49 protein-coding genes, 2 pseudogenes and 1 riboswitch (1 of these 52 only partly in view) are annotated in these 57252 nt (G+C 64.3%); of the genes and pseudogenes, 37 read left to right on the top strand and 14 right to left on the bottom strand.

Features of this window, described 5'->3' with window-relative positions; translation table 11 throughout:
* The 4 genes in view from KUO17_RS07580 to KUO17_RS07565 are tightly spaced (each overlapping or abutting the next) and all read left to right on the top strand, a layout consistent with a single transcriptional unit that may run on beyond the window.
* Positions 1 to 105, top strand: partial view of an ATP-binding protein gene (locus KUO17_RS07580; protein ID WP_217974728.1) — the end only. It extends 300 nt beyond the left edge of the window; 105 of the gene's 405 nt are visible here — the last part of the coding sequence; its start codon lies off the left edge, out of view; its stop codon occupies positions 103 to 105.
* Positions 96 to 1106: an ATP-binding protein gene (locus KUO17_RS07575; RefSeq protein WP_255263465.1), complete on the top strand. Its 1011-nt coding sequence runs from the start codon at positions 96 to 98 to the stop codon at positions 1104 to 1106. Before KUO17_RS07580 ends, KUO17_RS07575 begins: the two co-directional genes overlap by 10 nt.
* The gene (locus KUO17_RS07570; RefSeq protein WP_217974726.1) at positions 1099 to 1974 is read left to right on the top strand and encodes a sensor histidine kinase; all 876 of its coding nucleotides are present in this window, start codon (positions 1099 to 1101) and stop codon (positions 1972 to 1974) included. The genes KUO17_RS07575 and KUO17_RS07570 overlap by 8 nt, the downstream gene beginning before the upstream one ends.
* On the top strand, positions 1964 to 3907 hold the full coding sequence (locus KUO17_RS07565; protein WP_217974724.1) for a response regulator: 1944 nt from the start codon (positions 1964 to 1966) through the stop codon (positions 3905 to 3907). The genes KUO17_RS07570 and KUO17_RS07565 overlap by 11 nt, the downstream gene beginning before the upstream one ends.
* 6 nt (positions 3908 to 3913) lie before the next feature.
* On the opposite strand, the gene KUO17_RS07560 is transcribed toward KUO17_RS07565, so the two are convergent.
* Together KUO17_RS07560 and KUO17_RS07555 are read right to left on the bottom strand one after the other, a co-directional pair.
* Complete coding sequence (locus KUO17_RS07560) at positions 3914 to 6553, bottom strand: excinuclease ABC subunit UvrA (protein WP_217974722.1); 2640 nt, start codon at positions 6551 to 6553, stop codon at positions 3914 to 3916.
* A gap of 63 nt (positions 6554 to 6616) precedes the next feature.
* Positions 6617 to 7501, bottom strand: coding sequence for an EamA family transporter (locus tag KUO17_RS07555; protein ID WP_217974721.1), 885 nt, complete (start codon positions 7499 to 7501; stop codon positions 6617 to 6619).
* 205 nt (positions 7502 to 7706) lie between these two features.
* Here KUO17_RS07555 and KUO17_RS07550 point away from each other — a divergent pair, with 205 nt between their 5' ends.
* The 5 genes from KUO17_RS07550 (at position 7707) to KUO17_RS07530 (ending at position 15010) form a co-directional block, all read left to right on the top strand.
* The gene (locus KUO17_RS07550) at positions 7707 to 9821 is read left to right on the top strand and encodes a type VI secretion system Vgr family protein (RefSeq protein WP_217974719.1); all 2115 of its coding nucleotides are present in this window, start codon (positions 7707 to 7709) and stop codon (positions 9819 to 9821) included.
* Entirely contained in the window at positions 9822 to 10712 is an 891-nt protein-coding gene (locus KUO17_RS07545) for a DUF4123 domain-containing protein (RefSeq protein ID WP_217974718.1), read from the top strand.
* A 9-nt stretch (positions 10713 to 10721) separates the two neighbouring features.
* A complete protein-coding gene (locus KUO17_RS07540; RefSeq protein ID WP_341869591.1) occupies positions 10722 to 13553 on the top strand; it encodes a toxin VasX in 2832 nt (943 codons plus the stop codon).
* Positions 13550 to 14497: a DUF6708 domain-containing protein gene (locus KUO17_RS07535; protein WP_217974716.1), complete on the top strand. Its 948-nt coding sequence runs from the start codon at positions 13550 to 13552 to the stop codon at positions 14495 to 14497. Before KUO17_RS07540 ends, KUO17_RS07535 begins: the two co-directional genes overlap by 4 nt.
* Positions 14498 to 14581: 84 nt before the next feature.
* On the top strand, positions 14582 to 15010 hold the full coding sequence (locus KUO17_RS07530; RefSeq protein WP_217974715.1) for an NUDIX hydrolase: 429 nt from the start codon (positions 14582 to 14584) through the stop codon (positions 15008 to 15010).
* Positions 15011 to 15104: 94 nt separating this feature from the next.
* Here KUO17_RS07530 and KUO17_RS07525 read toward each other — a convergent pair whose 3' ends face one another.
* Positions 15105 to 15599: a copper chaperone PCu(A)C gene (locus KUO17_RS07525; protein WP_425274836.1), complete on the bottom strand. Its 495-nt coding sequence runs from the start codon at positions 15597 to 15599 to the stop codon at positions 15105 to 15107.
* Positions 15599 to 16204, bottom strand: a complete 606-nt coding sequence (locus tag KUO17_RS07520) for an SCO family protein (RefSeq protein WP_163947853.1) — start codon at positions 16202 to 16204, stop codon at positions 15599 to 15601. Before KUO17_RS07520 ends, KUO17_RS07525 begins: the two co-directional genes overlap by 1 nt.
* Before the next feature lie 228 nt (positions 16205 to 16432).
* Here KUO17_RS07520 and KUO17_RS07515 point away from each other — a divergent pair, with 228 nt between their 5' ends.
* The 6 genes and pseudogenes from KUO17_RS07515 to KUO17_RS07490 all read left to right on the top strand — a co-directional run bounded on the left by KUO17_RS07515 (position 16433) and on the right by KUO17_RS07490 (position 22596).
* Positions 16433 to 17605 carry an acetyltransferase domain-containing protein gene (locus tag KUO17_RS07515; RefSeq protein WP_217974713.1) on the top strand — a complete coding sequence of 391 codons (1173 nt, stop codon included), beginning with the start codon at positions 16433 to 16435 and terminating at the stop codon, positions 17603 to 17605.
* A 31-nt stretch (positions 17606 to 17636) separates the two neighbouring features.
* Positions 17637 to 17831, top strand: a riboswitch (cobalamin riboswitch).
* Positions 17832 to 17977: 146 nt separating this feature from the next.
* Positions 17978 to 18991, top strand: coding sequence for an ABC transporter substrate-binding protein (locus KUO17_RS07510; RefSeq protein WP_217974711.1), 1014 nt, complete (start codon positions 17978 to 17980; stop codon positions 18989 to 18991).
* Entirely contained in the window at positions 18988 to 20004 is a 1017-nt protein-coding gene (locus KUO17_RS07505; RefSeq protein WP_217974709.1) for a FecCD family ABC transporter permease, read from the top strand. Before KUO17_RS07510 ends, KUO17_RS07505 begins: the two co-directional genes overlap by 4 nt.
* A pseudogene (locus KUO17_RS07500) lies at positions 20001 to 20540 on the top strand (ABC transporter ATP-binding protein); the annotation flags it as partial. The gene KUO17_RS07505 and the pseudogene KUO17_RS07500, both read left to right, overlap by 4 nt.
* Positions 20541 to 20812: 272 nt before the next feature.
* On the top strand, positions 20813 to 21250 hold the full coding sequence (locus tag KUO17_RS07495) for a pseudoazurin (RefSeq protein WP_217974705.1): 438 nt from the start codon (positions 20813 to 20815) through the stop codon (positions 21248 to 21250).
* Positions 21247 to 22596 (top strand): OprD family porin, encoded by a 1350-nt coding sequence (locus tag KUO17_RS07490; protein ID WP_217974703.1) that lies wholly within the window; start codon positions 21247 to 21249, stop codon positions 22594 to 22596. Before KUO17_RS07495 ends, KUO17_RS07490 begins: the two co-directional genes overlap by 4 nt.
* 3 nt (positions 22597 to 22599) lie before the next feature.
* Here KUO17_RS07490 and KUO17_RS07485 read toward each other — a convergent pair whose 3' ends face one another.
* From KUO17_RS07485 to glcC, 4 genes are all read right to left on the bottom strand, one after another.
* Positions 22600 to 23109: a GNAT family N-acetyltransferase gene (locus KUO17_RS07485; protein WP_217974701.1), complete on the bottom strand. Its 510-nt coding sequence runs from the start codon at positions 23107 to 23109 to the stop codon at positions 22600 to 22602.
* Positions 23099 to 23560, bottom strand: coding sequence for an Lrp/AsnC family transcriptional regulator (locus KUO17_RS07480; RefSeq protein WP_217974699.1), 462 nt, complete (start codon positions 23558 to 23560; stop codon positions 23099 to 23101). Before KUO17_RS07480 ends, KUO17_RS07485 begins: the two co-directional genes overlap by 11 nt.
* A 92-nt stretch (positions 23561 to 23652) precedes the next feature.
* Positions 23653 to 25719, bottom strand: coding sequence for a maltose alpha-D-glucosyltransferase (gene treS / locus KUO17_RS07475; protein WP_217974697.1), 2067 nt, complete (start codon positions 25717 to 25719; stop codon positions 23653 to 23655).
* Between the two features lie 133 nt (positions 25720 to 25852).
* Positions 25853 to 26602, bottom strand: coding sequence for a transcriptional regulator GlcC (gene glcC / locus KUO17_RS07470; RefSeq protein WP_217974695.1), 750 nt, complete (start codon positions 26600 to 26602; stop codon positions 25853 to 25855).
* A 236-nt stretch (positions 26603 to 26838) separates the two neighbouring features.
* Here glcC and glcD point away from each other — a divergent pair, with 236 nt between their 5' ends.
* The 6 genes from glcD (at position 26839) to KUO17_RS07440 (ending at position 35395) form a co-directional block, all read left to right on the top strand.
* Positions 26839 to 28338 (top strand): glycolate oxidase subunit GlcD, encoded by a 1500-nt coding sequence (gene glcD, locus KUO17_RS07465; RefSeq protein ID WP_217974693.1) that lies wholly within the window; start codon positions 26839 to 26841, stop codon positions 28336 to 28338.
* Positions 28338 to 29417 carry a glycolate oxidase subunit GlcE gene (gene glcE / locus KUO17_RS07460; RefSeq protein ID WP_217974691.1) on the top strand — a complete coding sequence of 360 codons (1080 nt, stop codon included), beginning with the start codon at positions 28338 to 28340 and terminating at the stop codon, positions 29415 to 29417. Before glcD ends, glcE begins: the two co-directional genes overlap by 1 nt.
* 13 nt (positions 29418 to 29430) lie before the next feature.
* A complete protein-coding gene (gene glcF, locus KUO17_RS07455; RefSeq protein ID WP_217974689.1) occupies positions 29431 to 30657 on the top strand; it encodes a glycolate oxidase subunit GlcF in 1227 nt (408 codons plus the stop codon).
* A gap of 4 nt (positions 30658 to 30661) precedes the next feature.
* Positions 30662 to 31069 (top strand): heme-binding protein, encoded by a 408-nt coding sequence (locus KUO17_RS07450; protein WP_217974687.1) that lies wholly within the window; start codon positions 30662 to 30664, stop codon positions 31067 to 31069.
* A gap of 15 nt (positions 31070 to 31084) precedes the next feature.
* Positions 31085 to 33262, top strand: coding sequence for a malate synthase G (locus KUO17_RS07445; RefSeq protein WP_217974685.1), 2178 nt, complete (start codon positions 31085 to 31087; stop codon positions 33260 to 33262).
* A gap of 237 nt (positions 33263 to 33499) precedes the next feature.
* Positions 33500 to 35395, top strand: coding sequence for a sigma-54-dependent Fis family transcriptional regulator (locus tag KUO17_RS07440; RefSeq protein ID WP_217974683.1), 1896 nt, complete (start codon positions 33500 to 33502; stop codon positions 35393 to 35395).
* Between the two features lie 128 nt (positions 35396 to 35523).
* Here KUO17_RS07440 and aldA read toward each other — a convergent pair whose 3' ends face one another.
* Positions 35524 to 36957, bottom strand: coding sequence for an aldehyde dehydrogenase (gene aldA / locus KUO17_RS07435; RefSeq protein WP_217974681.1), 1434 nt, complete (start codon positions 36955 to 36957; stop codon positions 35524 to 35526).
* 32 nt (positions 36958 to 36989) lie between these two features.
* On the bottom strand, positions 36990 to 39143 hold the full coding sequence (locus KUO17_RS07430; RefSeq protein WP_217974679.1) for a PQQ-dependent dehydrogenase, methanol/ethanol family: 2154 nt from the start codon (positions 39141 to 39143) through the stop codon (positions 36990 to 36992).
* 315 nt (positions 39144 to 39458) lie between these two features.
* Here KUO17_RS07430 and KUO17_RS07425 point away from each other — a divergent pair, with 315 nt between their 5' ends.
* The 7 genes from KUO17_RS07425 (at position 39459) to KUO17_RS07395 (ending at position 44701) form a co-directional block, all read left to right on the top strand.
* Positions 39459 to 40046 carry an amino acid synthesis family protein gene (locus tag KUO17_RS07425; protein WP_217974677.1) on the top strand — a complete coding sequence of 196 codons (588 nt, stop codon included), beginning with the start codon at positions 39459 to 39461 and terminating at the stop codon, positions 40044 to 40046.
* 29 nt (positions 40047 to 40075) lie between these two features.
* On the top strand, positions 40076 to 40906 hold the full coding sequence (locus tag KUO17_RS07420) for an alpha/beta fold hydrolase (protein WP_217974675.1): 831 nt from the start codon (positions 40076 to 40078) through the stop codon (positions 40904 to 40906).
* The gene (locus tag KUO17_RS07415) at positions 40903 to 42381 is read left to right on the top strand and encodes an aldehyde dehydrogenase (protein ID WP_217974673.1); all 1479 of its coding nucleotides are present in this window, start codon (positions 40903 to 40905) and stop codon (positions 42379 to 42381) included. Before KUO17_RS07420 ends, KUO17_RS07415 begins: the two co-directional genes overlap by 4 nt.
* A gap of 12 nt (positions 42382 to 42393) precedes the next feature.
* The gene (locus tag KUO17_RS07410) at positions 42394 to 42879 is read left to right on the top strand and encodes a flavin reductase family protein (RefSeq protein WP_163946788.1); all 486 of its coding nucleotides are present in this window, start codon (positions 42394 to 42396) and stop codon (positions 42877 to 42879) included.
* 66 nt (positions 42880 to 42945) lie between these two features.
* Complete coding sequence (locus tag KUO17_RS07405; protein WP_217974671.1) at positions 42946 to 43335, top strand: carboxymuconolactone decarboxylase family protein; 390 nt, start codon at positions 42946 to 42948, stop codon at positions 43333 to 43335.
* A gap of 47 nt (positions 43336 to 43382) precedes the next feature.
* Entirely contained in the window at positions 43383 to 44135 is a 753-nt protein-coding gene (locus KUO17_RS07400; RefSeq protein WP_217974668.1) for a GntR family transcriptional regulator, read from the top strand.
* 2 nt (positions 44136 to 44137) lie between these two features.
* The gene (locus tag KUO17_RS07395; RefSeq protein ID WP_217974666.1) at positions 44138 to 44701 is read left to right on the top strand and encodes an NUDIX hydrolase; all 564 of its coding nucleotides are present in this window, start codon (positions 44138 to 44140) and stop codon (positions 44699 to 44701) included.
* A 12-nt stretch (positions 44702 to 44713) separates the two neighbouring features.
* On the opposite strand, the gene KUO17_RS07390 is transcribed toward KUO17_RS07395, so the two are convergent.
* Positions 44714 to 45007: a DUF1330 domain-containing protein gene (locus tag KUO17_RS07390; protein ID WP_217974664.1), complete on the bottom strand. Its 294-nt coding sequence runs from the start codon at positions 45005 to 45007 to the stop codon at positions 44714 to 44716.
* Positions 45008 to 45071: 64 nt separating this feature from the next.
* Between KUO17_RS07390 and ribBA the strand changes: the two genes are divergently transcribed.
* The 6 genes from ribBA (at position 45072) to KUO17_RS07360 (ending at position 51080) form a co-directional block, all read left to right on the top strand.
* The gene (ribBA, locus tag KUO17_RS07385) at positions 45072 to 46181 is read left to right on the top strand and encodes a bifunctional 3,4-dihydroxy-2-butanone-4-phosphate synthase/GTP cyclohydrolase II (RefSeq protein ID WP_217974662.1); all 1110 of its coding nucleotides are present in this window, start codon (positions 45072 to 45074) and stop codon (positions 46179 to 46181) included.
* A 237-nt stretch (positions 46182 to 46418) separates the two neighbouring features.
* A complete protein-coding gene (locus KUO17_RS07380) occupies positions 46419 to 47444 on the top strand; it encodes an ABC transporter substrate-binding protein (protein WP_217974660.1) in 1026 nt (341 codons plus the stop codon).
* Complete coding sequence (locus tag KUO17_RS07375; protein WP_217974658.1) at positions 47429 to 48367, top strand: ABC transporter permease; 939 nt, start codon at positions 47429 to 47431, stop codon at positions 48365 to 48367. The genes KUO17_RS07380 and KUO17_RS07375 overlap by 16 nt, the downstream gene beginning before the upstream one ends.
* 6 nt (positions 48368 to 48373) lie before the next feature.
* Positions 48374 to 49183 (top strand): ABC transporter permease, encoded by an 810-nt coding sequence (locus KUO17_RS07370; RefSeq protein ID WP_217974656.1) that lies wholly within the window; start codon positions 48374 to 48376, stop codon positions 49181 to 49183.
* Positions 49184 to 49200: 17 nt separating this feature from the next.
* Entirely contained in the window at positions 49201 to 50358 is a 1158-nt protein-coding gene (locus tag KUO17_RS07365) for an ABC transporter ATP-binding protein (RefSeq protein WP_217974654.1), read from the top strand.
* A 92-nt stretch (positions 50359 to 50450) separates the two neighbouring features.
* Complete coding sequence (locus KUO17_RS07360) at positions 50451 to 51080, top strand: START domain-containing protein (protein ID WP_217974652.1); 630 nt, start codon at positions 50451 to 50453, stop codon at positions 51078 to 51080.
* A gap of 15 nt (positions 51081 to 51095) precedes the next feature.
* On the opposite strand, the gene KUO17_RS07355 is transcribed toward KUO17_RS07360, so the two are convergent.
* A complete protein-coding gene (locus tag KUO17_RS07355; RefSeq protein WP_217974650.1) occupies positions 51096 to 52502 on the bottom strand; it encodes a purine-cytosine permease family protein in 1407 nt (468 codons plus the stop codon).
* A gap of 325 nt (positions 52503 to 52827) precedes the next feature.
* Between KUO17_RS07355 and KUO17_RS07350 the strand changes: the two genes are divergently transcribed.
* Positions 52828 to 53313, top strand: coding sequence for a flavin reductase family protein (locus KUO17_RS07350; protein ID WP_217974648.1), 486 nt, complete (start codon positions 52828 to 52830; stop codon positions 53311 to 53313).
* Between the two features lie 218 nt (positions 53314 to 53531).
* Here the strand turns inward: KUO17_RS07350 and KUO17_RS07345 are convergent.
* Positions 53532 to 53987 (bottom strand): annotated as a pseudogene (locus tag KUO17_RS07345) (methyl-accepting chemotaxis protein); the annotation flags it as partial.
* Between the two features lie 117 nt (positions 53988 to 54104).
* On the opposite strand from KUO17_RS07345, the gene KUO17_RS07340 reads away from it, so the two are divergent.
* Both KUO17_RS07340 and KUO17_RS07335 read left to right on the top strand, forming a co-directional pair.
* Positions 54105 to 55148 carry an LLM class flavin-dependent oxidoreductase gene (locus KUO17_RS07340; RefSeq protein WP_217974646.1) on the top strand — a complete coding sequence of 348 codons (1044 nt, stop codon included), beginning with the start codon at positions 54105 to 54107 and terminating at the stop codon, positions 55146 to 55148.
* Between the two features lie 186 nt (positions 55149 to 55334).
* Positions 55335 to 56171: a bifunctional allantoicase/(S)-ureidoglycine aminohydrolase gene (locus KUO17_RS07335; protein ID WP_217974644.1), complete on the top strand. Its 837-nt coding sequence runs from the start codon at positions 55335 to 55337 to the stop codon at positions 56169 to 56171.
* Between the two features lie 47 nt (positions 56172 to 56218).
* On the opposite strand, the gene KUO17_RS07330 is transcribed toward KUO17_RS07335, so the two are convergent.
* Positions 56219 to 57091, bottom strand: coding sequence for a LysR substrate-binding domain-containing protein (locus KUO17_RS07330; RefSeq protein WP_217974642.1), 873 nt, complete (start codon positions 57089 to 57091; stop codon positions 56219 to 56221).
* Positions 57092 to 57252 lie beyond the last annotated feature (161 nt).

The raw sequence follows: 57252 nt of genomic DNA, 5'->3' as shown, positions 1-57252 counted from the left end.
GGCCTGGGGCTGGGCCTGACCGGGGCCAAGCGTCTGGTGGACGAGTTCGAACTGGACACCGCGCCGGGCGTGGGCACCCGTGTGACGATCCTGCGATGGGCGTGAACCTGCCCAGTGCCATCACTGAAGTGGTGAGCATTGAAGACTCGACCCAGATCGGCGACGCGCGCCGCCGCGCACGCAGGCTCGCCGAGCGCCTGCACTTCGACGCCAGCGATGCTGGCCGCGTAGCACTGGTGGCCACGGAACTGGCCAGCAACCTGCTCAAGCACGCCGGGCGGGGGGAGCTGCACCTGCGCGCCCTGCCCCGCGAAAGCGCGCCCGGCGTGGAGCTGCTGGCGGTAGACCGCGGCCAGGGCTTCGACCTGCACCAGTGCCTGGCCGACGGCTTTTCCACCGGCGGCACCCAGGGCATCGGCCTGGGCGCGGTGCTGCGCCAGGCCGACGTGTTCGACGTGTATGCCGACACGCGGGGCGCTGCCGTGCTGGCGCGCGTGTACCCGCGTGGCAGCAGCACCACCGACCTGCACTACGGCGTCAGCCAGCATGCGCTGTACCAGGACCCGGCCTGTGGCGACGCCTGGCACCTGGCCTATGACGGCGCGCGCATCAGCGCGCTGATGATCGATGGGCTGGGGCATGGCGAACTGGCGCAGCAGGCCGCACTCGCGGGTGAACAGGCCTTTGCACGAACACCGTTCGCCGATGCCGCGCCCCTGCTCGAAGACCTGCACGCGGCCATGTGCGGCACCCGCGGTGGCGCCGTGGCAATGGCCCAGTACGACAGCGGCGCGCTGCGTTTCACCGGCATTGGCAACATTGGCGCAACCCTGGTGGCAGATGGCATGTCGCGCGGCCTGGCCTCGCATCCTGGCATCGTCGGCGGTCAGTTCCGACGCCCTCGTGCGTTTGACTATGCTGATGTTCACGCCAGCCTGCTGGTGATGTACAGCGATGGCCTGCAATCGCGCTGGAACCTGCAGGACTACCCGGGCCTCGCCCAACGACACCCGGCGCTGATCGCCGCGGTACTGCACCGTGATTTTTGCCGGGGGCGCGACGATGTCAGCGTACTCGTGGTTGCCCTGGAGGCCGCCCATGGCTGAACCCGATAGCCTTGCCAGCAGTGACGCCCAGGCCCTGATCGCGCAACTGCGCGATGAAACCGACGCCTTGCGCGCAGAACTTGAAGAAACCAACCAGGGCGTACTGGCCCTGTATGCCGAGCTGGACATCCAGGCCGAGCAACTGCGCCAGGCCTCGGACCTGAAAAGCCGTTTCCTGTCGTACATGAGCCATGAGTTCCGCACCCCACTGGGCTCGATCCTGAGCATCACCAGCCTGCTCAGCGACGAGCTGGACGGGCCCTTGAGCCCCGAGCAGCATCGCCAGGTGGCCTTTGTCAGCAACTCGGCGCGCGAACTCAGCGACATGGTCGATGACCTGCTCGACCTGGCCAAGATCGAGGCCGGACGCATCACCATCTCGCCCGCCTGGTTCGACATGCTCGACCTGTTCGCTGCCTTGCGCGGCATGTTCCGGCCCATCGTCGACGCCACTGCCGTGGACCTTATCTTCGAAGAGCCTGAAGGCCTGCCGCGCCTGTACAGCGACGACAAGAAGCTGGCGCAGATACTGCGCAACTTCATTTCCAACGCGCTGAAGTTTACCCAGCGCGGCGAGGTGCGTGTGTCGGCGCACCTGGAGAGCGACGGCGAGATCCGCTTTGCCGTGCGCGATACCGGCATCGGCATCCCCGGCAAGTTGCACGACACCCTGTTCGAAGACTTCGCGCAGATCGACTCGCCGCTGCAAAAGCGCCTGCGCGGCACCGGCCTGGGGCTGTCGCTGTGCAAGCGCTTCGCGGCACTGCTGGGCGGCCGGGTGGGGGTGCAGAGCGAGCCGGGGGCGGGCTCGACCTTCTATGTGGTTATCCCACTGGCGCTGAGCCCGGAGGCTGTCGATGAAACCTGACATCCGCCTGCTGATCGTCGACGACAACGTCGCCACCCGCTATGCACTGCGCAGGCGGCTTGAGCGCCATGGCTACGTGATAGACGAAGCCGGCACCGGCAGCGACGGGCTGGCGCTGATCGCCAGCCAGGTGTACGACGCACTGATCCTGGATGTGCACCTGCCGGACATGAGCGGCTTCGATATCGTACGCGCCCTGCGCGCCACCCCGGCCACCGCATTGCTGCCGGTCATCCATGTGTCGGCTGCAGCCATCGGTACCGACGATATCATCACCGGCCTGGACGCCGGCGCCGACGCCTACCTGATCCACCCGGTCGACCCCGAAGTGCTGCTGGCCACCCTGCGCACGCTGCTGCGGGTACGCGATACCGAGCAAGCGCTGCGCGAGAGCGAAGCGCGCTTTCGCGAGATCTTCGTCAATACCGCCGCTCCCATCGCCCTGCTCGGCATCGGGCTCAAGGTGCATGAATGCAACCAGGCGTTCGCCCAGCTGATTCAGGACAACCTGAGCCCGGACACCTTGTGCGAATGCTTTGCCGACGAGCAGCAGGCGGTGATCGACGAGTTGCGCCGGCGCCTGGGCACCCGCGACCGCTGGAAGGGCCTGCTGCACATGCGTGTCAACGGCCAGTTGCGCGAAACCGAGTGGCAGGTGGCGCCCTATCGCAGCGGCCAACTGAGCCTGATCTTCGTCGAGGACGTGACCGAGCAGCGCCACCGCGAGCGCGCCCAACGTGCCGAACTGGACAGCGCCACCAGCCTGCTGGCCCAGGAGGTGGCCGAGCGCGCGCGTACCGAAGCGCAATTGCTGCAGGTCCAGAAGATGGACGCGCTGGGCAAGCTCACCGGCGGCATCGCCCACGACTTCAACAACATGCTCACCGGTATCATCACCAGCCTGGAACTGATCAAGAAACGTATCGAGCAGGGCCGCTACGACAAGGTGCACGGTTATGCCGACGCTGCCCTGGGCGCAGCAATGGGCGCCGCCACCCTGACTCATCGGCTGCTCGCCTTCGCCCGCCAGCAGCCCCTGGACACCCGCCCGGCCGACATCAACCAGCACATCCGCTCGCTCGAAGAGCTGCTACGGCGCACCATCGGTGAACACATCAGCCTGCACCTGAACCTCAGCGAGCACGCCAGCGTGGCCCTGGTGGACCCGATCCAGCTGGAAAACGCCGTGCTCAACCTGGTGATCAATGCCCGAGATGCCCTGCCCCAGGGGGGCAATATCTGGATCAGCACCTACGCCGCCCATACCCAGGACGACCTCAAGCTGGCCGACGGCGCCTATGTCGCGGTGTCGGTGCGTGACGATGGCAGTGGCATCGCGCCAGAGGTCATCGGCAAGGTGTTCGACCCGTTTTTCACCACCAAGCCCATCGGCCAGGGCACCGGGCTGGGCCTGTCGACGATCTACGGGTTTGCCCGTCAGTCGGCCGGCGACGTGCAGATCCGCAGCGCGGGCGGGCGAGGCACCGAAGTGACGCTGCTGCTGCCGGCCAGCCAGAGCCTGCTGCTGAGCATCAGCGAGCCCCCGCCGCCTGCCGCCACCACGGCAGGCGAACACGTGCTGGTGGTCGAGGACATGGCGGTGGTGCGCAGTTTTGTCTGCGAGGTGCTGCTGGATGCCGGCTACCGCTGCACCCCGGTGGCCGACGTGGAGAACGCCCTGCTACACCTGCGCGAGGACCCGAGCATCGCCCTGTTGCTGACCGATGTCGGCCTGCCGCACCTCAATGGCCGGGAACTGGCCAACATCGCCCGCGGGCTGCGCGACACGCTGCCGGTGCTGTTCATGACCGGCTACGCCGAGAACGCCATCGACCGGCAGAACTTTCTCGGCGAGCGCATGGACATCCTCACCAAGCCGTTCCAGATCCACGACCTGCTGGACAAGGTGCGGCGCAGCCTGGACGCCGCGTAGCCAGCCTCAGCCCAGGGCGCGGGCCAGAAACGGCGCGGTGCGGCTGGCGGTGCTGGCGGCCACCTGCTGTGGCGTGCCGCCCGCCACCAGCCGGCCGCCCTGATCGCCCGCCCCCGGTCCGATATCGATGACCCAGTCGCTCTGCGCCACCACCCGCATGTCGTGCTCTACCACGATCACCGTGTGCCCGGCGTCCACCAGCCGATTGAGCTGCAGCATCAGCCGGTCGATGTCCTGCGGGTGCAGGCCGTTGGTGGGTTCGTCGAGCACGTAGAGGGTCGCACCACGTGCCATGCGCTGCAGCTCGGTGGCCAGCTTGATGCGCTGCGCCTCGCCGCCTGACAGCTCGGTGGCCGGCTGGCCCAGGCGCAGGTAGCCCAGGCCGATCTCGTGCAGCACCGACAGGGCGCGGTGCACGGCGGGCTGCTGCGCGAACACCTCCAGCGCCTGGCTGACCGTCAGTTGCAGCACCTGGGCGATGTTCAGCCCTTGCCAGGTCACTGCCAGGGTCTGCGGGTTGTAGCGCGCGCCATGGCAGGTAGGGCACGGCGCGTAGACACTGGGCATGAACAGCAGCTCGACGCTGACGAAGCCCTCGCCTTCGCACGTCTCGCAGCGGCCCTTGGCCACGTTGAACGAGAAGCGCCCGGCATCGAAGCCCTGTTCACGGGCCGCCTCGGTGGCGGCAAACAGCTTGCGCACGTGGTCGAACAGGCCGGTGTAGGTCGCCAGGTTCGAGCGTGGCGTGCGCCCGATGGGTTTCTGGTCGACCTGCACCAGCCGGCGGATATGCTCCAGCCCGGCGCTGACCTGGCCGCCGCTGGCCTGTACGTCGTCATCCTCCAGGCTCTGCTCCTGGGGCTCGGCCGGGGCAGCGGCGTGCCCCAGGTGCGCGCCCACCAGCTCCAGCAGGGCCTGGCTGACCAGGCTGGATTTGCCCGAGCCCGAGATGCCGGTGACCGCCGTGAAGCAGCCCAGCGGGAAATCGGCATCAAGGTCATGCAGGTTGTTGCGCGTCACTCCCCGCAGGCGTAGCCAGGCGCCGGGCAAGCGCGGCGTGCGGGCGGTGACGGCCTGCTGGCCAAACAGGTAGCGGCGGGTCTGCGAGGCCTCGACCTTGGCCAGCCCTGCGGTCGGCCCGCTGTAGAGCACCTGGCCGCCCTGCTCGCCGGCCGCCGGGCCGACGTCCACCAGCCAGTCGGCACGGCGCATGGTGTCCAGGTCATGCTCGACCACGAACACCGAATTGCCCGCTGCCTTGAGCCGCAGCAAGGCTTCGTACAGCGCTTCGCCATCGGCCGGGTGCAGGCCGGCGGACGGCTCGTCGAGCACATAGATCACCCCGAACAGCTGCGAGTTGAGCTGGGTGGCCAGGCGCAGGCGCTGCAGCTCGCCCGAGGACAATGTGGGGGTGCTGCGTTCCAGCGCCAGGTAGCCCAGGCCCAGGTCGACCAACGTGGCCACACGCTCCAGCAGGTCCTGGGCGATGCGCTGCGCGGCCAGGCGCTTTTCCAGCGAGAGGTTGGGCGTGTGGCGCACGTCCGGCCCGCCGGCGTGGGCGTTGTCACCCCTGGCTGCACGCTGCTTGCGTGCGTCACGGGTTTGCGCGTGGGTCAGTACTGCACCCTGCTCTTCGCCGTGTTCGACATACGTGGCACTGGCCACCGGCTTGAGCACCTCGGCCAGTTGCAGCAACGGCAACTGCGCCAGTTCGGCGATGTCCAGGCCGGCGAAGGTCACGCTCAGCGCCTCGCGCGTGAGGCGCTTGCCCGCGCACACGGGGCAGGCGCTGGCGTGCATGAACGGGCTGACGCGCTTGCGCATCAGCGCGCTCTGCGAGTGGGTGAAGGTGTGCAGCACGTAGCGCCGCGCACCGCTGAAGGTGCCCTGGTAGCTGGGTTCGAGCTTGCGCTTGAGCGCCTCGCGGGTTTGCGCCGGGGTCAGGCCGGCATACACCGGCACGGTGGGCGTTTCTTCAGTGAACAGGATCCAGTCGCGCTGCTGCTGCGGCAGGTCGCGCCAGGGCACATCGACGTCATAGCCCAGGGTCACCAGAATGTCGCGCTGGTTCTGGCCCTGCCACGCCAGCGGCCACGAGGCCACCGCACGCTGGCGAATGGTGAGCGACGGATCGGGCACCATCGAGGCCTCGTCCACTTCATACACCCGGCCCAGCCCATGGCACTCGGGGCAGGCGCCCTGCGGGGTATTGGGCGAGAAGTCCTCGGCATACAGCATCGGTTGCCCGGCCGGGTAGCTGCCGGCGCGCGAGTAGAGCATGCGGATCAGGCTCGACAGCGTGGTCACGCTGCCCACCGACGAACGCGCGCTGGGCGTGCCGCGCTGCTGTTGCAGGGCCACGGCAGGCGGCAGACCCTCGATGGCATCCACATCCGGCACGCCGACCTGGTCGATCAGACGCCGTGCATACGGCGCCACCGACTCGAAATAGCGTCGCTGGGCTTCGGCATAGATCGTCGAAAACGCCAGCGAGGACTTGCCCGAGCCCGAGACCCCGGTGAACACCACCAGCGCATCGCGGGGAATATCGACGTCGACATTTTTCAGGTTGTGTTCGCGCGCGCCACGGACCTTGACCATGCCGCTGTTGCCGGCATGCGCAGTGGCAGATCGGGGTGAGTTCATGGGTGGGCCTTGATTCGACGAGGGTCTGGAATTGGAGCGGGCGGCCGGCTGATCGTTCAACCCTCAGCCCCGGACCGCCAGCAGGCGTTGGCGCAGGCGCGGGCCGAACACATTGATCAGCAGGCCGACCATCACCAGCACGCCGCCCCAGCATTGCAGGGTGCTCAGGCGTTCGTCGAGCAGCAGCGCCGACGAGCTCAGGCCCACCACCGGCACCAGCAGCGAGAACGGCGCGACCTTGCCTGCCGGGTAACGCGACAGCAACCCGCTCCACAGGCTGTAGCCGAGCATGGTGGCGATGAAGGCGAGATAGGCCAGTGCCAGGATCGAATTCAGGCCGATGCCGCGCAGCGAGCTTTCGATCAGTGCCGGCCCCTCCAGCCACCACGACAGGGCGAAGAACGGCAACGGCGGTATCAGCGCGCCCCAGATCACCAGGGCCACCAGGTCGATGTTGCCGAAGCGGCGCGTGATGATATTGCCCATGGCCCAGCAGGCTGCAGCGCACAGGGTCAGCATCAGCGCGAAGAACGGCACGTGGCTGCCGTTTTCACTGCCGATCAGCGCCAGCCCCCCGGCGGCCACCAGCAGCCCCAGCAGGCTCGCGGCGCGCAGCCGCTCACCGAGAAACAGCGCGGCGAAAAACAGCGTGAAGAAGGCTTGTGACTGCAGCACCAGCGAGGCCAGGCCAGGCGGCATGCCATTGCCCATGGCCTCGAACAGAAAGGCGAACTGGCCCAGTGAAATGGTCGCGCCGTAGGCCAGCAGCCAGCGCCATGGCAACTGCGGGCGCTTGATGAAAAGGATCGCCGGGCACGCCACCAGCACGAAGCGCAAGGCCCCCAGCAACATGGGCGGCAGGCCGTCGAGGCCGACCTTGATCACCACGAAGTTCAGGCCCCAGGCGATGATCACCACCAGTGCGAGCAGCAGGTCCTTCAACGGCATGGTTCCCTCACGAAGCTGTAATATTTCGAAACAGCATATCCTTATTCCGGGATCGATTTGTACCTGTCAACGGCAGGCGATGAGCCGTGAGTGTCATGGACCGACTTCACAGACATTTCCCACGTTTTTTTAGGACTGCGGGGAACAGACCCTGCAAGTGCTTCCCTCTATGTTTACGCCTTGCGCGCAACGGATAGGGAATCCCATGTCACGCCAGTCAGACCTGCGCTTTACCTTCGAGCCCGAGAGCAGCCCGGCCCGGTTCGATGTGATCGAATTCAAGCTGGAGGAAGGCCTGTCGACACCGTTCAAGCTGACGCTGGAGCTCTCCAGCCATGATGCCAACGTCGATTTCGCCGGCCTGCTCGACAACCCGGCCGTGTTCACGCTGTGGCGTCACGAGCACGCCGTGCGCTTCGTGCATGGGCTGGTCAGCAGCGTCACCGTGGGCCAGAGCGGCTTTCGCCGTACCTGCTACCGCGTTGTAGTCGAGCCCCAACTGGCTCGTCTGGACCTGTGCTCGAACTGGCGCATCTTTCAGCAACTCACGGTGCCGCAGATCATCGACAAGGTGCTCGGCCTGCATCACCTGTTCGACCGTGAGCAGATCATCACCGCAGCGCATCAACCCCGCGAATACTGCGTGCAGGCCGGCGAAACCGACTTGCACTTCATTGCCCGCCTGGCCGCCGAAGAAGGCTTGCTCTACACCTTCAAGCACAGCGCCAAGGGCCATCGCCTGATCCACACCGATCGCGTACTGGGCCTGGGCCAGATCGGGCCTGACCACGACTGCGCGGTGATCTACGCAGGCAGCGCCGGCGGCGATCAGGCCCTGCCCGCCATCACACGCTTTGACTACACCGAACAGGTGCGCACCGCGCGCCAGGTGCAGCGCGACTACACCTTCACCCACCCGCGCTACAACCAGCAGCACGAGGCCGTGGGGCGTGACCTGCAACGCCAGTCCGGCACCTACGAACGCTACGACTTTCCCGGCCGCTACAAGCGCGACGCCGCCGGCAAACCGTTCACCCAGAACCGCCTGCTCGCCCTGCGCAACGATGCGCGCATCGCGGTAGCCATTGGCGACAACGCACGCCTGCAGCCTGGCCTGGGCTTCGATCTGCACGAGCACCCGCGCGAGGCCTTCAATACCCACTGGCGCACAATCAGCATCGCGCACCACGGCATCCAGCACAGCAGCCAGGAAGAGGAAGCCGGCGAGAATACCCTCGGTACCCGCTATACCCAAACCGCGCACCTGATCGATGGCCGCGCCGACTGGAAGGCCGCCCTGCTGCACAAGCCGCGTATCGACGGCCCGCAGACCGCCACCGTGGTCGGGCCACCTGGCGAAGAGATCTACTGCGATGAATGGGGCCGGGTGAAGCTCAGCTTCCCGTGGGACCGCGAGAGCCAGAACAACGACACCAGCTCCTGCTGGGTGCGCGTGTCACAAGGCTGGGCCGGCACCACGTGGGGCGCCATGGCGATCCCGCGTATCGGGCAGGAGGTGATTGTCTCCTACCTGGACGGCGACGCGGACCAGCCGCTAATCATCGGCCGCACCTTCAGGGCCGCCAACCTGCCGCCCTACAAGCTGCCCCAGCACAAGACCCGCATGACGATCAAAAGCCAGAGCCATAAAGGCCAGGGCTTCAATGAGCTGCGCTTCGAGGATGAGCTGGGGCAGGAGGAGGTGTTCATCCATGCGCAGAAAGACCAGAACAGTGTGGTCAAACATGATCAGACTACGCGCGTTGGAAACGACCGCAGCGACCATATAGAGCACGATGAGAAAATCCACGTCGGGCGAGATCGCTCTGAGGTGGTGGGTAACGATGAACACATTCGAATCGGCCAAGATGCATCATTGGCCGTTGGCCGCAATCAAACACTTACAGTCGAGAAAGATCGAAGCGAAAGCGTTGGCAACAATCGTCACGATCGAACCACTGCGAACCACACGCTCGAAACGGGCGGCAATGTCGAACATATCGTGCAAGGGCAGTATCGACTTGAGGTGGGCAAGGCAATAGAACACTGCGCAGAGCGGATCTTGCTGCAAGCAAGCCACAGTCTGGTGCTGGAGGGCCCAGGCGGCAGCCTTTGCATCGATGCCAGCGGCATAACGCTCAATGGCGTTGCAATTCACCTCAAGGGGCCGGTAGACATGACCAGCGCCGGTATGGGCACAACACTGATTACCACGGGCAGCCCGAACATTGCGCAGGCGATGGATCAGATCTGCGGCAGACGTGCAGATGGCACATGTTTTCGCGAGCCCTGCAACTGTACTGCAAGGGGGGCCAGTTAAATGCTGCGCAAAGGACTGCTTGAATATATACAAAAGCCTGTATTTCCGTGTTCCACCCGACAGGACCAGTACTGGTTACTGATCAATGGAGGCTTCAGTCAATCCTTGGAGGACGAAGTTGTAGCACTCAATGGCCGTCGCAACCATTGCTGGCTATGGCGTGGAAAAGCACTCGAATACGGTGCTACCGATTTTCGCCAGGGGCCCCTGCTGGTACCGCTGAACAAGGCGTTGTTTGACGCTTACCTTGGTGCATGGGCACCCGCCTTTGCGGGCCTGATCCTTACTGCGTCGGCCAACAAGAACACCCTGCTTGATCACCTGACCCGCCCTTCGCCTATCACGACTGCACAGGGCAATCCTGTGCGCTTTCATCTGGGCATGCTACGCCAGCTGGAGGAGCTGGCCCTGACGTTGAATGACTCACGCATTGCACAGGTTCTGGGGCCGATCGAATCATTGATCTGGCGTAGCCAAGCAAGCCCCGATCAGTGGCTAACGCTGCATAACCCCTTCCCCGGTCTCGACGCACAAGGCGCCAAGTTACAACTTTACGCCTGTGAGGAAGCTGCGCTGAACCACGCAAATTCAACCTGGTTCATGCAGTACGCCACCCAACGCCTTGAACAGGAGCAGCCCGAACTGGTGCGGCAGTTCGACGCTGCCGAGCTCATTCGACGGCTGAGCATCTTCAAGCAGGAAGCAGACGTCATGAGCATTGCCCGCGAACGTGATCTCTATCGGTACTTCCTGCTTCGTCTGCGTTATCCGGAGCATCGCTTCGTCGAAGAGCCACAGGTTCTGGCCTTGCTGTCAAAAAAGGCGCTCGACGCACGAATGCGCCTGAGCGAGAGCGAATATCACCTTGACCATCAGCCCTGCGCTTTCTGAGAACACGCCATGTGCAATAGCCATAAAAAGGCCCTTCAACCGCCCCATCCGAGCGAGCCTGTGGTCGGTCAGTTCATTGGCAACCTGCCATGCCAGCGGTGTGTTCCAGTGTATCCATTGCGCTATGCCGTGAATGACCATCCGTTTGATCAGACGGTGCTACCGCAACTGGATGTCTCCGATTATCCGGCGCTCAAGGGGGCCATGCACTATGGCCTGCGATCACTACGGCCAGGTTGCTACGTCTACGTGTTCTACTTTCGCGACGCGCGCATGTGGACTCAACACTATCAGGTAACCGAAGACGCCCGCTTCGCAGCCTTGTGGTGGAGCGAACTGGACAATGACAACGACACGCCAGGGCAGCATGCCCGTATGGATACCGCCGGTGCCACAGCGTACCTGCCGGCCCCGGAAGATGACGTGGCCGATACCGTCTGGTTACTAGCCAGCGATACGTTGCTCAGCCATTGCACGCTGTGGAAAATCGAACTGGACAGCCAGGCGTTACGCAGCCAATTGGCCACCGCAGTAAAACCCTCTGGCGGGCATGGACAAGCCCATGTACTGCCCAGCAGCATGCTCAACGATCAGGTGTTCGAACTATCGACCCATCCCTCCCTGTCTCGCATCCGCGAGCAAGCGAAACAATGGTCCATGTTTGCTCCCTCACATCCGCTACATTGGAGCGAGCACCAGCATTTGCCAATACAAGGCGTGAAGGTAGATGCCGCGATGCGGGCTGCGCTGATGGCCCGTACTGATATCCAACCTTTGGCCGTTGTACTGCACGACCCTGTCGGCGTTACCAGTGAGCTCAACAACGTGGCGACGCGAGCCGTACAAGAGCGCACCCGTTTCACTGCCGAAAATGCCCACAGGCTGACCAGCGCTCAGTTGATCAGCGGCTACTTCGAACACAATCACTCGGTTGAGAACACCGATACCCTCACCCGACAACAAGCCTTGGTGAACTGGGCACAACTGCAACAGTTTCGCAGTACCTACGCCGCGCGCCTGGCCGCCTTCGACGCACCGATAGAACGTGCTGTTGAGGATATCAACGCATGGCTCAACCACTCCAGTTATCTTGCCTTGGCGATCAACACCTACGACCTGGGGGTGCCTGCCAACGGCAAGGATTTCGAAGAAGCTGTTTTCCACTGCATCGGCGCATTGGTGCACACCGAATCAGGGCGCCAACTGCTTGAACAAATGGTCGATATGCCACCCGACCGTAGCCTTTACTGGCAAGCCTTGGCCCAGGGCAATGCGAACATCACTGATCGATTGATGAAGACTTCTTCTTTGATCAAAAGCACGTTCGATGTAGTGGACAAATACCTCGAAGAGCATGCGGCGACTTCAGCTACCAATGCCTTGATCGGTTTACTTCAATCGCTCCCTGCCGCCAACAAGGCTGATGTGCTGGTACGCCGGCTGAGGCATGTGCTGGAGCTGCGCTTCAATGCCACCTTGGTCGCACATGAACTGGACGCAGCACAATACCTTCGTTATGCACGCGAATTCGAAGGGCAGCAAGTGCTGGGACCGAAACTGATCAAGCGTTGGGGATTGGATATCGACACCACGGTGCACCCGACTACCGGGGATGTGCGCATGAAATTTTATGAGTGGATCAAAGTGGACGAGACCGACTATCGGGTGCTCGATACGGCAGGCCGTCAAAAAACAGCATTACCATCCAAACGCATAGTGCCGCTGGAGGAAAATCCGTTTATCCGGCGAGTTGAACAATTGCGGGGGCCGGCGGGACATTTCTTCACTGGTCTTGGAGGGGTGTTGGCGATAATGGGAGTATGGCAGTCATCTAGAGCAGCTGATAAATCGCTTGACGCCAATACATTACTCACATTTTTAGGGGCAGATGCCGCACTTATTGGAGCAAGTATAGAGGTCATCGCGACTGCAACAGAAATTATTTCAACGCGCAGAGGAAATGCAGCACTTGCAAGCACTGCAAAATTACATGGTTTCAAATACGGCGTCTCCATTTTCGGCGCAGCGGGAGCAGCACTATTGGCCCTGTCAGATGGCGTCAGGGCAACAACTGCAATCAGCGAGCATAATCCAGAAAAAGCTCATGCTCACTTCGGTGCCGCGCTGGCTGGAAGTGCCCTAGCGTTCTCAAGCTGGGCGGGCGGAACTGCAAGCACCCTCGCATTGACGGCAGGAAAAAGTGTCGTGACATTTTTGGGGCTGACGCCAGCTGGCTGGGCGGTCATCGCACTAATTACACTTGGAGCAGGAATTTACTTCTCGTTACGCGCCGATAAATTAAAGCACGGCCCCGTGGAAACTTGGTTAAAACACAGCATTTGGGGGAAGCATGATAACCATTATTCCAGCCAACAGGAAATGGAAGCATTTTACAACCTTCTTTACCGGCCACGTCTAACTGCCCAATGGGAACAGTCATGGAATCATAAAGTTGGAACGCTCGACATAAACTGCTTCTTACCCAACACCATGAAGGGCGAAAGATTTGCGTGGAAAATACGTGTCTTCCTTTACAATAAAGAACTTTCCGAAGTGAGAGCACCCCTAATTCACACCCACCAGAGCCAAGGCATTGACTATCACTATCAATACCTTATCCGAAGAGATGAGCGTGTAGGGCCCCTGCGAGAATGGAAAATAACAATGCACCAAGATGCAATCGTCAAACTGGAATATTTATACCATCCAAACTTTTCCAAGCAACCAAAGATCGCAATAACACAGCCTTCCTCTCCCGCGCCATTGATATTCAAATCAGCTGACTGGCTCGACGACCCTATTGAAGAGTCCTTTTTAGCGCCGGTGCAGGCACCAAAATGAAAAGCAAGACAAAACGTCTCCCTAAGGGATTTCGCTTTGGCGGCACACCTTTGCATCACTTCCTCTCAACGGGTGAAAAGGCACAGGCAGACGGTGTACGCCGAAAAAATAAAAACTGCTTAGAACTTGAAACATTTTCGAACTTGAACAAAGAGGGTGCAGCTCACTTTATCGGCTTATCAATCATTGCAACAGCCTTCATCATCATCCACATAATTGCAATTACAGGCTTAGACAAACTGACAGCAGAAGCGTTAATAGCAATCTCAGCGACAGCCCCAATACTGCCATTACTTGGCATCATTTTTTATTTCCTGAGCGGCAACCACCGCAGCCGTGGATCATTCATTCGCATTCACCGTGGCACTCGAAAGGTCTACTATATTTTCCCGGGGCAAAAAGAACTCCACATCCTCGATTGGGATCAGCTCGAAGCACTGGCCGGTTACATCCCCATCATCTCCGGTAGCATCAATACCAGCCGCCATCCCCTGTACCTGGTGGGCATCGACCATGCAATGAAGCCCCCCACCGAAATCTGCCTGTGTTGTGGCAACCTGGGTATCTACGATGGCGATCGTTCGGCAAAATCACTCTGGTCTTACCTGCAACACTTCATGGCGAACGGTCCCGATGGTTTGCCGCAGCCGCCCCCACTTCCTGCGCCAATGACACGAAAACAGGCTACATTGCGCCACTTCCAGGAATGGAAAAGCGCCTTGAACAACAGCCTGACGACCCGACGCGGAAAGTTTTGGGCACCCATCAGGTTGCCTATGAGGGTATTTTGGCTGTTTTGGCACATTTTCCCCCAGTGCTTGGCCGAATTCATCCAGTACAACGTGCCCTATACGCAATTTCCGCGGGAAATCGACGAGCTCTGCGGGTTTGTGCAGAAGCGCAAAACCATCATTCGCGTGAACGGAAAACGCGTTGACGGGTGATCTATTCGCCAACGCCCTTTGGTACCAACAACCACAGAACCAAGCCATAGGCGACTTCGCCATCAGCCCCAGGCAGGCCACACCATGTTCATGAAACCCTTCTCCGGCGCCAAACTCGCCCTGCTCTTCAACGACCACCTGCTGACCTACAAGCGTGACATCAAGGACACCATACCCTTCCCGGGCTGCTGGGATTTTGCCGGCGGCGGCCGCGAGGGGGACGAAACGCCGGTCGAATGCGCCCTGCGTGAACTGGAAGAGGAATTCGCCCTGCGGCTGTCGCCCAAGCGCATCGAATGGCGCCGCAGCTACCCCAGCGTCTCGCACCCTGGTTGGGAGGCCTGGTTTCTGGTGGGGCAACTCACCCAGGCGGAAATCGACGCCATCGCATTCGGTGATGAAGGCCAATACTGGCAAATGATGCCGATCGACGAGTACCTGGAGCACGCCGAAGGTGTCTGGTACCTGCAAGCCCGACTGCGTGACTACCTCGCACACGTCGCACAACGCTGACCACCACCTGGCCTGACCATGCTACTCAGGGGGGATTGTGCTGTGGTCGTGGCCCGGGCCTGATGCACCCGGGCCTGACTACCCTGCCAGCGGCTTACATATGGCTGTGATCGTGCATCTGATGCTCGCCGTGACCGTCGGTAGCCGTCAGCGGACGAACCGGGGCGTCGACCTTGATCGACTCCTTCTGGCCCTTGGCATCTTCGACGATCAGGGTCAGTGGCACGCTGTCGCCTTCTTTCACCTGCTTGACCAGGCCCATCAGCATCACGTGGTAACCGTTGCTGTCCAGCACCACCGGCTTGCCGGCCGGCAGCGCCAGCGACTTGACCTCGGCCATGCCCATCACGTCGTTGTGCAGGGTCATCTGGTGCACCTGCACGGTCTTGGCCGCCGGCGATTCAACCGCCACCAGCTTGCTGTCAGCGCTGGCAGTGATCGTCATGAACGCACCGGTCGCCTGCTGGCTCGGCACACTGGCACGTACCCACGCGCCTTCGACGGTGGTCTGGGCAACGGCCGGCAGCGCCGCACCGAACAGGGACAGCAACGCCATCGCGCCAAGCGCGTGTTTCACGGGGGAACGCATCAACAAACCTCCATCACAGTTAGCAAATCTTCGGTGCATTCCTTGGCGTTGAGCGAATGCGGCAAGCCAAGGCGCAGTACACCGCGCGAATCGAACACGTAGCTGGTCGAGGAATGCGAGATGGTATAGGTATCGCCCGCCGGTACCTTCTCGTAGAACACGCCGAATTCCTTGGCCACCGCCGCCGTCTCTTCCAGGGTGCCGGACAACGCCACGAACGACGGGTCGAACGCCTTGACGTAGGCATCCAGCACTTCGGGGGTATCACGCTCGGGGTCCAGGCTGATGAACACCACCTGCAGGAAGTCGGCGTCGCGGCCCATCAGTTTCTTGATCTGCACCGCGCGCGCCAGGGTGGTCGGGCACACGGCCGGGCACTGGGTAAAACCGAAGAACACCATCGGCATCGAGCCCTGGAAACTCGACAGGGTCATCACGTTGCCTTGCGGGTCCTTGAGCTTGAAGGTACGGCCCAGGATCTTGTTGCTCAGGTCCTTGCCGTACTTGAAGTCCAGCGCACTGGAGCTGTCGCAACCTGTCAGGGCACCAAGGCCGAGCAGGCTGAGCCCGGCGATAACGGTGCGCCGGGTCAGTAAATGATTCATGTAACCATCCTTTTGGGAAGGTGCCGGCCCCGGTAGTGAGGCCCTTGCGCATGGTTTTGCGAGGCGGCATTTTGTCACGCAAGCGATACCGGTTCCAGCGCACAGCGCCCGAAGGGTGCGGCCTGATGTCGCAGCAAAGGCGGCAACATTGTAAGGAAGATTTACCAAGACAATGGAAATGTTATACAGTAACCACCCAATTAAACACCCCTTGCCTGCGACCCTTCAATGACTAGCGCCAACGCCCTCCCCACCGCCACTACCCTGCGCCAACGCCTGCTGTCCATCGACGCCCTGCGGGGCCTGGTGATCCTGTTCATGCTGCTGGACCATGTGCGCGAGACCTTCCTGCTGCACCGCCAGGTCAGCGACCCGATGAACATCGACACGACCGAACCGGCCCTGTTCATCAGCCGCACCCTGGCCCACCTGTGTGCCCCGGTGTTCGTGCTGCTGACCGGGCTGTCGGCCTACCTGTACGGCGCCAAGCATCAGGGCAAGGGCGATGTCGCACGCTTCCTGTTCAAGCGCGGGTTGTTCCTGGTGGTGCTGGAATTCACCCTGGTGAACTTTGCCTGGACCTTCCAGCTGCCACCGAGCGTGATCTACATGCAGGTGATCTGGGCCATCGGCGTGAGCATGATCGCGCTGGCCGCACTGGTATGGCTGCCACGCCCGCTGCTGCTGGTACTGGGCGTGGCGATCATCGCCGGGCACAACCTGCTCGACAGCCTGCACTTCCCGGTCGGCTCGGCCATGCACGTGCCGTGGGCGATCCTGCACGACCGCGGCTGGATCGAGTTCTCCGACAGCCTGCGCCTGCGCACCTCCTACCCGGTGCTGCCGTGGGTCGGCGTGATCGCGCTGGGTTACTGCCTGGGCCCGTGGTTCGCCGCCTCATTGCCGGCAGCCACCCGCCAGCGCCGTCTGTTGCTGGCAGGCGGGGCAGCCTTGCTGGGTTTCGTGGCGTTGCGCCTGGTGAATGGCTACGGCGAAGCGCCGTGGGTTTCGCATGAGGCCGGCGTACAAACCCTGATGAGTTTCTTCAACATCACCAAGTACCCGCCTTCCCTGCTGTTTCTGGCCCTGACGCTGGGCCTGGGGCTGTTGCTGCTGCTGGGCTTCGAACGCGCCCAGCAACGCAAATGGATCAGCACCCTGGCGGTGTTCGGTGCTGCACCGATGTTCTTCTACCTGCTGCACCTGTACGTGCTCAAGCTGCTGTACCTGGCCAGCGTGGCGCTGTTGGGCCTGAACCAGGGCAGCTACTTCGGCTTCGACGGTATTGCTGCGGTGTGGCTGACGTCGGTGCTGCTGGCCGTGGCGCTGTACCTGCCCGTGCGCTGGTTTGCTGCGCTGAAGGCGCGTCGGCGCGACATCGCCTGGCTGAAATATCTCTGAGCTTTTGTTTCCCCCTGGGCTGCGTGATCGACTACCATGCCGCCCGCCGGTTTCCACACGGAATTAATAGGGAATCCGAGGCGCCATACCACGGCGCCAAACGGAACTGCCCCCGCAACTGTAGGTGCCGAGCCTGCTCCTGTAATGCCACTGGATCGAATCCGGGAAGGCTGGAGCCAGGCGACGACGCACCAGTCAGGAGACCTGCCGGCACAGCAACAATCACTAACCGGCGGGGTGTCCGGGGAGGACATCCTTGCCGTGCGCGCCGCTTGCGCGCAACGGCCTCGTACTGCCTGCGTGGCAGTGCCCGGTGATGTGTTTCCAGGCTGTACACCCTTGCCCGTGTACGGTTCGAATGGAGATCGCATCATGCAGTTGCCCCGCCTTGCCACCCTGCTTGCCGGCCTGGGTCTGTCGACCCTGGCCCACGCCGCCCCGACCCACTACCCGCTGACCGTGCAGAACTGCGGCATGCCGCTGACCTTCCAGCACGCGCCCGACAGCGCCGTGACCATTGGCCAGGCCGGCACCGAGATGTTCTATGCGCTGGGCCTGGGCGACAAGCTGGCCGGCACCTCGCTGTGGTTCAACGATGTACTGACGCCGTACAAGGCGCAGAACGACAAGGTCGAACGCCTTGCCGACAACGACCCCAGCTTCGAGGCGGTGATCGGCAAACGTCCGCAACTGGTAGCCGTACAGCTGGAATGGATGGTCGGCCCGCAAGGCGTGGTCGGCACCCGCGAGCAGTTCCATGAATTGAAGATCCCCACCTACCTGATGCCTTCCGACTGCGAAGGCAAGGACAACCTGGTGGGCGCCGACGGCACGCGTCTGCAGCCGTTCAGCATCGACAGCATCTACAAGAGCATCAGCCAGCTGGCCGAGATCTTCGACGTGCAGGCGCGTGGCACGCAGGTGAACGACGAACTCAAGGCCCGCCTGGCCAAGGCCACCGCCGCGGTGCAGGGCAAGGACCTGAAAAACACCAGCGCGCTGTTCTGGTTCTCCAGCGCCGACCTCGACATCGACCCCTACGTGGCCGGGCGCAAAGGCATCCCCGACTACATGCTCAACACCCTGGGCGTGCGCAACGTGGTCGAGTCCGATGAAGAGTGGCCGACCGTGGGCTGGGAAACCATCGCCAAGGCCAACCCGACCTTCCTGGTGATCGCGCGCATGGACCGCCGCCGTTTCCCGGCTGACGACTACGAGAAAAAACTCGAGTTCCTGCGCAGCGACCCGGTCACCCGGAACATGGACGCGGTCAAGCACAACCGCATCGTGATCCTCGACGCACATGCCATGCAGGCCAGTACCCGGCTGTTCACCGGCATGGAAACCCTGGCCTCGGCCATCAACGGTTTCGACCTGCCCAAATGAACGGCAGCCTCGTGCGCACCGTGCTGGCCTGCCTGGCGTTGCTGCTGGCACTGCTGGCCGGCGTGACCATCGGTGAAACGCCCATCGCACCGTCGGTGGCGTTCCAGGTGCTGGCCAACAAGCTGTGGGCGGCCGGCCACGTGCTGGACCCGATCGATGAAGGCATCGTGTGGAACTACCGCCTGACCCGCGCGTTGGTGGCCGCCGCTTGCGGTGCAGGGCTGGCGACCTGCGGGGTGATCCTGCAGTCGCTGCTGCGCAACCCGCTGGCCGACCCGTACCTGCTCGGCATCTCGGCCGGTGCCTCCACCGGGGCGGTGCTGGTGGCGCTGCTGGGGCTGGGCGCCGGTGCCATCTCGCTGTCGCTCGGCGCGTTTGCCGGGGCCATCGCGGCGTTCCTGCTGGTGGCCTTGCTGGCGCGTGCCAGCGGGCCATCGAGCGCCACCGGGCAGATCATCCTGGCGGGCATTGCCGGCTCGCAGCTGTTCAATGCGCTGACCGCGTTTCTGATCACCAAATCAGCCAGCGCCGAGCAGGCGCGCGGCATCATGTTCTGGCTGCTGGGCAACCTCAGCGGGGTGCGCTGGCCGTCGGTGTGGCTGGCAGTGCCGGTGGCCCTGGCGGGGCTGGCGGTGTGCGTGTGGCACCGACGGGCGCTGGATGCCTTCACCTTTGGCGCCGACTCTGCCGCCTCGCTGGGCATCCCGGTGCGCCGCGTGCAGTTGCTGCTGATCGGTTGCGCGGCGCTGGTGACGGCGGTGATGGTGTCGACCGTCGGTTCGATCGGCTTTGTCGGGCTGGTGATACCCCATGCCGTACGCCTGCTGTTCGGCACCTGTCACGCGCGCCTGCTGCCGGCCAGCGCGCTGGGCGGCGCACTGTTTCTGATTGCCGCCGACATCCTCTCGCGCACCCTGATCAAGGGCCAGGTCATCCCCGTCGGGGTAGTCACCGCACTGGTCGGTGCACCGGTGTTTGCGCTGATTCTGATCGGCCGAAGGAACGCACGATGAACGCTGCCACCCACCCGGTCGATAACGCCGTACTCCGTTGCACCGGCCTTGGCTTCACGGTACGTGACGCTCACTTGCTGCGCGACGTGAACCTGCAGGTGCAACGCGGTGAAACCCTGGGCATCGTCGGCCCGAACGGTTCGGGCAAGTCCACCCTGCTCAAGTTGCTGGCCGGCCTGCGCGCGCCCAGCCAGGGTAACGTACACCTGGGCGACACCCCGCTCAAGCGACTGCCGCGACGCGACATTGCCCGCCAGTTGGCGGTGGTCGAACAGCAGGCCGACACCAGCGACGCGATCAACGTGTTCGATGCCGTCGCGCTGGGCCGTACCCCCTGGCTGTCGGCCCTCAGCCCCTGGTCGAATACCGACACCGCCATCGTGCAGCAGGCCCTGGCCGATGTGGACGCCACCCACCTGAGCACACGCAACTGGCGCAGCCTGTCGGGCGGCGAACGCCAGCGCGTGCACATCGCCCGTGCGCTGGCGCAACGCCCGCAACTGCTGCTGCTCGACGAGCCGACCAACCACCTCGACATCCAGCACCAGTTGACCCTGCTGGGCCTGGTGCAAGCCCTGCCCGTCACCACCCTGATCGCCCTGCACGACCTCAACCAGGCGCTTACCTGCGACCGCCTGGCGGTGCTCGAGCGCGGCCGCCTGGTAGCCCTTGGCGCGCCCCTGCAGGTGCTGACCCCAGCGCGCCTGCGCGACACCTTCGGGGTGCAGGCGCACTACCTCACCGACCCGTTCGATGGCGCGCAGGTGCTGCGCTTTCGCTCTTGCTGACCTGAAATGGATATCTGACCATGCGTGTTGCTGCGTTACCCCTGATGCTTGCCGGCATCCTGTCCTGCGTGCCGGCGTTGGCCGAAGTGCATGAAGTGAAAATGCTCAACCGCGGTGCGGCCGGCAGCATGGTGTATGAACCGGACTACCTGCGCATCGCCCCCGGCGACACGGTGAAGTTCATTGCCACCCAGAACGGCCACAACGCCGCCAGCGTGCCGGGCCTGCTGCCAGCCGGCGCCGAGGTGTTCAAGGGCAAGATCAACCAGCAAATCGAACAGACCTTCAGCGTGCCCGGCCTGTACGGCATCCAGTGCATTCCGCACCTGGCCATGGGCATGGTGATGCTGATCCAGGTCGGTGAGCCGGCCGCCCAGCCCCCCGACCTGCCGGCCACGCTGCCCAAGCGTGCCGCCGACCGTTTCAGCGCCCTTCTGCAACAGGGGGCCGCCCGATGATCACGCTGTACACCCGTTCGGCCGTGCTTGCCGCCCTGGCAGGCGCGAGCCCGCTGGCCCTGGCCGAATCGGCCCAGGCCCAGGCCAATGGCTTTATCGAGGACAGCACCTGGAGCGTGCTCAACCGCAGCGTCTATGACGGGCGCGAGTACCAGAACGGCGGGCGCAACGGCGCCGCACGCAACGCCTACAAGCCACGCAGCGAACGCAGCGACAAGGCCGAGGAATGGGCCTACGGCCTGATGGGCACGCTGCAGTCAGGCTTTACCCAGGGCCTGATCGGCGTGGGCGTGGATGCGCACGCCTACCTGGGCGTGCAACTGGACAGCGGCGGCGGCCGTGCCGGCAAGGCGCGCCTGCTGGGGGTGGACAATGAGGGCCGGCCGAAGAACGAATACAGCCGTGGTGGCGCGGCGGTCAAACTGCGCCTGTCGTCCACGGTCGTGTCCTATGGCGAACAGCGGGTCAAGACACCCGTATTCAACTCGTCCGACAGCCGCCTGCTGCCGGAAACCGCCACGGGGGTGTTCGTCACCAGCAACGAGTTCGACGCGATCAAACTGGTCGGCGGGCATTTCACCGAAAGCACCGACCGCAACGCCAGCAGCCACGACCAGGGCTTGGTGGTGAACTATTCCAACGCGGCCAAAGGCGATACGTTCGACCTGGCCGGGGTGGTGTACACCCCGAGCAAGGCGCTCAGCACCAGCCTGTACACCTCGCGCTATGAAGACACCTGGAACCAGCACTACCTGGGCGGCACCTTCAGCCATGCGCTCGATGACAACCGCTCGCTGAGCTTCAACCTCAACCTGTACCGCACCACCGACACCGGCAAGGCGCTGTCCGGGCAGATCGACAACACCACCTGGAGCCTGCTCTCGACCTACGCCCAGGGCCCGCACAGCGTCAGCCTCGCCTACCAGAAGGTCGATGGCGACACGCCGTTCGACTATGTCACCCGTGGCGCGGTGTTCATCAGCAATGCCGTGCAACTGTCCGACTTCAACGCCCCCAACGAGCAGTCGTGGCAGGCCCGCTACGACCTGGCGATGACGCCCTGGGGCATGCCCGGGCTGGTCTTGAGCGCAGCATACCTGCGCGGCAGCCAGATCGACGGCAGCCACATGGACCCGCGCGGCGGTTACGCCTACCTGGGCTACGGCAAGGGCGGCAAGCACTGGGAGCGCGACCTGGAGGCACGTTACGTGGTGCAGAGCGGCGCCGCCAAGGGCACTACCCTGTCGCTGCGCCACAATGTGCACCGTGGCAACACCGCCCAGGCCGAGCTGGATGCCAACCAGATCCGCCTGGCAGTGGAGTACCCGCTGAACGGGCGTTTCTGAGCCTCAGGCCAGTGGCAGACGGCACTGCATATGGGTCGTCTGCCACACCGGGTCGGCTTCGACGTCGACGATCTGGAAGCCGTGTTTCTGCCAGAAACCGATGGCACCGGGCAGAAACGGATGGGTGTGCAGGTACAGCACCTGCACCTGATCCTGCAGGGCCAGCGCGCGCAATGCGCGGTACAGCTCGCCCGCCAACCCGCCGCGTCGATAGGCCGGCAACACGAACAACCGCACCACCTCCACCACCTTTTGCCCGTGGTAATCGAGCTGGCTGAAGCGGTGGTCGTACGGCAGGTAGCCGATGGCGGCGACGATCTGGCCAGCACTGCGTGCCAGCACGAAACGCCCTGCGCCTTGCAGGTAGACCTGCTCGAACTGCTGCAGGTCTGCCGGCATGCCCGCAGCCGCCAGCTTGGGGAACAGGTCGGCGCGGGCCTGCATCACGAAGGCGATGGCGGCGGGCATGTCGGCGCGTTGCACCTCATGCAGGGTGATCGGCTCAGGGTGCATAGCGAAGCGGCAGGCGGGTGGAGTACTTGATCTGTTCCATGGAAAAACTGGAGCTGATATCGGACAGCCCCGGGATACGGATCAGCTGCTTGTACACCGCATCGTAGGCCGCCACGTCCGGCACCACCACGCGCAGCAGGTAGTCGGTGTCGCCGGCCATGCGGTACACCTCCAGCACTTCGTCGATGGCGCCGACCGCCGCGTGGAAGCCCGCCAGCCAGTCGGCATTGTGCTGGGTGGTCTTGATCGAGACGAACACCACCACGCCGACGTTGAGCTTCTTGCCGTCGAGCAGCGCCACACGGCCACGGATGATGCCGGCTTCCTCGAGCTTCTGGATGCGCCGCCAGCAGGCGGTGGTGCCCAACCCGATCTGCTCGGCGATATCGCCCACCGCACGGGTGCAGTCGGTTTGCAGGAGGTCGAGTATTGCCCGGTCCAGCTTGTCCATGAAGACGCCTTGTGGTGGGTAGGAGCTGGGGCATTTTCCATCAGGTGAGGTGGGTGTGTCACGGGGGATGGAGATCGCAGTCGGGCACCCGCCTACAACGTCGCCACGCTGCTCACGATGCGCAACGACAGCCCTTCATACGCATCCAGGTTGATGGTCATCTCCCCCGACTCGCTCAGCTCGCCTTCCAGCCGCTCGTTGATCATGTCCACCACCGCACCGGGGCTCACGTCCGGCAGGTGCAGGGTTTCGCTCAGCGGCTCGGCACCGAAGTTCAGCGCCGTGATCTGGATGCCCTTGCCGGCCGGCAGCTCATGCACCATCAGCAGCAATGCCGGGTTGGCCACGTCGGGGATCAGGATCTGCCGGCTCGCCGCAATCGCGTACGCCTGACGCACCGCAAGCATGTGCTTCAGCGTACTGGCGAAACTGTCGGGCTGCTGCAACTGGCTGGCCAGGCTGCCATACAGCGAGCGCGCACGCGGCAGGCCTTCGGCCGAGTGCTGGGCATCGAGGTCAAGGTCGGCCAGGTCATACGCGCCCCGGTGAATCCAGCGCGTATCGCCCTCCACCATCAATGCCTGCACCTGCTCGGCCTCCAGCGGCAAGGCACCGACCAGATCCCAGCCCGACAGCGCGAACACCCCCGGCTGCATGGCGTTGTACATCGCCAGCAACAGGTGCACCTTCTGGATCAGCGCCAACTGCTCGGCATCGATGCTGCCCAGGTCACGAATGCCCAGCGCCGCGGTGATGATGCTGACCGTGGTGCACGACACGCCATTGGTCACGAACTTGAGGTTGTACGGCGCATGCTCGCCCGCCAGGCCCTCGTACATCTCGCTGCGGATATGTTCGCGCAGGATGGCGCCGGGAAAGGTCTGGCCCTTGTACAGGTAGCTGTCGTTGGCGTGCAGGGTCCAGAAGTGCACCAGCTCCAGGGTCAGTTCGTCGTGGTTCTGCAAGGCATGGATCAGCGACGCCGGGTCGATCTTGAACGCGTGCATCTGGTGCAGCATCAGGCGCAGGAACTCGGTGTCGCCGGTCAGCAGCGCATGCTGGTAGGCCGGGCGCGTGACGAAGTCATAGGACAGATCGGCGCCGCCTTGGGACATGTTGGCAATGTCGTCCAGGGTCAGGTTCAACTCCTGGAAGCTGAAGCCGCCGGCCTTGCGGATCATGCCGCCCAGCAGCTGGTTGCCGGTGACCGACAGCGGGTGACTCTCCGACCAGGCCGGCCCTTCGGCGCGCCGCTCCACGCCCAGAAACCCGTTGGCGTCCAGGCGCAGGCCGCGGGCACCGAGCACGTCGATGGCGTGCAGCGCATCGCCAATGATCAGTTGCTGCGCGGCAAAGCTTGGGTCCAGCCAGTTCAGCGACGGCTGGCCCTCCTTGAAGTAATGCAGGTACACCCAGCGGCGCAGCTTGCCGTCGACACCCGGCACCGGCGCCGTGGCGCTCCAGTCGGTTTCCTTGATGCCCGGCTCGAAGAAGATCACCCGCTGCAACTGGCCGACGATGTAGTGGCGCGCCTTGAGCTCGTCGCACAGGGCGGGCGTCAGGTTGACCGCATCGCGCCCGGCCGGTACCTCGGGCAGCAGGCCCCAGTCGGCTTCGCGGATCTCGATCATATGGTAGAGCCCGGGGTAATCACCGTAGCCCATCTCCGCCAGGCGAAAATCGGCGCCCTTGCCGGTGTGCGCCGGGATCGAGTCGTCGATGGTCACCGCGTTGTGCGCCGAGGCCACCTTGCTCAGGTGCACAAGCTCGGCCTCGCTGCCGTAGCGCGGGTCTATGTCGAGGCTGATGCGGTCGAAATTGCCGTCCACGCTGGGGGTGAATTCACGCTGGGTGATGCCGCCCGAGCGCTTCAAGGGCCCCGTGTGCACGCCCTGGATGCCCAGTTCCGACAGCGAATGCCACAGCTGTTCATGGGCCAGCGCCTGGAGTACCGAGCCGCCCTCCTGGACGATGATCGAGGCCGGGTACACCGTCAGCCATACCGAGGCGATGGCGCTGGCGTCGCGGGCGCGGGCCTCGGCGTACGGGTGCAGCCACATGCGCGCCTGCCCGGCGTACAGCCGGGCGCGGTCGCGGGCGGCTTGCAGCATGGACTGGCCTTGCAGCCATTCGATGTAGTCCTGGCCTCGCTGGGTCATGCGCGTGCTCCTTCGACGGGTGGCGTGGGGTGTTGCCCTCAAGGTGTGAGTGGGTCTGACTGTAATCGTTCGCATTTTTTGGTGCGACAAGCGTGTGCAGGCCGCAACAGACGCTCCTCTCTAACCCACCCCCTCAAACCCACCCCTCCAACCGCAACGTCGCCCGCACCAGCCGCTGCTCCTCCTCCTCGATCTCCTTGAGGTTCGCGCAGATGCTCTGGATATGCGCAATTGCCGCCTTGCGCGCCTGCTCCGGCAAGCGCCCGGTCACCGCGTTGTACAACCGCGCATGCTGGCGGTCGATCTGGCGTTTCTGCACATCGCGGTGGTACAGGTTGTTCACCGACGCGAACACCGAGTTCAACAGCAGGTCGGTCAGCGAGCGCAACGTCTGCACCAGCACCGGGTTGTGCGAGGCCTCGCAGATCGCCAGGTGAAACGCATGGTCCAGGTGCGCATGCTGCGAGGCCGTCAGCGGCTGCTCATGCGCTGCCAGCAACGCCTCGTAGCTACGCCGGATCAACACGAAATCCGCCTCGGTGCCGCGCAGCGCCGCCAGCCGCGCCGACTCGCCTTCCAGCAGGCTGCGCACCTCGAACAGGTCGTACAGGGTGCGCGGCTGCGAGCTGAACAGGTGCATCAGCGGCGAGGTCGCGCCCTGCCCCGACAACTGCGCTACATACGAGCCCTTGCCGTGCGCGGTCTCGATGATGCCCTTGGCGCGCAACAACTTGAGCCCTTCGCGCAGCGCCGTGCGCGACACCCCGAGCTTTTCGGTCAGGCGCCGCTCCGAAGGCAGCGCCTGGCCCACCTTGAGCACGCCATCGACGATCAGGCGCTCGATCCGTGCGCACACCACATCCGCTACCTGGGCCTCGGCCATGCATCCTCCCACTGGTATGACCAGATCAGCGGCGGTGTCGCCACCTCGTCATGCCAAGCACTAATCTCTTGTATTTATTGATTATTTTCAAAATATGGAAAAACCACTGGAAAACAAACTGGTTCGACCAGTTGATCCAGCGATAGACACTAAGCCTCAGCAGGCCAATCATGCAAGTGAGCCGTGCCTCGCGAGACGTGCTCCCATAACAACAAGACAAGGGTCATTAGCCGCCCATGAACATTCTCTACGACGAACGCGTCGATGGTGCGCTGCACAGTGTCGACCGGGCCGAGTTCCTGCACACCCTGCAGACCCGCCTGCCCGACCTCGACATCCTGCACGCCGCCGAAGACCTCAGGCCCTACGAGTGCGACGGCCTTAGCGCCTACCGCACCACGCCGATGCTGGTGGTGCTGCCGCGCCATCTGGAGGAGGTGCAGAGCGTGCTGCGCCTGTGCCACGAGCGCAAAGTACCGGTCGTCGCGCGTGGTGCCGGCACCGGTTTGTCCGGCGGTGCGCTGCCGCTGGAAAAAGGCGTGCTGCTGGTAATGGCGCGCTTCAACAAGATTCTCGAAGTCGACCCGGCCGGGCGCTTTGCCCGCGTGCAGCCTGGCGTGCGCAACCTGGCGATCTCCCAGGCGGCTGCACCGCACGGGCTGTACTACGCGCCCGACCCTTCGTCGCAGATCGCCTGCTCGATCGGCGGCAACGTCGCCGAGAACGCCGGTGGCGTGCACTGCCTCAAGTACGGCCTGACCGTGCACAACGTGCTCAAGGTGGAGATGCTCAGCGTCGAGGGCGAACGTATGACCCTGGGCAGCGACGCCCTGGATGCCCCCGGCTTCGACCTGCTGGCGCTGTTCACCGGCTCCGAGGGCATGCTCGGCATCATCACCGAAGTCACCGTCAAGCTGTTGCCCAAGCCGCAGGTGGCCAAGGTACTGCTGGCGGCCTTCGACTCGGTGGAAAAGGCCGGTCGCGCCGTGGGCGACATCATCGCCGCCGGCATCATCCCCGGCGGCCTCGAGATGATGGACAACCTGGCCATCCGCGCCGCCGAAGACTTCATCCACGCCGGCTACCCGGTGGAGGCCGAAGCCATCCTGTTGTGCGAGCTGGACGGCGTCGAAGCCGACGTGCATGACGACTGCGAGCGCGTGCGCGTGCTGCTCGAACAGGCCGGCGCCACCGACGTGCGCCTGGCCCGCGACGAGGCCGAGCGCGTGCGCTTCTGGGCCGGGCGCAAGAACGCCTTCCCCGCCGTGGGCCGGTTGTCGCCCGACTACTACTGCATGGACGGCACCATCCCGCGGCGCGAACTGCCGCATGTGCTCGGCGCCATCGCCGCGCTGTCGGCCGAATACAACCTGCGCGTGGCCAACGTGTTCCATGCCGGTGACGGCAACATGCACCCGTTGATCCTGTTCGATGCCAACACGCCCGGCGAGCTGGAGCGCGCCGAGGCGTTCGGCGGCAGGATCCTGGAGCTGTGCGTGAAGGTCGGCGGCAGCATCACCGGCGAGCACGGCGTGGGCCGCGAGAAGATCAACCAGATGTGTGCCCAGTTCAGCAACGACGAGCTGACCCTGTTCCATGCGGTAAAGGCAGCGTTCGACCCGCTGGGCCTGCTCAACCCCGGCAAGAACATCCCTACCCTGCACCGCTGCGCCGAGTTCGGCGCCATGCACGTGCACCACGGCCAACTGCCGTTCCCGGACCTGGAGCGCTTCTGATGACCACCGCCTTGTTCGACCCGGCGCACGGCAGCGACCGCAGCGCCGACCTGCTGGCCCGCGTGCAGCAGGCCATCGCCGAGCGCACCCCGCTGTTCATTCGCGGCGGCGCCAGCAAGACCTTCTACGGGCGCGCCGTGGACGCCCAGCCACTGGACATCGGTGCTCACACGGGCATCGTCTCGTACGACCCGACCGAACTGGTGATCACCGCCCGCGCCGGCACGCCGCTGCGCGAGCTGCAGGCCGCGCTGGAGCGTGGCGGGCAGATGCTCGCCTGCGAAGTGCCGAGCTTTGGCGACAACGCCACGGTCGGCGGCATGCTCGCGGCAGGACTGTCCGGCCCGCGTCGCCCGTGGGCCGGCTCGGTACGCGACTTCGTGCTCGGCACACGCCTGATCAGCGGCCTGGGCACGCACCTGCGCTTTGGCGGCGAGGTGATGAAGAACGTCGCCGGCTACGACCTGTCGCGCCTGCTGGCCGGAAGCCTCGGCTGCCTGGGCGTGATCACCGAAGCCTCGTTCAAGGTGCTGCCCAGGTACCGCTGTCGGGTCAGCCTGCGTCAGGCGATGCCACTGCAGACGGCCCTGGACAAGCTCGGCGAATGGGGCCAGCAGCCGATCCCGCTGACCGCCGCCAGCCATGACGGCACCACCCTGTACCTGCGCCTGGAAGGCAATGAAGGCTCGGTGCGCGCCGCCGCCGAACGCCTGGGCGGCGATGCGCTGGACGACCGCTACTGGGACGACCTGCGCGAACAGCGCCTGGCCTTCTTCGACGACCCGCGCCCGTTGTGGCGCCTGTCGGTGCCGGCATTGACTGCGCCACTGGCGATCGCGGGCGAGCAACTGATCGACTGGGGCGGTGCGCAGCGCTGGCTCAAGTCCACGGCCGATGCCGACAGCATCCGCCAGCGCGCGGCAGCCGCCAACGGGCATGCCACCTGCTTCACCCCGGGCGTGGTGGACAGCCCGTTCCAGCCGCTGGCGGCGCCGATCCTGCGGTTTCACCAGACACTCAAACGCAACCTGGACCCTCAGGGCATCTTCAACCCCGGCCGCCAGTACGCCGACGTCTGATCCAGGAGCCCGCATGCAAACCAACCTGAGTGAATCGGCCAAACAACTGCCGCACGCCGACGAAGCCGAGCGCATCCTGCGCAGCTGCGTGCACTGCGGCTTCTGCAACGCCACCTGCCCCACCTACCAGGAACTGGGCGACGAATTGGACGGCCCGCGCGGGCGCATCTACCTGATCAAGCAGTTCCTCGAACAGGACACCGTCAGCGCCAAGACCCAGGAGCACCTGGACCGCTGCCTGACCTGCAGCAACTGCGAGACCACCTGCCCCTCGGGCGTGGAGTACCACAAGCTGCTGGACATCGGCCGCGACGCCATCGAGGCCCGCGTACCGCGCCCGCTTGGCCAGCGCCTGCTGCGCAGCGGCCTGCGCGCACTGGTGCCGCGCCCGGCGCTGTTCCAGGCGCTGGTGAGCACCGGCGAGCTGTTGCGCCCGGTACTGCCGCAGGCGTTCAAGACCCACCTGCCGCGCAACGTGGTGCCTGCCGGGCTACGCCCACAGGTTACCCACGCACGCCGCGTGCTGATGCTCGAAGGCTGCGTGCAGCGCAGCCTGTCGCCCAACACCAATGCGGCCACCGCACGCGTACTCGACCGCCTGGGCATCAGCATCACGCCGATTGCCCAGGCCGGCTGCTGCGGCGCGGTGGACTATCACCTCAATGCCCAGGACACCGGCCTTGAGCGGGCACGGCGCAATATCGACGCCTGGTGGCCGGCCGTCGAGGCCGGCGCCGAAGCCATCGTGCAGACCGCCAGCGGCTGCGGCGCCTTCGTCAAGGAGTACGCCTACCTGCTGCGCGACGACCCGGCCTACGCGGCCAAGGCCGAGCGCATCAGTGCGCTGGCACGGGACATCGTCGAGGTCGTTCGCGCCGAGCCGCTGGAGCGCCTGGAGGCCTGCTGTGACCAGACCCTGGCGTTCCATTGCCCGTGTACCCTGCAACATGCACAGAAACTCGGCGGCGCCGTTGAAGCCGTACTGAAACGTCTAGGCTTCAACCTCACCGATGTACCCGACAGCCACCTGTGCTGCGGTTCGGCCGGCACCTATTCGCTGACCCAGCCGGTGCTGTCGAAACAATTGCGCGACAACAAGCTCGATGCACTGGAGAGTGGCCATCCCGACGTGATCGCCACGGCCAACATCGGCTGCCAGACCCACCTCGACGGTGCCGGGCGCACCCCCGTGCGACACTGGATCGAACTCGTTGACCAAGCCCTCAACCCAGGAGCCTGATTTCATGCAAAGCAAACCCGTAATGACCCAGAGCGACGTGCAGCAGATTCTCCTCGCCGCGCGTGCCGAGGCCCAGGCCAACCAGTGGGCGGTGAGCATTGCCGTGGTCGATGACGGCGGCCACCCGCTGGGCTTCGAACGCCTGGACGGCTGCGCCCCGGTGAGCGCCTACATCGCCACCGAGAAGGCACGCAGCGCCGCCCTGGGCCGCAAGGAAACCAAGCTGTATGAAGACATGATCAACGGCGGGCGCACCGCGTTCCTGTCCGTGCCCGTCATCAGCGGCACCCTCGAAGGCGGCGTGCCGGTGATCGTCGCTGGCCAGGTGGTCGGCGCGGTGGGTGTGTCGGGCGTCAAGTCCGACCAGGACGCACAAGTGGCCAAGGCCGGCGTCGCCGCCGTTCAAGACTGATCAGGAGTACCCAGCATGACCGATCGTATCAACCGTCAGCGCCTGCAAGTCGCCACCCCCCTGCAGCACTTCATCGAAACCGAGGCGTTGCCCGGCACCGGCGTGCCGGCGTCGAACTTCTGGGAGGGTTTCGACGCTCTGGTGCACGACCTGGCACCGAAAAATCGTGCCCTGCTGGCCGAACGTGAGCGCCTGCAGACCGAGCTGGACACCTGGCACCGCGCCCACCCGGGCCCGGTGGCGGACATGTCGGCCTACCGCGCCTTCCTGGGCGACATCGGCTACCTGGTGCCGGTGCCTGAACAGGTGCAGGTGAGCACGTCAAACGTCGACAGCGAACTGTGTGAACAGGCCGGCCCGCAACTGGTGGTGCCGGTGATGAACGCGCGCTATGCGCTCAACGCCGCGAATGCGCGCTGGGGCTCGCTGTACGATGCGCTGTATGGCACCGATGCGATCAGCGACGACGACGGCGCCGAGGCTGGCGAGGGCTACAACCCGCGCCGTGGCCAGAAGGTCATTGCCTTCGCGCGCGCGGCACTGGACCAGGCCGCACCGCTGGCCAGCGGCTCGCATGCCCAGGCCAAGGCCTACCGCATCGAAGACGCACAGCTGAGCGTCGAACTCGTCAGCGGCAAGACCACCGAACTGAAAGACCCGGCAAAATTCGTCGGCTTCCAGGGCGATGCTGCCCAGCCCGGCGCCGTGCTGCTGAAGAACAACGGCCTGCACCTGGAGATCCAGATCGACCCCACCAGCGCCATCGGCCAGACCGACGCCGCCGGGGTCAAGGACGTGCTGGTCGAGGCCGCACTGAGCACCATCCTCGACTGCGAGGACTCGGTGGCTGCGGTGGATGCCGAAGACAAGACACTGATCTACCGCAACCTGCTGGGCCTGATGAAAGGCGACTTGAGCGAAGACATCAGCAAGGGCGGCAAGACCCGCGTGCGCCGGCTCAACCCCGATCGCGTGTATACCGCTGCCGATGGCGGCACGCTGACCCTGCATGGCCGCTCGCTGCTGTTCGTGCGCAACGTCGGTCACCTGATGACCAACCCGGCGATTCTGGATGGCGAAGGCGCCGAGATCCCCGAAGGCATCATGGACGCGGTGCTCACCGGCCTGATCGCCATCCACGACCTGCAGCGGCGCGGCAACTCGCGCAGCGGCAGCGTGTACATCGTCAAGCCGAAGATGCACGGCCCGGCCGAGGTGGCGTTTGCCGCGCAAGTGTTCGGGCGTGTCGAAGACCTGCTGGCCTTGCCGCGCAATACGCTGAAGATGGGGATCATGGACGAGGAGCGACGCACCTCGGTGAACCTCAAGGCATGCATTGCGGCGGCGCACGAGCGGGTGGTGTTCATCAACACCGGGTTTCTCGACCGTACCGGCGACGAGATGCACAGCGCGATGGAAGCCGGGCCGATGCTGCGCAAGGGCGACATGAAGGCCACACCGTGGATCACCGCCTACGAGCGCAACAATGTGTTGGTGGGGCTGGCCTGCGGGCTCAAGGGCCGGGCGCAGATCGGCAAGGGCATGTGGGCGATGCCTGACCTGATGGCCGACATGCTGGTACAGAAGATCGGCCACCCCAAGGCGGGTGCGACCACCGCGTGGGTGCCCTCGCCCACAGCGGCCACCCTGCATGCGCTGCACTATCACCAGGTGGACGTGCCGGCGGTGCAGCGCGAATTGCAGCGCATCGACCTGGAGGGTGAGCGTGACAGCCTGCTCAGCGACCTGCTGACCATCCCGGTATCGCCGCGCCCGAACTGGAGCGATGCCGAGAAGGAGCAGGAGTTGGAGAACAACTGCCAGGGCATCCTGGGGTATGTGGTGCGTTGGGTGGAGCAAGGGGTGGGGTGCTCCAAGGTGCCGGACATTCACAACGTCGGCCTGATGGAGGACCGGGCGACCTTGCGCATTTCCAGCCAGCACATTGCCAACTGGCTGCTGCATGGCACGGTGAGTGAGGCGAAGGTGCGTGAAGTGCTGGAGCGCATGGCGGTGGTGGTCGACAGGCAGAATGCCGGGGATGCGGCGTACCGGCCGATGGCGCCGGGCTTTGATGCCTCGATGGCGTTCCAGGCGGCCAGTGACCTGGTGTTCAAGGGGCGCGAGCAGCCGAGCGGGTATACCGAGCCGTTGCTGCATGCGTGGCGGTTGCGGTTCAAGGCAGCAAACTGACGGGCGCTTTCGCTGGCAAGCCAGCTCCCACAGGTGCAGCGGTGCGTTCAGATGCACTGCACGACCTTGTGGGGGCTGGCTTGCCTTGCAGGCCAGACAGTCAAGCCGTTCACTAATAGCTGAAAATTCCCACCGCAGCGACTAAGGTAGGCACAGATCGGTGCCCGCCCCTGGCCCCGAGACAACAAGACGACCGAGCACTGCCCCGGCGCGCGCCTCGGTCGATGGGAGCCCAGCATGCAGCACACGCAGACCAGCCCGAGCGAACTCGCAGCCTTCGTCGACGACCACTTCCCCGAACGCGGCATCCGCCCGGACCCTGTCATCGCGCAGTCGTGGTACCGCAGCGTGGTCGAGCACCGCCTCGACCCCGGCGCCGCCGGCCGCACCCATGTGCTGGACGCCGACGATATCCGTCGCCACCAGCAACAGCACCAGCAGTACCTGGCCATCGCCAGCCAGGGCGTCAGCGGCCTGGCCAAACGCGTGGTACCGGCAGGCTTTGCGGTGCTGCTGAGTGACGAGCACGGCATCACCCTCGACACCCGCCTGCCCGAGGCCAGCCAGGTGTACACCCAGGCGGGGCTGGTGGTGGGCGCGCGCTGGGACGAGTCGATCGCCGGCACCAACGGCATCGGCACCACCCTGGCCGCAGCGCAACCGCTGATCATCCACCGCGAAGAACACTTCCTGGCCTCCAACTTTCGCCTGAGCTGCTCGGTGGCACCGATCTTCGACGCCCAGGGCCTGCTGCGCGGCTGCCTGAACGCCACCTGCCTGAACAGCAACGGGCCCAAGGAGGCGCAGTACCTGACCCTGCAACTGGTGATCCTGTACGCGCGTCTGATCGAGAACGCGCACTTTCGCGAGTGCTACCGCGACCGCCTGACCCTGTCGCTCAAGCCCATCGACGACATCGCCGACCTGGCCAACGAACAGTTGCTGGCGCTGGATGACAACGGCCGCATCATCGGCGCCAACCGCGCCACCTTCGTTGCTCACCAGCGCGACACCGCGCCGCTGCTGGGTACAGGTATCGAGCGCCTGCTGCCGACCTCGGTGGATGAACTGCTGCACCTGACCCAGGGCGGCGCGCGCGGCGTGCGCCTGCGCGGGCAGCAGGACCAGGCCTTGCTCGATGTCGGCCTGCGCATCCCGTCGCAGCGCCACCGCCCTGCCCCGGCCAGGCCCGTGGCACGCAACAGCCACCCGGACCTGCAGCAACTGGCCGGCGACGATGCACGCCTGCAGCAGGCGGTGCAGCGGGTGCGCAAGGTGATCGACAAGGACCTGCCGATCCTGATCACCGGCGAGACCGGCACCGGCAAGGAGGCGTTCGCCCGCGCCATTCACCAGGCCAGCGCGCGGCGCTCGGGGCCGTTTATCGCACTCAATTGCGCGGCGATCCCCGAGACACTGATCGAGAGCGAGCTGTTCGGTTACCGCGGCGGCAGTTTTACCGGGGCCGACAAGAAAGGCATGAAGGGCAAGCTGGAACTGGCGGCGGGGGGCACGCTGTTTCTGGACGAGATCGGCGACATGCCGGCGCACCTGCAGACGCGCCTGCTACGCGTGCTGGCCGAGCGCGAGATCTTCCCGATTGGCGCGCAGGCGCCGGTGGCGCTGGATGTGCAGGTGGTGTCGGCGACGCACCAGGACTTGCACGCGATGATTGGCGAGAAACGCTTTCGCGAGGATCTGTACTATCGGTTGGGCGGCATGAGCCTGGCCTTGCCGGCGCTGCGCGAGCGCAGTGATCGGGGGGTGTTGATCGAACAGTTGCTGCAGGCCCAGGGGGCCGGTGCGCGGCTGACCGAGCAGGCGCGCCAGTGCCTGCATGCGCATGCGTGGCCGGGCAATATCCGTCAGTTGCTCAATGCCCTGCGCTATGCGGTGGCGTTGGCCGAGGATGGGGTGATCGATGTGGAGTGCTTGCCGGCTGAGGTGCTGCAGATGGAGCGCAGTGCGCCGCTGCGCATCGACACGCAGGACCCGGCGGGCGCGTTGCTGGAGGTGCTGCGTCGCCATCGCTGGAACATCAGTGCGGTGGCAGGTGAGCTGGGGGTAGCGCGCTCGACCTTGTATCGGCAGATGAAGAAGTATGGGGTGGTGCAGCCGAATGATCGGTTGTGAGTGATGTTTGGGCCAGCTTCACCGGCCCTTTCGCTGGCAAGCCAGCTCCCACAGGGTTTGGCGGTGCGCACAAAAAACCTGTGGGAGCTGGCTTGCCAGCGAAGAGGCCGGGACAGGCTAGCTAGGCATCAGATCTGGATGTAGACCACATGCGTATGCGTGTACTCATACAACCCATGCTTGCCATCTGCCCCGCCGATCCCCGACTTGCGCGTACCGGCATGGAAGCCCTGCATCGCCTCGAAGTTCTCGCGGTTGATGTAGGTCTCGCCAAAATCCAGCGCGTTGCTGGCATGCATCGCCGCGCTCAGGCTGCGTGTGTACAGCGATGAGGTCAGCCCGTACTCACTGTCATTGGCCAGCGCAATGGCCTCCTCCAGGCTGTCGACGATCTGGATCGGCAGCACCGGCCCGAAGATCTCCTTGCGCATGATCTCCATGTCGGCCGAACACCCCGCCAACACGGTCGGCTGATAGTGAAAGCCCTGCCCGCGATCCGCCACCGCACCACCGGTCACCAACTGCGCGCCCTGCCCGGTGGCCGTGCGCACCATTTGCCCGACCTTGTCCAACGCCGCCTGATTGATCAACGGCCCCATGTCCAGGTCGGCCTCGGCCAGCGGATCACCATAACGGGTCGCGGCCATGGCACTGGCCAGCTTGTCGGTGAACTCATCCGCCACCTCGCGCTGCACATACACCCGCTCGGCACAGTTGCACACCTGCCCGGTGTTGATCACCCGCGATGCCGTAATCGACTTGACCGCCAGCTCCAGGTCGGCATCGCCCAGCACGATGGCCGGCGCCTTGCCGCCCAGCTCCAGGTTGAGCTTGGTGATGTTCGGCGCCGCCGCAGCCATGATCCGCGACCCCGTGCCGACGCTGCCGGTAAAGCTGATCAGGTCGATGCCGGCATGGCTGGTCAGGCGCTGCCCCACCGTCGCCCCGGTACCGCACACCACGTTGAACACGCCGCTGGGCAGGTCGGTCTCGGCCACCAGGCGGGCGAATTCGAAGCAGTTGAGCGGCGTCTCTTCACTCGGCTTGATCACGATGGTGTTACCCGTAAGCAGGGCCGGCGCCATCTTGCGGGCGATCAAAAAGAACGGGAAGTTCCACGGCAGGATGCCGGCCACCACGCCCAAGGGCTTGCGCAGCAAAAAGATGCTCTCACCCGCGCGGTCGCTGGTCAGCACCTCGCCCTCCAGCCGTCGCGCCCACTCGGCCATGTAGTCGAGGTAGTCGGCGGTGAAGTTCACTTCGACCAGGGCCAGGCCGAGCACCTTGCCCTGCTCGGCGGTGATGATGCGCGCCAGGCGCTCGGCGTTGTCGCGCACCTTGCTGGCGATCTTGCGCAGGTAGCCGGCGCGCTCGATGGCCGGGCGCGTGGCCCAGCCCTTCTGCGCCTGACGCGCGGCGGCGATGGCCTGCTCGACCTGGGCATCGCTGGCCTGCGGCACGCGCCCCAGCAACTGCCCGTTGGCCGGGTTGTGCACCTCGATCAGCGCCTCGCTGTCGACGAACGCGTTGGCGATGTAGTTCTGGTAGATGGCGTCACTCATGGGTGAATCTCTCTTTTCAATTGGATGACTCTTCAATTGGATGATTGGGCGCTGAACTGCTTCCAGGTATCGCCTTCGTGCTTGAGGTCGTGGGCGCGCTTGATCAGGTACTGGTGGATCTGGTCGACCTGCTCGGGGGTGAAGGCTTCGGCGAACGACGGCATGCCGTCCGGCACGCGACCACCAAAGAGGATGCCGAGGAACATCTGGTGTTTTTCCGGGGTGAGCTTGCGCAGGTCCGGCAGCACGCCGCCGCTGACCGCATGGATGCCGTGGCACTGCGAGCAGTAGCCGTCATACAGCTTGGCGCCGGCCTCGATCGAGGCGGTGTCGTTGCTCAGTGCCGGTGGCGGTGGCGCATCCGGGCGTGGCGCGGGCTCTTGCAGCTTGGCCGTACCGCCCAGCTTGTAGGTCAGCACCTGGGAGAACGGCTGCACACCGGCACGCAGCGACAAGGCACCGGCAAAGGTGGAGAACGCACCGCCCCAACCGGCCATGAAGGTCACGTACTGCTCGCCGTCGACGCTGTAGGTGACGGGCGCCGCCATCACCCCGCTGGCGGCCGGTTGCTCCCACAGTTTGTCGCCGGTGTCGGCGGCATAGGCGATCACGCGCCCGTCGGCGCTGCCCTCGAACACCAGGTTGCCGGCGGTGCTCAGGGTGCCGCCGTTGAAGATGGTCACGTAGGGCACTTCCCAGGCCGGCTGCTGCTTGACCGGGTCCCAGGCGATCAGCTTGCCCGACCAGCCCTTGGCCATTTCCAGCAGGCCCTCGGCGCCCTCGGGCATCATGCCGGTGCGCAGGCCCAGCTGGTACATGCTCTTGAACGGGTTGCGCTTGGGCGCCTCGGGAATGTGCTCGTAGTAGGCCGACATGATGTGCGCCGGGATGTACACCAGCCCCGTATTCGGGTTGTAGGACATCGGCTGCCAGTCGTGCGCGCCCCAGAACGCCGGGGTCACCAGGTTGCGCTTGCCGTTCTTCCAGTAGGCAGCGTTGTCTTCATCCACGATCGGCCGGCCGGTCTTCATGTCCATGCCCTTGGTCCAGCTCTGCGGCACGATACCCTTGGCCGACAGCAGCTCGCCGGTGGCACGGTCGATCACATAAAAGAAGCCGTTCTTGGGCGCCTGCATCAGCACCTTGCGCGGCTTGCCGTCGATCGGCAGCTCGGCCAGGATCATGTGCTGGGTGGCGGTGTAGTCCCAGGCGTCGCCCGGGGTGGTCTGGTAGTGCCACACGTATTCGCCGGTGTCGGCGTTGACCGCCACGATGGACGACAGGAACAGGTTGTCGCCCTTGGCCTGGCTGCGCCACTTGGGGTCCCACAGCGAGCCGTTGCCCACGCCGATGTACAGCAGGTTCAGCTCCGGGTCGTAGGCGAACGAGTCCCACGCGGTACCCCCGCCCCCCTGCTCCACGTAGGCATCGCCGAACCAGGTCTTGGCGGCGATTTCCATGCCCTTGCCTTCGGGCGGCAGCTTCGGGTCGCCCGGCACTGTGTAGAAGCGCCAGGCTTCCTTGCCGGTCTCGGCGTCATAAGCAGTGACATAGCCGCGCACGCCGAACTCGGCACCGCCGTTGCCGATCACCACCTTGCCGTTGACCACCCGTGGTGCGCCGGTAATGGTGTAGCTGCGCTTGTGGTCGGCGCGGGTATCCACCGACCAGGCACGCTGGCCGGTCTTGGCGTCGATGGCCTCCAGGCGCCCGTCGAGCACGCCCACGTAGACCTTGCCCTTCCACACCGCCACGCCGCGGTTGACCGCATCGCAGCAGGCTTCGCCGGCGCGGTTGCGGTCCGATTGCGGGTCGTACTTCCAGATCAGCTTGCCGTTGCGCGCATCCAGCGCATACACCACCGAGAACGGCCCGGTGGTGTACATCACCCCGTCGACCACGATGGGGGTGGCTTCCACGCCACGGTCCAGGTCGAGTTTGTAGCTCCAGGCCAGGCCCAGCTGGCCGACGTTCTTGTCACTGATCTGCTTGAGCGGGCTGTAGCGCTGTTCGTCGTAGGTGCGCCCGGTACTCATCCAGTTACCGGGCTCCTTGTCGGCGGCGATGATGCGCGCGCCATCCACGTTGGCCGGGATGTCCGCAGCCAGCGCCGGGCCCACCAGGCTCAGCAGCACGGCGACAGCAAGGGTTTTGAGGGGAAGCGAGGCTAGGCCAGTCTGTCTCATGGGAGTGTCCTGTTCTTATTAGTGGCGCAATCTTCGCGCTGCGCCTCCCACTCATCGCAACCGCCATGCCAGTTGCCGCCGGAAACGTCACTACCCCGTAATCACGGGCCTTCGCGGCCCTCCCCCGGCCTATGGCCAGCAGGCCCGCAACGCTACAGGTGTTGCATCAGACGCTACAGGCGCCGCACAGCTGTAGCGCGCGCCGCGCCATCTGTCGCCTGCCACCTCGACAAACTCACCGGGGGGACTTGCGCTAGCAATATTATGGTATACCATCATACGCACAGACCCCTTATCCCTCAGACGGAGCAGCTCATGAGTTTCGAAATTCGCAAGATCGTCAGCTATGTCGAAGAAACCTTCATCGAGGGCGGCAAGGCCGCCGACAAGCCGGTGACCATGGTGGGCCTGGCAGTGGTGATCAAGAACCCATGGCTGAACGGTTTCGTCGACGACCTCAAGCCCGAGATCCGCGCCAACTGCTCCGACCTGGGTGCACTGATGGTCGAACGCCTGGTGGGCATCATCGGCGGCGCCGACAAGATCCAAGCCTACGGCAAGGCTGCCGTGGTGGGCGCCGACGGCGAGATCGAACACGCCTCGGCGGTGATCCACACCCTGCGCTTCGGCAACCATTACCGTGAAGCGGTCAAGGCCAAGAGCTACCTGAGCTTCACCAACAAGCGCGGCGGCCCGGGCACCTCGATCCAGATCCCGATGATGCACAAGGACGACGAAGGCCTGCGCTCGCACTACATCACCCTGGAAATGAAGATCGAAGACGCCCCGCGTGCCGACGAAATCGTCGTGGTACTGGGGTGCGCCGACGGTGGCCGCCTGCACCCGCGCATCGGTAACCGCTACATCGATCTGGAAGAACTGGCTGCCGAAAAAGCCCAGTAATAACAACAACGGCATTGCAGGAGCGCTCCATGATTCGGCTCACCGCTGAACGCACCCCGGCTGGCACCAGTTACCTGGCGACCGGCCAAGGCCAGACCGTGGTCTTGATCCACGGCGTGGGCCTGAACAAAGAAATGTGGGGCGGGCAGATCGTCGGCCTGGCCACGCACTACCGCGTGGTCGCCTACGACATGCTCGGCCACGGCGACAGCCCGCGCCCGGCCCCCGGCACCGGCCTGCTCGGCTACGCCGACCAGTTGCTGGAGCTGCTGGAGCACCTGCAAGTGCCGCACGCCACGGTGATCGGCTTTTCCATGGGCGGCCTGGTGGCGCGCGCCTTCGCCCTGCACTATCCCGAGCGCCTGCAAGGGCTGGTGGTGCTCAACAGCGTGTTCAACCGCAGCCCCGAGCAGCGTGAAGGCGTGATCGCCCGCACCGCCCAGGCCGCCGAACACGGGCCCGACGCGAATGCCGAAGCCGCCCTGTCGCGCTGGTTCAGCCGCGAGTACCAGGCGGCCAACCCGGCGCAGATCGCCGCCATCCGCCAGACCCTGGCCGGCAACGATCCGCAGGGCTACCTGACCACCTATGAACTGTTCGCCACACAAGACATGTACCGCGCCGACGACCTGGGCAGCATCCAGGTGCCGACGCTGATCGCCACCGGCGAGCTGGACCCGGGCTCGACCCCGCAGATGGCCCGGCAGTTGGCCGAGCGCATTCCGGGCGCCCAGGTGGCGATCCTTGAGGAGCAACGGCATATGATGCCGGTAGAGTCGCCTCGCCTGGTCAACCAGGTGCTGCTGAGCTTCCTCGACAACGCGCAGAAACAACAGCTGATCAAGGGGATTGTGGCATGACACTCGCACGCTTCCAGATGTGCATCGACGGCCAATGGGTCGATGCCCTCAGCGGCAAGACCTTCGAAAGCCTCAACCCGGCCCTGGCCGAACCCTGGGCGGTGCTGCCCGATGCCGGCGAAGAGGATGTGGAGCGCGCCGTGCAGGCCGCCCAGGCCGCCTTCGAAAACCCGGCCTGGCGTGGCCTGAGCGCCACCGCACGGGGCAAACTGCTGCGCCGCCTGGGCGACCTGATCGCCGAGAACAAGGAGCACCTGGCCCAGCTGGAAAGCCGTGACAACGGCAAGCTGATCCGCGAAACCCGCGGCCAGGTCGGCTACCTGCCAGAGTTTTTCCACTACACCGCAGGCCTTGCCGACAAGCTCGAAGGCGGTACCCTGCCGCTGGACAAGCCCGACCTGTTCGCCTACACCGTGCACGAGCCGATGGGCGTGGTGGCCGGGATCATCCCCTGGAACAGCCCGCTGTACCTGACCGCGATCAAGCTGGCCCCGGCCCTGGCGGCCGGCAACACCATCGTGCTCAAGCCATCCGAACACGCTTCGGCAACCCTTCTGGAACTGGCACGCCTGGCCCTTGAAGCGGGCATCCCGGCCGGTGTGGTCAACGTGGTGACCGGCTACGGCCCCAGCACCGGCGCCGCCCTGACCCGCCACCCGCTGGTACGCAAGATCGCCTTCACCGGCGGCGCGGCCACCGCGCGCCATGTGGTGCGCAGCAGCGCCGAGAACTTCGCCAAGCTGTCGCTGGAGCTGGGCGGCAAGTCGCCCAACATCATCTTTGCCGATGCCGACCTGGACAGCGCGATCAATGGCGCCATCGCCGGTATCTATGCCGCTTCCGGGCAAAGCTGCGTATCGGGCTCGCGCCTGCTGGTACAGGACGAGATCTACGACGAATTCGTCGAACGCCTGGTCGAACGCGCCCAGCGCATCCGTATCGGCAACCCGCAGGACGACAGCAGCGAGATGGGCCCGATGGCCACCGCGCAGCAACTGGCCGTGGTCGAAGGCCTGGTCGCCGACGCGCTGGCCGAAGGTGCGCGCCTGCGCATGGGCGGCAAGCGTGCGGACATCGGCAGCGGCTGGTTCTACGAGCCGACCCTGTTCGAGTGCGACAGCAACTCGATGAAGATCATGCAGGAAGAAGTATTCGGCCCGGTGGCCTCGGTGATCCGCTTCAAGGACGAGGCCCAGGCGCTGGCCATCGCCAACGACTCGCAGTTCGGCCTGGCGGCCGGCATCTGGACCCGCGACCTGGGCCGTGCCCACCGCCTGGCCCGTGACGTGCGCTCGGGGATCATCTGGGTCAATACTTACCGTGCGGTCTCGGCCATGGCCCCGATCGGCGGTTTCAAGAACAGCGGCTACGGTCGCGAGAGCGGCATCGATTCGGTGCTGGCCTATACCGAACTCAAGACGGTGTGGATCAACCTCTCGCAAGCGCCCATGCCCGACCCGTTCGTGATGCGATAGGAGACCTGAACAATGATCGAACCCGGCATTTACAAAGAAGTCATGGGCTCCTTCCCGTCCGGTGTCACGGTGGTCACCACCCTGGACCCGGACGGCGAGATCGTCGGCATCACCGCCAGCGCGTTCAGCGCGCTGTCGATCGACCCGGCGCTGGTGCTGTTCTGCCCCAACTATGCCTCCGACACCTACCCGATCCTGCGTGACAGCAAGCAGTTTGCGATCCACCTGCTGTCGGCCGACCAGACCGCCGAGGCCTACGCCTTCGCCGGCAAGGGCAAAGACAAGGCCAAGGGCATCGAGTGGCACCTGAGCGAGCTGGGCAACCCGCTGCTGGCCAAGGCCACCGCGATCATCGAGTGCGAGCTGTGGCGTGAGTACGACGGCGGCGATCACGCGATCATCGTCGGCGCAGTGAAGCACCTGATCCTGCCCGAGCAGGCGGTCACGCCGATGGTGTACCACAAGGGCAAGCTGGGCGCGCTGCCCACCCTGGCCTGACAACTTTTTACGGGGCCGTGCGCTACCCCCCTCGGTAGCGGCCCCTTTTTTATTCAGGGAGCCGACATGAGCAACGAGAAATACGAAAAAGGCCTGGCGATCCGCACCCAGGTGCTGGGCGAGGCCTACGTGCAACGGTCGATCGAGAATGCCGACGACTTCACCCGCCCCCTGCAGGAGATGGTCACCGAGTACTGCTGGGGCCACGTATGGGGCCGTGAGGGTTTGTCGCTTAAAGAGCGCAGCATGATAAACTTGGCCATGATTTCGGCCCTCAATCGGCCCCATGAACTCAAGCTGCACGTACGTGGCGCATTGCGTAATGGGCTCAGCCGTGAACAAATACGCGAAATTCTGCTTCAGGTCGGCATTTACTGCGGTGTACCCGCCGCCGTAGACAGCTTCCGGCTTGCCCGCGAAGCCTTCGCCGAAGCCGATGCAGAGGCCTCCAGTTAAACCTGGGCTGCTCTTGTCGCCAGGACAGCCCACTCAGAGCAGAACCCATGAAACGCCTGCCACTCGACGACAGCTTCAAGGTCAACCGCAACCCCGTTACCCTGCGCGAAATCGTGCTGGATAAACTGCGAAGCGCCATCATGAATTTCCAGCTCCTGCCAGGCGATCGCCTGGTTGAACGCGACCTGTGCGACCGTCTTGGCGTAAGCCGCACCTCGGTGCGTGAAGCGCTGCGTCACCTGGAGTCCGAAGGCCTGGTGGAGTTCGCCGATGCCAAGGGCCCACGGGTGGCCATCATCACGCTCGAAGACGCCGGCGATATCTACGAGCTGCGCTGTGTGCTCGAAGGCCTGATCGTGCAGCTGTTCACCCTGCGCGCCAAGGCCAAGGACATCAAGGCCCTGGAAAAAGCCCTGGAAGAGAACCGCAAGGCGCTCACCGAAGGCGAGCTGCAGCAGGTGATCGACTCGGTACAGGGCTTCTACGACGTGCTGCTCGAAGGCTCCGGCAACCACGTGGCAGCCACCCAGCTGCGCCAGTTGCAGGCGCGCATCAGCTACCTGCGCGCCACCTCGGTCTCGCAGGAGAACCGCCGCGGCACCAGCAACCAGGAAATGGAACGCATCGTCGCCGCGATCAAGAGCGGCGACCCGCTGGCCGCGCACCAGGCGTCGGTCGACCACGTACGCGCCGCCGCCAAGGTGGCCCTGGAGTACCTCAAGCGCAAGCAGGAAGACGCCGGCCAGATCCCCGAGATCACCGCCCCCATCGCCCTCAAAGAACCGCGCATAGGCCGCTGACCATGGCCGCCCCGCGCTTTTGCCCCAGCTGCGGCGGCAGCGACCTCGATCGCCGCCAACCGCCGGGCGATACCCATGAGCGCCTGATGTGCGGCGGCTGCGGCTACATCCACTACATCAACCCCAAGATCATTGCCGGCTGCATCATCGAGCAGGACGGCAAGTACCTTTTGTGCCAGCGCGCCATCCCGCCGCGCCCCGGCACCTGGACCCTGCCGGCCGGCTTCATGGAAGCCAACGAGACCACCGAGCAGGCGGCCCTGCGCGAGGTGTGGGAAGAGAGCGGCGTGCGCGCCGAGATCCACTCGCCCTACTCGATCTTCAGCGTGCCGGCGATCAGCGAGGTGTACATCATCTACCGCGCCACCGCGCTGGAAGTCACCGGCCTGTTCGGCCCGGAAACCCTCGCCTACCAATTCTTCGCCCCTGAAGACATCCCGTGGGACACCATCTACTACCCGGCGATCCGGCAGATCCTCGAGCGCTACATCGAGGAACGCCAGGCCGGGGTGTACGGCATCTACATCGGCAGCGACGACACCGGCAAGATCCACTTCATCCGCTGATCGCCGCCGCCCTCACGCGTCGAAACCCTCGACGATAATGACCTCAGCGCGTGCCACGCCTGCGCGGTGGCTCTTGGCGTGCTGGTACTCGGGCGAGTGGTAGCAGGCCACGGCCTGGTCGTACGAATCGAACTCGATGACCACGCTGCGCTGCGGGGTGTCGCGCCCTTCCAGCGCCTGGCTCTTGCCGCCACGGGCCAGAAAGCGCCCGCCGTATTTGACGAACGCCGCTGGCGCACGCGATGTGTATTGGCTGTAGGCATCGGCATCGCTGACGTCTACGTGGGCAATCCAGTAAGCCTTCATTCGCACCTCCTCAGTTGTTATGTATTATGGTATACCATAATTTTTCCAACACGAGCACTGCACCATGGCCTTCAACAGCATCGAAGAAATCATTGAAGACTACCGCCAGGGCAAGATGGTCTTGCTGGTCGACGACGAGGACCGCGAAAACGAGGGCGACCTGCTGCTGGCCGCCGACTGTTGCGATGCCCAGGCCATCAGCTTCATGGCCCGCGAGGCGCGTGGGCTGATCTGCCTGACCCTGACCGACGAGCACTGCCAGCGCCTGGGCCTGGAGCAGATGGTACCCAGCAACGGCAGCGTGTTCAGCACCGCCTTCACGGTATCTATCGAAGCAGCCAGCGGTGTCACCACCGGCATTTCAGCCGCCGACCGTGCGCGCACCGTGGCCGCCGCGGTAGCCGCCGATGCCGGCTCGGATGACCTGGTGCAACCGGGGCATATCTTCCCGCTGCGGGCCAAGGAAGGCGGCGTACTGACCCGCGCCGGGCACACCGAGGCCGGCTGCGACCTGGCACGCCTGGCCGGCTTCACCCCGGCCTCGGTGATCGTCGAAGTGATGAACGATGACGGCACCATGGCCCGGCGCCCGGACCTGGAAGTGTTCGCGCGCCGCCATGGCATCAAGATCGGCACCATCGCCGACCTCATCCATTACCGCCTGAGCACCGAGCACACCGTGGCGCGCATCGGCGAACGCGAACTGCCGACGGTGCACGGCACTTTCCGCCTGGTCACCTATGAAGACCGCATCGAAGGCGGCGTGCACATGGCCATGGTAATGGGCACCCTGCGCCCCGAAGAGCCCACCCTGGTACGCGTGCACGTGATCGACCCGCTGCGCGACCTGGTCGGCGCCGAGTACAACGGCCCCAGCAACTGGACGCTGTGGGCGGCGCTGCAGAAAGTCGCCGAGCACGGCCATGGCGTGGTGGTGGTGCTGGCCAACCATGAATCCTCCCAGGCGCTGCTTGAGCGCGTACCGCAGCTTACCCAGCCACCGCGCCAGTACAGCCGCTCGCAGTCGCGCATCTATTCGGAGGTGGGCACCGGGGCACAGATACTGCAAGACCTGGGCGTAGGCAAGCTGCGCCACCTGGGCCCGCCGCTCAAATACGCTGGCCTGACCGGCTACAACCTGGAGGTGGTTGAAAGTATTCCGTTTTCTGCCTGATCCGGTAAAACCGCGCCAGGCTGACACTTGACTGGCCGGATAACCGGTACGGCAAAGTGCTTGCACAATGCTTGGAATACCATAATATGATATTCCGTAGACCGAACATTTTTACCAGCGGCGCCCGCCAGGGACGGCACAACAACAGCCCCTGGCACGGTCGCCGTTAGGACCTACTGCTCCCGATAGGCGGGCGACAACAGCCCGCTCAAAAACACAACAAATGAGGGCGTGAACATGGTGTTGAAAAAACGTGCAACGGCATTACTGGTCGCCGGCCTGCTCACGGCAGCCAGCACCGTCGTGTCGGCAGCCGAGAGCGTCAACTTCGTCAGCTGGGGCGGCAGCACCCAGGATGCGCAGAAGCAGGCCTGGGCCGATCCGTTCACGAAGAGCAGCGGTATCACCGTGGTGCAGGACGGCCCCACCGACTACGGCAAGCTCAAGGCCATGGTCGAGAGCGGCAACGTGCAGTGGGACGTGGTCGACGTGGAGGCAGACTTTGCCTTGCGCGCCGCCGCCGAAGGCCTGCTCGAACCCCTGGACTTCAACACCATCCAACGCGACAAGCTCGACCCGCGTTTCGTCTCCGACCACGGCGTGGGCTCGTTCTTCTTCTCCTTCGTGCTCGGCTACAACGAAGGCAAGCTGGGCGCCAGCAAGCCGGTGGACTGGAGCGCGCTGTTCGACACCAAGACCTTCCCTGGCAAGCGTGCGCTGTACAAATGGCCCAGCCCGGGCGTGCTGGAACTGGCCCTGCTGGCCGACGGCGTAGCCGCCGACAAGCTCTACCCGCTGGACCTGGACCGCGCCTTCAAGAAGCTCGACACCATCAAGAAAGACATCGTGTGGTGGGGCGGCGGCGCGCAATCCCAGCAACTGCTGGCCTCGGGTGAAGCCAGCCTTGGGCAGTTCTGGAACGGTCGCATCTACGCCCTGCAACAGGACGGCGCGCCGGTGGGCGTGAGCTGGAAGCAGAACCTGGTCATGGCCGATTTCCTGGTCATCCCCAAGGGCGCGAAAAACAAGGACGCGGCGATGAAGTTCCTGGCCAATGCCAGCAGTGCCAAGGGTCAGGCCGACTTCTCCAACCTGACCGCCTACGCCCCGGTCAACCTCGACAGCGTGGCGCGCCTGGACTCGGTGCTGGCGCCTAACCTGCCAACGGCTTACGCCAAGGATCAGATCACTCTCGACTTCGCGTACTGGGCCAAGAACGGTCCGGCCATCGCGACACGGTGGAACGAATGGCTGGTCAAATAAAAATGGCGGCGACCCCATCCCGTCACCCAGGCCCGACCGGGAGCGCCGCTGGCACTGCCGGCCCGGCCGCCCCTACCACACCGTCCCTGGCGCAGCGCTGGCGCGGCGCCGGCAACCTGCTGCCGGCGCTGCTGTTCCTCGGCCTGTTCTTCCTCGCCCCGCTGATCGGCCTGCTGCTGCGCGGCGTGCTGGAACCGGTGCCGGGGCTGGGCAACTACGAACAGCTGTTCGCCAACTCGGCGTATGCGCGGGTGCTGCTCAACACCTTCTCGGTGGCCGGCCTGGTGACCCTGTTCAGCCTGCTGCTGGGCTTCCCGCTGGCCTGGGCGATCACCCTGGTACCGCGTGGCTGGGGCCGCTGGATCCTCAACATCGTGCTGCTGTCGATGTGGACCAGCCTGCTGGCGCGCACCTACTCCTGGCTGGTACTGCTGCAGGCTTCCGGGGTGATCAACAAGGCGCTGATGGCCATGGGCATCATCGACCAGCCGCTGGAGATGGTGCACAACCTCACGGGCGTGGTGATCGGCATGAGCTACATCATGATCCCGTTCATCGTGCTGCCGCTGCAGGCGACCATGCAGGCCATCGACCCGATGATCCTGCAGGCCGGCTCCATCTGTGGCGCCAGCCCGTGGACCAACTTCTTCCGGGTGTTCCTGCCGCTGTGCCGGCCGGGGCTGTTCTCGGGCGGGCTGATGGTGTTCGTGATGTCGCTCGGTTACTACGTCACCCCGGCGCTGCTGGGCGGGGCGCAGAACATGATGCTGCCGGAGTTCATCATCCAGCAGGTGCAATCGTTCCTCAACTGGGGCCTGGCCAGTGCCGGCGCCGCGTTGCTGATCGTGATCACCCTGGTGCTGTTCTACTTCTACCTGAAGCTTCAACCGGAATCCCCGGTTGGCGCCAGTAACGCGAGGTAAGCGCTCATGCTCCTGACTCCCAATGCGATGAGCCGGCGCATGCGTTTCGGCCTGTACGCCACCACCGGGTTGATCGGCCTTTTCCTGCTGCTGCCGATCGTGTTCATCGTGCTGCTGTCGTTCGGTTCGTCCCAGTGGCTGGTGTTCCCGCCACCGGGCTGGACGCTCAAATGGTACGGGCAGTTCTTCTCCAACCCCGACTGGATGAGCGCGGCCATGGCCAGCCTCAAGGTCGCCGTGCTGACCACCGTGTGTGCGGTGGCGCTGGGCCTGCCGACTGCCTTCGCGCTGGTGCGCGGGCGCTTCCCGGGGCGCGAGATGCTCTACGGGCTGTTCACCCTGCCGATGATCGTGCCACTGGTGATCATCGCGGTAGCGGTGTACGCACTGTTTCTCAAGCTCGGCTACACCGGCACGATGTTCGCTTTCGTGGTCAGCCACGTGATCGTCGCCCTGCCCTTCACCATCATCTCGATCATCAACTCGCTCAAGCTGTTCGACCAGTCGATCGAGGATGCGGCGGTGATCTGCGGTGCCTCGCGTTTGCAGGCAGTGTTCAAGGTGACCTTCCCGGCGATACGCCCGGGGATGGTGGCCGGTGCGCTGTTTGCGTTCCTGGTGTCGTGGGACGAGGTGGTGCTGAGCGTGATGATGGCCAGCCCGACGCTGCAGACCCTGCCGGTAAAGATGTGGACCACCCTGCGCCAGGACCTGACCCCGGTGATCGCCGTCGCGTCGACGTTGCTGATCGGCCTGTCGGTGCTGGTGATGATTATTGCCGCTGCCCTGCGCCGGCGCACTGAAACCAGCGCCTGAGCGCCGAGGAATACGACATGAGTGCCGTGATCAAAGACCCAGCGCAGCAACCAGGCAACCCGCCCCTGGTGAGCCTGCGCAACCTGAACAAGCACTACGGCGACTTTGCTGCCGTGGACAACATCTCGCTGGACATCCAGGACGGCGAGTTCCTGACCTTCCTGGGCTCCAGCGGCTCGGGCAAGAGCACCACGCTGTCGATGCTGGCCGGGTTCGAAACCCCCAGCAGCGGCGAGATCCTGGTCAATGGCCAGTCGCTGGTCAACGTGCCACCGCACAAGCGTGACATCGGCATGGTGTTCCAGCGTTACTCGCTGTTCCCGCACCTGTCGGTGCGCGACAACATCGCCTTCCCGCTGGCCATTCGCAAGCTGGCGGCGGCCGAGCGTGCTCGCCGGGTGGAGGCGATGCTCAAGCTGGTGCAACTGGAGTCGTTCGCCCATCGTCGCCCTTCGCAGTTGTCCGGTGGCCAGCAGCAGCGCGTGGCGATTGCCCGTGCGCTGGTGTACGAGCCGCGCATCCTGCTGATGGACGAACCGCTGGGGGCGCTGGACAAGAAACTGCGTGAAGACCTGCAGGACGAACTGCGCCAGCTGCACCGGCGCCTGGGCATCACCATCGTCTACGTGACCCATGACCAGGAAGAGGCGATGCGCCTGTCGCAGCGCATTGCGATCTTCAGCCATGGCAAGATCGTCGGGCTGGGCAGTGGTTATGACCTGTACCAGAACCCGCCGAATGCATTCGTGGCCTCGTTCCTGGGCAACTCCAACTTCCTGCGCTTGCGCGCTGTGGGCAATGCGGTGGCGATATTCGAAGGGCAGACGTTGTCGATTCGGCTGACCTCGGGATTGCAGAACGATCAGGACGTGCTGTTGATGGTGCGCCCGGAAAAGGCCTTGGCGTTGAGTGTTGCCCAGGCACAGGCCGAGCCGTTGGCGGCGGGCTGGAACGAGGTATCGGCCAAGGTGGCCGAAGTGTTGTTCCTGGGCGAGAGCCAGACCTGCAGCGTGGTGACCAGTGGCGGTACGGCGATGACCGTGAAGGCGCTGTCGGCGGCGGGCATGCCGCTCAAGGCGGGTGACGAGGTACGGGTGCGCTGGGCCACGGCCGATGCGTGCTTGTACACCGAGTGGGCCGAGAGTGACTTGAACAAGGCGGCTGGAGCGCATTGATGCGCTAGCCGTTCGGGCCCCTTCGCCGGCATTGCCGGCGAAGCGCTTAAATCACCTATGCTCTGTGGACCCTCACCGCAGAGCTTCCCCTCATGAAATTCCTCTGCCTTTCTCTGGCCCTGCTCTGCACCCCCACCCTCGCCGATACCTGGCACCTGGCCCACGACGAAGACGGCATCCAGGTCTACCTCGATGACGTGCCCGGCTCCACCTACCAGCGCTTTCGCGGCGTAGCCACGATCAACGCCGATGTCCGCACCCTGGTCGACCTGCAGGAGAACCTGCGCGTGGCCTGCAAATGGCTGTACGCCTGCGCGGACATGCGCCTGCTAAAGGTCGAGGGCGACAGCACCTGGGTCTACCTGAGCACCGCCCTGCCCTGGCCCGCCACTACCCGCGATATCGTGCTGCAGGTACAGACCGAACGCCTGGACGACGGCACGCTGCTGCGCCACCTGCGCGCCGTGCCGGGCATGGTGCAGCACGTACCCGGACAGATCCGTGTACGTCAGCTGGAAGGGGAATGGCGCATGGTGCCAAAAGGCGAGAGGGTCACCGAAGTGACGTACCAGCTCCAGGCGGAGCCGGCAGGGGATATTCCAGCGTGGCTGGCGAATCGGTTCGTGATCGATGCGCCGGTGGTGACGCTCAGGACCCTGCGCGCCGTGGCCGAACGGCAAGGCATGCACCCTGCGACGGCCGACGGCGATAGTGCACAATAATCAATCGATCACTGATCAGTCGGTGTAACCCAGCCTGGCCGCAGCACGCGCCTGCTGCTTGCTGCGCGTGGCCAGGCAGTAATACAGCGGGCACGTCACCAGCAACCCGAACAGCCACGACAGGTCGGCGCCTTCCACCAGGTTGGCGTACGGGCCCACATACAGCGAGGTATTGGCGAACGGCAACTGCACCAGGATGCCGATGAAGTAGGCCACGATCGCATGCATATTGAAGCGACCGTAGATCCCGCCATCCGCCGCGAAGATCGAGGTGATGTCGTACTCGCCGCGCTTGATCAGGTAGAAGTCGATCAGGTTGATCGACGCCCACGGCACCAGCACCAGCAAAAACGCCAGCACCAGGCCGATGAACTGCGAGATGAAGTCGGCCGAGGCCGCCAGCGCCACCAGGCAGCACCCCACCAGCACCACGCTCGACAGCACCACGCGCACCTTGATGCTCGGCACCCACTGGCTGGCAAAGGTCTGGATCGAGGTGATGATCGAGAGCACCGCGCCATACAGGTTCAACGCGTTGTGGCTGATGATGTTGAGCAGGAACAGCACCATCAGGATCGGCCCCAGCCAGCCGGTGGACTGCTTGACCGCGGCCATCGCCTCGGTGCCTTCCGGTGTTGCCAGCGCGGCAACCGCACCGAACACGAATGACAGGATGGTGCCCAGCGTCGCACCCAGGTAGGTGGCCAGGAACGGCCGTGCAATGCCGATATCGGCCGGCAGGTAGCGCGAGTAGTCGGACGTGTACGGCGAGAAGCTGATCTGCCAGATGATCCCCAGCGACACGGTGGCCAGCCAGCCCGACAGGTTGAAGCCGCCACGGGTGAAGAAGTCCACCGGCAACTCGTGGGCGAAGATGTAGGCAAAGCCCGCCAGCAGTGCGCCGCCCATGACCCAGGTACCGATACGGTTGAGGGTATGGATGAAGCGGTAGCCGATCACGCCGATGGCGGTGGCCGCCAGTGCGCCGATCAGGATGCTGGTGGGCACCGGTACCGAGGGCGCGACGCCAACGATCGACTTGCCCGCCAGCACGATATTGGAGATGAAGAAGCCGATGTAGATGATCGCGGCGAAGAACACGATCAGCAGGGCGCCATAGCGGCCGAACTGGCCACGGCTCTGCACCATCTGCGGGATGCCCATGCGCGGGCCCTGGGCCGACGCCAGGGCGATGACGATACCGCCGAGCATGTGCCCGAGCACGATCGCGATCAGCCCCCACAGCAGGTCGAGGTGGAACACCTGCACCACCATCGCACCGGTGACGATGGGCAGTGGCGCGATGTTGGTACTGAACCACAGGGTGAACAGATCGCGCGCCTTCCCATGGCGCTCCGCCAACGGTACGTAATCGACCGTATGGTTCTCGATCAACGGGTCTTGCCGTGACGTCTGGGACATAGTCATCAACTCGAGTTTGTCTGTTTTTATCGTTGTATGAAGCCAAACCAGGGCGCTCTGCGGCAGCCCTTAAGTGCGGACCATATTATGGTATTCCAAAACTTTGACAAGGCTGATCCGGTGATTTCATGCGCAGCTGATCCGATTTTTGCTCGAGCCAAATAATCGACTTAAACGGTTAACCTCCAGTTAGAACGGGCCTTTCAGGGCAATCAGGGCGTTGGTCGCAGATGGCCGAAAAGGCCTTGCAAAGAATGTATTACGGTATACCATCAGACCTACAAACCTGATAAAAACCGCTTCAGCGCACTTCGAGGATCGTCCAATGATCGATGCAGCCGTCTACAAACAAGTCATGGGCTCGTTCCCGTCCGGTGTCACGGTGATCACCACGCTCGATGACGACGGGCAGGTGGTGGGGCTGACGGCCAGTGCCTTCAGTTCGCTGTCGATGGAGCCGGCGCTGGTGCTGTTCTGCCCCAACTACAGTTCGGATTCGTACCCGGTGCTGATCAAGAACAAGCGCTTTGCGATTCATGTGCTGTCGGGTGTGCAGCAGAAGGAGGCCTATGCGTTTGCGCGCAAGGGCAAGGACAAGGCCGAAGGCATCGAGTGGACGCTGAGTGAGCTGGGCAACCCGCTGCTGGCCAATGCCACGGCGATCATCGAGTGCGAGCTGTGGCGCGAGTATGAAGGTGGTGATCACGCGATCATGGTGGGAGCGGTGAAGAACCTGATCGTGCCGCAGCGTGAGACCGGGCCGCTGGTGTATTGCAATGGGAAGATGGGGGCGTTGCCCGCTGTGGCCTGATCCGAATCCTGCAGTGTTGCATTCGCTGGCAAGCCCGCTGCCACAGGTACCCCACTGCCCCTGAGGCCAGTGATTGCCCTGTGGGAGCTGGCTTGCCAGCGAAGAGGCCTGCCCGGCTGGCCGATCAGGTCCTGAACCGACTCACCAGCTGATTCAACGTCTGCGACAACTGCGTCAGGTTCTGCGCATCGCCCCGCGTCGAGTCCGCCAGGTCAGCCACTCGCTGCGCATCCCCGTGAATAGGGCCGGGGGCGCGGGTCGTAGTTGCTAAGGTTGGGGTCGCCGGGCCAGAACACGTAACCGCCCTGCTCGGTGCCCAGCGACACATAGGTGTAGGCCCGGTGGCTGTTGGCAAGGCCGGCGAACAGCGTGAACAACTGCTGGTCCTGCGCCCCCATCGGCTGACTGGCCGCGTCGCTTGCCAGGTAACGCTTGAGGCTGGCATCGATACCCTTGAGCTGCGGGTGATCGGCCAGGTACGCGACGTTCTGGCTGATACCTTCGAAGAACAGTTGCATGGCGTTGTCGACCTGGCGGATCTCGCGCCCGCTGCTGTCGACGAACGTCGCCCGCGCTTCGTCGCGCACGTTGAGAATGATCAACGCCGCCACCAGGATCACCGGCAGGCTTGCGATCACTGCAAAGGCTAGGGTGAGTTTTTGTTTTATGGTCATCTAGCACGCATCCTTGTCACAAAGTGTTTGCGGATATTCCATATTATGGTATACCAATAAACCAGTAGCGCCCAGCACACGGCGGGGCTGATAACAAAAGATCCGAGGTAAGTCGCCATGAAATTTTCGTTGTTCGTGCATATGGAACGCTGGGACGAGAGCGTCAGCCATCGCCAGTTGTTCGAAGACCTGACCGAACTGACCCTCATGGCCGAAGCCGGCGGTTTCAGCACCGTGTGGATCGGCGAACACCACGCCATGGAATACACCATCTCGCCCAGCCCGATGCCGCTGCTGGCGTACCTGGCGGCCAAGACCACTACCATTCACCTGGGCGCGGGCACCATCATCGCGCCGTTCTGGCACCCGCTGCGGGTAGCCGGCGAGTGTGCGTTGCTGGACGTGATCAGCAACGGGCGCATGGAAGTGGGCCTGGCGCGTGGCGCGTATCAGGTCGAGTTCGACCGCATGGCCGGTGGCATGCCCGCTTCCAGCGGCGGCCAGGCGTTGCGTGAGATGGTGCCGGTGGTGCGTGCGCTGTGGAAAGGCGACTATGCGCATGACGGCGACATCTGGAAATTCCCCACCTCCACCAGCGTGCCCAAGCCGATCCAGCAGCCCAACCCGCCGATGTGGATTGCCGCACGCGACCCGGACTCGCACAACTTCGCCGTGGCCAATGGCTGCAACGTGATGGTGACGCCGCTGATGAAGGGCGATGAAGAGGTGCTGGACCTGAAAAACAAGTTCCAGGCCGCGCTGGACAACAACCCAGACGTGCCGCGCCCGCAACTGATGGTACTGCGTCACACCCACGTGCATGCCGAGGATGACCCTGAAGGCTGGCAGGTCGGCGCCAGGGCGATCTCGCGCTTCTACCGCACCTTCGATGCCTGGTTCGGCAACAAGACCACGCCGGTGAATGGTTTCCTGGAGCCGAGCCCTGAGTCCAAGTTCGCCGAGCGGCCGGAGTTCGAACTGGAGAACATCCACAAGAACACCATGATCGGCACGCCCGAGCAGATCATTGCGCGGATCAAGTACTACCAGGAACTGGGCGTGGACGAATTCAGCTTCTGGTGTGACAACGGGTTGTCGCATGAAGAGAAGAAGACGTCGTTGAAGCTGTTCATCGAGCAGGTAGTCCCCGCCTTCCAGTAACTGAACTGGCCTCTTCGCTGGCTTGCCAGCGACGGGGACACCCCATTCACAAACCGAATGACATGAATTTCAACATTTAATTTGTGGATGCAGCCGGTTGATCATAACGTAGCGGTGCAATCCCTGAACAGGGCCGCCCGCCGCAGGCTGGCCCGGGGGACACAACAACAAACATCGAGACTGTCCATGTCTAAAACCACTTACTTCGCCCCCCACGGCGGGCACCCGGCTCAAACCGAGATGCTGACAGACCGTGCCATGTTCACCGAAGCCTACGCGGTGATCCCCAAGGGTGTGATGCGTGACATCGTCACCAGCCACCTGCCCTTCTGGGACAAGATGCGCATGTGGGTCATCGCCCGCCCGCTGTCCGGTTTTGCCGAGACCTTCTCGCAGTACATCGTCGAAGTCGCCCCTGAAGGCGGCAGCGAGCGCCCCGAGCAGGACAAGAACGCTGAAGCGGTGCTGTTCGTGGTCGAAGGCCAGGTCGACATCACCCTGCAGGGCAAGCCGTACACCCTCAAGCCAGGCGGCTACGCGTTCATTCCGCCGGGCGCCGAGTGGAGCCTGCGCAACACCAGCGCGGCCAACGTGACCTTCCACTGGATTCGCAAGCACTACCAGGAAGTCGAAGGCCTGGAACACCCGCAGGCGTTCGTCACCAACGAGCAGGACGTGACCCCGATCCCGATGCCGGGCACCGATGGCGCCTGGGTCACCACGCGCTTCGTCGACATGGCCGACATGCGCCACGACATGCACGTCAACATCGTGACCTTCCAGCCGGGCGGCACCATTCCGTTTGCTGAAACCCACGTGATGGAGCACGGCCTGTACGTGCTGGAAGGCAAGGCGGTGTACCGCCTGAACCAGGACTGGGTCGAAGTGGAAGCCGGCGACTTCATGTGGCTGCGCGCCTTCTGCCCGCAGGCTTGCTACTCGGGCGGCCCTGGCCCGTTCCGCTACCTGCTGTACAAGGATGTGAACCGCAACGTGAACCTGACGCTGAACCCCAAGCGTTGAGGTTGTAACGGCATAGAAGAGCCCGCCTTGATGGCGGGCTTTTTCGTTTACTGGTCCAACAGCCTGGACAGCACTGCACAGAGTTGCTTGACCATCGGGTCCGCGGTCTGGCGGTGCAGGATCAGGATCTCGTAGCTGTCGATCACCGGCAGGCCGTCGCTTTCGTCGAGCACGCGGTGCTCGGCGGTGACGGCGCGTGGCGGCAGCAGGCTGATGCCCATGCCGTCCGCCACGGCCGCCTGGATGCCGCTGAGGCTGGAGCTGGTGAATGCGATGCGCCAGCGTCGGCCCAGGCTTTCCACCGCGCTGATGATTTCGTCGCGGTACAGCCCGCGTGGCGGAAAGGTCACCAGCGGGATCGGGTCCAGGGCCAGGGCGGGATTGCTCGCGCTGTCGATCCAGCGCAACTGCTCCGGCCAGCTGGCCACACCTTCGCGGCCGTTGCGGCGCTGCTTGAGCAGCACCAGGTCGAGTTCGCCATTGTCGTAGCTCTGGCTGAGGTCGCGGCACAGGCCGCTGGTGACTTCGAGCTTGACCTGCGGGTGCTTGCGGTTGAATGCCGACAGCGCGTTGGTGGTGCGCCCGCCAACGAAGTCTTCGGGCACGCCCAGGCGCAGGGTCACACCGACCGTGGCGCCGGCCAGGGCTTCAAGCATCTGGTCGTTGAGCGCGAGCATGTGGCGGGCGTAGCCGAGCAGGGTCTGGCCGGCGTCGGTGGGTAGCACTTCGCGGTTGCCGCGCTCGAGCAGGCGGTGGCCGACCATGTCCTCAAGGCGCCGGACCTTCTGGCTGATGGTCGACTGGGTGGAATGCAGGCGGGTGGCGGCGGTGGTGAAGCTGCCGCAGTCGGCCACCACCACGATGGCGCGCAGCAGGTCGAGGTCGAACAGTGATCTATTCGGTTTCAGACTGAGGGTCATGGTGGGATTCGATTTTTGAATGGGTGTGCAGGTTTCTAGCATGTGCCGGGGGGTTGGGCAATCACCTGACATTAAGTTACATCAGGGCTTGAAGGTGCATGCCTTGGATCCACCGGCGCGCTCAAGACCGTGCGCCGCCCGCGCGGCGCTTCGCTGGCAAG

This window comes from Pseudomonas aegrilactucae (assembly GCF_019168305.1).
GTDB lineage: Bacteria > Pseudomonadota > Gammaproteobacteria > Pseudomonadales > Pseudomonadaceae > Aquipseudomonas > Aquipseudomonas aegrilactucae.
The sequence above is the reverse complement of the archived record's forward strand: the minus strand, read 5'-3'. Positions and strand labels throughout refer to the sequence as shown.

Coding starts and splice junctions, on each gene's coding strand:
- KUO17_RS07575 (WP_255263465.1), top strand. CDS start 96: ATGGGCGTGAACCTGCCCAGTGCCATCACTGAAGTGGTGAGCATTGAA.
- KUO17_RS07570 (WP_217974726.1), top strand. CDS start 1,099: ATGGCTGAACCCGATAGCCTTGCCAGCAGTGACGCCCAGGCCCTGATC.
- KUO17_RS07565 (WP_217974724.1), top strand. CDS start 1,964: ATGAAACCTGACATCCGCCTGCTGATCGTCGACGACAACGTCGCCACC.
- KUO17_RS07560 (WP_217974722.1), bottom strand. CDS start 6,553: ATGAACTCACCCCGATCTGCCACTGCGCATGCCGGCAACAGCGGCATG.
- KUO17_RS07555 (WP_217974721.1), bottom strand. CDS start 7,501: ATGCCGTTGAAGGACCTGCTGCTCGCACTGGTGGTGATCATCGCCTGG.
- KUO17_RS07550 (WP_217974719.1), top strand. CDS start 7,707: ATGTCACGCCAGTCAGACCTGCGCTTTACCTTCGAGCCCGAGAGCAGC.
- KUO17_RS07545 (WP_217974718.1), top strand. CDS start 9,822: ATGCTGCGCAAAGGACTGCTTGAATATATACAAAAGCCTGTATTTCCG.
- KUO17_RS07540 (WP_341869591.1), top strand. CDS start 10,722: ATGTGCAATAGCCATAAAAAGGCCCTTCAACCGCCCCATCCGAGCGAG.
- KUO17_RS07535 (WP_217974716.1), top strand. CDS start 13,550: ATGAAAAGCAAGACAAAACGTCTCCCTAAGGGATTTCGCTTTGGCGGC.
- KUO17_RS07530 (WP_217974715.1), top strand. CDS start 14,582: ATGTTCATGAAACCCTTCTCCGGCGCCAAACTCGCCCTGCTCTTCAAC.
- KUO17_RS07525 (WP_425274836.1), bottom strand. CDS start 15,599: ATGCGTTCCCCCGTGAAACACGCGCTTGGCGCGATGGCGTTGCTGTCC.
- KUO17_RS07520 (WP_163947853.1), bottom strand. CDS start 16,204: ATGAATCATTTACTGACCCGGCGCACCGTTATCGCCGGGCTCAGCCTG.
- KUO17_RS07515 (WP_217974713.1), top strand. CDS start 16,433: ATGACTAGCGCCAACGCCCTCCCCACCGCCACTACCCTGCGCCAACGC.
- KUO17_RS07510 (WP_217974711.1), top strand. CDS start 17,978: ATGCAGTTGCCCCGCCTTGCCACCCTGCTTGCCGGCCTGGGTCTGTCG.
- KUO17_RS07505 (WP_217974709.1), top strand. CDS start 18,988: ATGAACGGCAGCCTCGTGCGCACCGTGCTGGCCTGCCTGGCGTTGCTG.
- KUO17_RS07495 (WP_217974705.1), top strand. CDS start 20,813: ATGCGTGTTGCTGCGTTACCCCTGATGCTTGCCGGCATCCTGTCCTGC.
- KUO17_RS07490 (WP_217974703.1), top strand. CDS start 21,247: ATGATCACGCTGTACACCCGTTCGGCCGTGCTTGCCGCCCTGGCAGGC.
- KUO17_RS07485 (WP_217974701.1), bottom strand. CDS start 23,109: ATGCACCCTGAGCCGATCACCCTGCATGAGGTGCAACGCGCCGACATG.
- KUO17_RS07480 (WP_217974699.1), bottom strand. CDS start 23,560: ATGGACAAGCTGGACCGGGCAATACTCGACCTCCTGCAAACCGACTGC.
- treS (WP_217974697.1), bottom strand. CDS start 25,719: ATGACCCAGCGAGGCCAGGACTACATCGAATGGCTGCAAGGCCAGTCC.
- glcC (WP_217974695.1), bottom strand. CDS start 26,602: ATGGCCGAGGCCCAGGTAGCGGATGTGGTGTGCGCACGGATCGAGCGC.
- glcD (WP_217974693.1), top strand. CDS start 26,839: ATGAACATTCTCTACGACGAACGCGTCGATGGTGCGCTGCACAGTGTC.
- glcE (WP_217974691.1), top strand. CDS start 28,338: ATGACCACCGCCTTGTTCGACCCGGCGCACGGCAGCGACCGCAGCGCC.
- glcF (WP_217974689.1), top strand. CDS start 29,431: ATGCAAACCAACCTGAGTGAATCGGCCAAACAACTGCCGCACGCCGAC.
- KUO17_RS07450 (WP_217974687.1), top strand. CDS start 30,662: ATGCAAAGCAAACCCGTAATGACCCAGAGCGACGTGCAGCAGATTCTC.
- KUO17_RS07445 (WP_217974685.1), top strand. CDS start 31,085: ATGACCGATCGTATCAACCGTCAGCGCCTGCAAGTCGCCACCCCCCTG.
- KUO17_RS07440 (WP_217974683.1), top strand. CDS start 33,500: ATGCAGCACACGCAGACCAGCCCGAGCGAACTCGCAGCCTTCGTCGAC.
- aldA (WP_217974681.1), bottom strand. CDS start 36,957: ATGAGTGACGCCATCTACCAGAACTACATCGCCAACGCGTTCGTCGAC.
- KUO17_RS07430 (WP_217974679.1), bottom strand. CDS start 39,143: ATGAGACAGACTGGCCTAGCCTCGCTTCCCCTCAAAACCCTTGCTGTC.
- KUO17_RS07425 (WP_217974677.1), top strand. CDS start 39,459: ATGAGTTTCGAAATTCGCAAGATCGTCAGCTATGTCGAAGAAACCTTC.
- KUO17_RS07420 (WP_217974675.1), top strand. CDS start 40,076: ATGATTCGGCTCACCGCTGAACGCACCCCGGCTGGCACCAGTTACCTG.
- KUO17_RS07415 (WP_217974673.1), top strand. CDS start 40,903: ATGACACTCGCACGCTTCCAGATGTGCATCGACGGCCAATGGGTCGAT.
- KUO17_RS07410 (WP_163946788.1), top strand. CDS start 42,394: ATGATCGAACCCGGCATTTACAAAGAAGTCATGGGCTCCTTCCCGTCC.
- KUO17_RS07405 (WP_217974671.1), top strand. CDS start 42,946: ATGAGCAACGAGAAATACGAAAAAGGCCTGGCGATCCGCACCCAGGTG.
- KUO17_RS07400 (WP_217974668.1), top strand. CDS start 43,383: ATGAAACGCCTGCCACTCGACGACAGCTTCAAGGTCAACCGCAACCCC.
- KUO17_RS07395 (WP_217974666.1), top strand. CDS start 44,138: ATGGCCGCCCCGCGCTTTTGCCCCAGCTGCGGCGGCAGCGACCTCGAT.
- KUO17_RS07390 (WP_217974664.1), bottom strand. CDS start 45,007: ATGAAGGCTTACTGGATTGCCCACGTAGACGTCAGCGATGCCGATGCC.
- ribBA (WP_217974662.1), top strand. CDS start 45,072: ATGGCCTTCAACAGCATCGAAGAAATCATTGAAGACTACCGCCAGGGC.
- KUO17_RS07380 (WP_217974660.1), top strand. CDS start 46,419: ATGGTGTTGAAAAAACGTGCAACGGCATTACTGGTCGCCGGCCTGCTC.
- KUO17_RS07375 (WP_217974658.1), top strand. CDS start 47,429: ATGGCTGGTCAAATAAAAATGGCGGCGACCCCATCCCGTCACCCAGGC.
- KUO17_RS07370 (WP_217974656.1), top strand. CDS start 48,374: ATGCTCCTGACTCCCAATGCGATGAGCCGGCGCATGCGTTTCGGCCTG.
- KUO17_RS07365 (WP_217974654.1), top strand. CDS start 49,201: ATGAGTGCCGTGATCAAAGACCCAGCGCAGCAACCAGGCAACCCGCCC.
- KUO17_RS07360 (WP_217974652.1), top strand. CDS start 50,451: ATGAAATTCCTCTGCCTTTCTCTGGCCCTGCTCTGCACCCCCACCCTC.
- KUO17_RS07355 (WP_217974650.1), bottom strand. CDS start 52,502: ATGTCCCAGACGTCACGGCAAGACCCGTTGATCGAGAACCATACGGTC.
- KUO17_RS07350 (WP_217974648.1), top strand. CDS start 52,828: ATGATCGATGCAGCCGTCTACAAACAAGTCATGGGCTCGTTCCCGTCC.
- KUO17_RS07340 (WP_217974646.1), top strand. CDS start 54,105: ATGAAATTTTCGTTGTTCGTGCATATGGAACGCTGGGACGAGAGCGTC.
- KUO17_RS07335 (WP_217974644.1), top strand. CDS start 55,335: ATGTCTAAAACCACTTACTTCGCCCCCCACGGCGGGCACCCGGCTCAA.
- KUO17_RS07330 (WP_217974642.1), bottom strand. CDS start 57,091: ATGACCCTCAGTCTGAAACCGAATAGATCACTGTTCGACCTCGACCTG.